This is a genomic window from Streptococcus sp. HMSC10A01 (genome assembly GCF_001807785.1).
Lineage (GTDB): Bacteria > Bacillota > Bacilli > Lactobacillales > Streptococcaceae > Streptococcus > Streptococcus gordonii.
In genome coordinates this window covers 254,819-311,767 of the sequence record NZ_KV790983.1, presented here as the reverse complement: position 1 = coordinate 311,767, position 56,949 = coordinate 254,819, and the positions used below count along the sequence as shown (strand labels likewise).

58 protein-coding genes and 2 pseudogenes (1 of these 60 running past the window's edge) are annotated in these 56,949 nt (G+C 38.8%); 48 read left to right on the top strand and 12 right to left on the bottom strand.

Features of this window, described 5'->3' with window-relative positions:
* From HMPREF3108_RS08640 to HMPREF3108_RS08595, 10 genes are all read left to right on the top strand, one after another.
* Positions 1-592: the 3' portion of a pseudouridine synthase gene (locus HMPREF3108_RS08640; RefSeq protein ID WP_070494248.1), read on the top strand. Its footprint begins 137 nt before the window's first position; 592 of the gene's 729 nt are visible here — the last part of the coding sequence; its start codon lies off the left edge, out of view; its stop codon occupies positions 590-592.
* Positions 593-1,066: 474 nt separating this feature from the next.
* Positions 1,067-2,848: a Rossmann-fold NAD(P)-binding domain-containing protein gene (locus tag HMPREF3108_RS08635; protein ID WP_070494246.1), complete on the top strand. Its 1,782-nt coding sequence runs from the start codon at positions 1,067-1,069 to the stop codon at positions 2,846-2,848.
* Between the two features lies 1 nt (position 2,849).
* Positions 2,850-3,749, top strand: coding sequence for a hypothetical protein (locus HMPREF3108_RS08630; RefSeq protein ID WP_070494244.1), 900 nt, complete (start codon positions 2,850-2,852; stop codon positions 3,747-3,749).
* Between the two features lie 9 nt (positions 3,750-3,758).
* A complete protein-coding gene (locus tag HMPREF3108_RS08625) occupies positions 3,759-5,588 on the top strand; it encodes a DUF2194 domain-containing protein (protein WP_070494242.1) in 1,830 nt (609 codons plus the stop codon).
* A 20-nt stretch (positions 5,589-5,608) separates the two neighbouring features.
* Entirely contained in the window at positions 5,609-7,009 is a 1,401-nt protein-coding gene (gene pelF / locus HMPREF3108_RS08620; RefSeq protein WP_061596153.1) for a GT4 family glycosyltransferase PelF, read from the top strand.
* Positions 7,009-8,454, top strand: coding sequence for an exopolysaccharide Pel transporter PelG (gene pelG, locus HMPREF3108_RS08615; RefSeq protein WP_070494240.1), 1,446 nt, complete (start codon positions 7,009-7,011; stop codon positions 8,452-8,454). Before pelF ends, pelG begins: the two co-directional genes overlap by 1 nt.
* Positions 8,447-10,222, top strand: a complete 1,776-nt coding sequence (locus HMPREF3108_RS08610) for a CotH kinase family protein (protein ID WP_070494238.1) — start codon at positions 8,447-8,449, stop codon at positions 10,220-10,222. Before pelG ends, HMPREF3108_RS08610 begins: the two co-directional genes overlap by 8 nt.
* Positions 10,209-10,943 (top strand): polyphosphate polymerase domain-containing protein, encoded by a 735-nt coding sequence (locus HMPREF3108_RS08605; RefSeq protein WP_020992807.1) that lies wholly within the window; start codon positions 10,209-10,211, stop codon positions 10,941-10,943. Before HMPREF3108_RS08610 ends, HMPREF3108_RS08605 begins: the two co-directional genes overlap by 14 nt.
* 18 nt (positions 10,944-10,961) lie before the next feature.
* Positions 10,962-11,633 (top strand): DUF4956 domain-containing protein, encoded by a 672-nt coding sequence (locus tag HMPREF3108_RS08600; protein WP_045505526.1) that lies wholly within the window; start codon positions 10,962-10,964, stop codon positions 11,631-11,633.
* A gap of 16 nt (positions 11,634-11,649) precedes the next feature.
* Positions 11,650-13,035, top strand: coding sequence for a DUF4832 domain-containing protein (locus tag HMPREF3108_RS08595; RefSeq protein ID WP_070494236.1), 1,386 nt, complete (start codon positions 11,650-11,652; stop codon positions 13,033-13,035).
* Positions 13,036-13,052: 17 nt separating this feature from the next.
* Here HMPREF3108_RS08595 and HMPREF3108_RS10535 read toward each other — a convergent pair whose 3' ends face one another.
* Positions 13,053-13,265, bottom strand: coding sequence for a hypothetical protein (locus tag HMPREF3108_RS10535; protein WP_083277177.1), 213 nt, complete (start codon positions 13,263-13,265; stop codon positions 13,053-13,055).
* Between HMPREF3108_RS10535 and rpsO the strand changes: the two genes are divergently transcribed.
* Positions 13,264-13,533 (top strand): 30S ribosomal protein S15, encoded by a 270-nt coding sequence (gene rpsO, locus HMPREF3108_RS08590; RefSeq protein WP_004193424.1) that lies wholly within the window; start codon positions 13,264-13,266, stop codon positions 13,531-13,533. The genes HMPREF3108_RS10535 and rpsO overlap by 2 nt on opposite strands.
* Before the next feature lie 656 nt (positions 13,534-14,189).
* Here the strand turns inward: rpsO and HMPREF3108_RS08585 are convergent.
* Positions 14,190-15,116: an alpha/beta hydrolase family protein gene (locus HMPREF3108_RS08585; RefSeq protein ID WP_070494234.1), complete on the bottom strand. Its 927-nt coding sequence runs from the start codon at positions 15,114-15,116 to the stop codon at positions 14,190-14,192.
* A gap of 288 nt (positions 15,117-15,404) precedes the next feature.
* Here HMPREF3108_RS08585 and HMPREF3108_RS08580 point away from each other — a divergent pair, with 288 nt between their 5' ends.
* The 3 genes from HMPREF3108_RS08580 (at position 15,405) to trxA (ending at position 16,558) form a co-directional block, all read left to right on the top strand.
* On the top strand, positions 15,405-15,818 hold the full coding sequence (locus HMPREF3108_RS08580) for a YjdF family protein (RefSeq protein WP_070494233.1): 414 nt from the start codon (positions 15,405-15,407) through the stop codon (positions 15,816-15,818).
* Positions 15,819-16,006: 188 nt separating this feature from the next.
* Entirely contained in the window at positions 16,007-16,228 is a 222-nt protein-coding gene (locus HMPREF3108_RS08575) for a DUF4649 family protein (protein WP_070494231.1), read from the top strand.
* Positions 16,229-16,243: 15 nt separating this feature from the next.
* Positions 16,244-16,558 (top strand): thioredoxin, encoded by a 315-nt coding sequence (gene trxA / locus HMPREF3108_RS08570; RefSeq protein ID WP_045505534.1) that lies wholly within the window; start codon positions 16,244-16,246, stop codon positions 16,556-16,558.
* 99 nt (positions 16,559-16,657) lie between these two features.
* Here trxA and HMPREF3108_RS08565 read toward each other — a convergent pair whose 3' ends face one another.
* Positions 16,658-17,326: an MIP/aquaporin family protein gene (locus tag HMPREF3108_RS08565; RefSeq protein ID WP_070494229.1), complete on the bottom strand. Its 669-nt coding sequence runs from the start codon at positions 17,324-17,326 to the stop codon at positions 16,658-16,660.
* A 424-nt stretch (positions 17,327-17,750) separates the two neighbouring features.
* On the opposite strand from HMPREF3108_RS08565, the gene HMPREF3108_RS08560 reads away from it, so the two are divergent.
* Positions 17,751-18,701 (top strand): hypothetical protein, encoded by a 951-nt coding sequence (locus HMPREF3108_RS08560; RefSeq protein ID WP_070494227.1) that lies wholly within the window; start codon positions 17,751-17,753, stop codon positions 18,699-18,701.
* A 326-nt stretch (positions 18,702-19,027) separates the two neighbouring features.
* On the opposite strand, the gene HMPREF3108_RS08555 is transcribed toward HMPREF3108_RS08560, so the two are convergent.
* The 3 genes from HMPREF3108_RS08555 to HMPREF3108_RS08545 all read right to left on the bottom strand — a co-directional run bounded on the left by HMPREF3108_RS08555 (position 19,028) and on the right by HMPREF3108_RS08545 (position 23,322).
* Positions 19,028-19,879, bottom strand: coding sequence for a hypothetical protein (locus HMPREF3108_RS08555; protein WP_053092492.1), 852 nt, complete (start codon positions 19,877-19,879; stop codon positions 19,028-19,030).
* Between the two features lie 170 nt (positions 19,880-20,049).
* Entirely contained in the window at positions 20,050-21,846 is a 1,797-nt protein-coding gene (pepF, locus tag HMPREF3108_RS08550) for an oligoendopeptidase F (protein WP_048777342.1), read from the bottom strand.
* A 114-nt stretch (positions 21,847-21,960) separates the two neighbouring features.
* Positions 21,961-23,322: an MFS transporter gene (locus HMPREF3108_RS08545; protein WP_070494225.1), complete on the bottom strand. Its 1,362-nt coding sequence runs from the start codon at positions 23,320-23,322 to the stop codon at positions 21,961-21,963.
* A gap of 521 nt (positions 23,323-23,843) precedes the next feature.
* Between HMPREF3108_RS08545 and pnp the strand changes: the two genes are divergently transcribed.
* The 10 genes from pnp (at position 23,844) to HMPREF3108_RS08495 (ending at position 34,395) form a co-directional block, all read left to right on the top strand.
* Entirely contained in the window at positions 23,844-26,042 is a 2,199-nt protein-coding gene (pnp, locus tag HMPREF3108_RS08540; protein WP_070494223.1) for a polyribonucleotide nucleotidyltransferase, read from the top strand.
* An 86-nt stretch (positions 26,043-26,128) separates the two neighbouring features.
* Positions 26,129-26,746: a serine O-acetyltransferase gene (gene cysE, locus HMPREF3108_RS08535; protein ID WP_011999869.1), complete on the top strand. Its 618-nt coding sequence runs from the start codon at positions 26,129-26,131 to the stop codon at positions 26,744-26,746.
* A gap of 30 nt (positions 26,747-26,776) precedes the next feature.
* Positions 26,777-26,995 (top strand): YdeI/OmpD-associated family protein, encoded by a 219-nt coding sequence (locus HMPREF3108_RS08530; protein ID WP_041789507.1) that lies wholly within the window; start codon positions 26,777-26,779, stop codon positions 26,993-26,995.
* Between the two features lie 13 nt (positions 26,996-27,008).
* Positions 27,009-27,773, top strand: a complete 765-nt coding sequence (locus HMPREF3108_RS08525) for a nucleoside phosphorylase (RefSeq protein ID WP_048777339.1) — start codon at positions 27,009-27,011, stop codon at positions 27,771-27,773.
* Between the two features lie 8 nt (positions 27,774-27,781).
* Positions 27,782-28,303 (top strand): dihydrofolate reductase family protein, encoded by a 522-nt coding sequence (locus HMPREF3108_RS08520; RefSeq protein WP_048777338.1) that lies wholly within the window; start codon positions 27,782-27,784, stop codon positions 28,301-28,303.
* Between the two features lie 17 nt (positions 28,304-28,320).
* On the top strand, positions 28,321-29,664 hold the full coding sequence (cysS, locus tag HMPREF3108_RS08515; RefSeq protein ID WP_048777337.1) for a cysteine--tRNA ligase: 1,344 nt from the start codon (positions 28,321-28,323) through the stop codon (positions 29,662-29,664).
* Positions 29,657-30,061, top strand: a complete 405-nt coding sequence (locus tag HMPREF3108_RS08510; protein ID WP_011999874.1) for a Mini-ribonuclease 3 — start codon at positions 29,657-29,659, stop codon at positions 30,059-30,061. Before cysS ends, HMPREF3108_RS08510 begins: the two co-directional genes overlap by 8 nt.
* Positions 30,048-30,923 (top strand): helix-turn-helix domain-containing protein, encoded by an 876-nt coding sequence (locus tag HMPREF3108_RS08505; RefSeq protein ID WP_008808370.1) that lies wholly within the window; start codon positions 30,048-30,050, stop codon positions 30,921-30,923. Before HMPREF3108_RS08510 ends, HMPREF3108_RS08505 begins: the two co-directional genes overlap by 14 nt.
* Positions 30,924-31,031: 108 nt before the next feature.
* On the top strand, positions 31,032-32,162 hold the full coding sequence (locus HMPREF3108_RS08500; RefSeq protein WP_070494221.1) for an ABC transporter ATP-binding protein: 1,131 nt from the start codon (positions 31,032-31,034) through the stop codon (positions 32,160-32,162).
* 385 nt (positions 32,163-32,547) lie between these two features.
* Positions 32,548-34,395: an APC family permease gene (locus tag HMPREF3108_RS08495; RefSeq protein ID WP_008808372.1), complete on the top strand. Its 1,848-nt coding sequence runs from the start codon at positions 32,548-32,550 to the stop codon at positions 34,393-34,395.
* 67 nt (positions 34,396-34,462) lie between these two features.
* Here the strand turns inward: HMPREF3108_RS08495 and HMPREF3108_RS08490 are convergent, their stop codons facing one another.
* The gene (locus tag HMPREF3108_RS08490; protein WP_008808373.1) at positions 34,463-35,425 is read right to left on the bottom strand and encodes an aromatic acid exporter family protein; all 963 of its coding nucleotides are present in this window, start codon (positions 35,423-35,425) and stop codon (positions 34,463-34,465) included.
* Between the two features lie 147 nt (positions 35,426-35,572).
* Here HMPREF3108_RS08490 and rlmB point away from each other — a divergent pair, with 147 nt between their 5' ends.
* The 5 genes from rlmB (at position 35,573) to rpsI (ending at position 39,007) form a co-directional block, all read left to right on the top strand.
* The gene (gene rlmB / locus HMPREF3108_RS08485; RefSeq protein ID WP_061593494.1) at positions 35,573-36,304 is read left to right on the top strand and encodes a 23S rRNA (guanosine(2251)-2'-O)-methyltransferase RlmB; all 732 of its coding nucleotides are present in this window, start codon (positions 35,573-35,575) and stop codon (positions 36,302-36,304) included.
* Positions 36,304-36,948 carry a hypothetical protein gene (locus HMPREF3108_RS08480; RefSeq protein WP_061593495.1) on the top strand — a complete coding sequence of 215 codons (645 nt, stop codon included), beginning with the start codon at positions 36,304-36,306 and terminating at the stop codon, positions 36,946-36,948. Before rlmB ends, HMPREF3108_RS08480 begins: the two co-directional genes overlap by 1 nt.
* A gap of 141 nt (positions 36,949-37,089) precedes the next feature.
* Positions 37,090-37,953, top strand: a complete 864-nt coding sequence (locus tag HMPREF3108_RS08475; protein WP_070494218.1) for a DegV family protein — start codon at positions 37,090-37,092, stop codon at positions 37,951-37,953.
* 195 nt (positions 37,954-38,148) lie between these two features.
* Positions 38,149-38,595 (top strand): 50S ribosomal protein L13, encoded by a 447-nt coding sequence (rplM, locus tag HMPREF3108_RS08470; protein WP_003026230.1) that lies wholly within the window; start codon positions 38,149-38,151, stop codon positions 38,593-38,595.
* A 19-nt stretch (positions 38,596-38,614) separates the two neighbouring features.
* Positions 38,615-39,007: a 30S ribosomal protein S9 gene (rpsI, locus tag HMPREF3108_RS08465; RefSeq protein WP_048777331.1), complete on the top strand. Its 393-nt coding sequence runs from the start codon at positions 38,615-38,617 to the stop codon at positions 39,005-39,007.
* Positions 39,008-39,117: 110 nt separating this feature from the next.
* Here the strand turns inward: rpsI and xerC are convergent, their stop codons facing one another.
* The 5 genes from xerC to HMPREF3108_RS08440 form a co-directional block, all read right to left on the bottom strand.
* Positions 39,118-40,335 (bottom strand): site-specific integrase, encoded by a 1,218-nt coding sequence (xerC, locus tag HMPREF3108_RS08460; protein ID WP_070494217.1) that lies wholly within the window; start codon positions 40,333-40,335, stop codon positions 39,118-39,120.
* A 71-nt stretch (positions 40,336-40,406) separates the two neighbouring features.
* A complete protein-coding gene (locus HMPREF3108_RS08455) occupies positions 40,407-40,667 on the bottom strand; it encodes a helix-turn-helix domain-containing protein (protein WP_061599972.1) in 261 nt (86 codons plus the stop codon).
* Positions 40,668-40,726: 59 nt separating this feature from the next.
* Entirely contained in the window at positions 40,727-41,755 is a 1,029-nt protein-coding gene (locus HMPREF3108_RS08450; RefSeq protein WP_070494215.1) for a replication initiation factor domain-containing protein, read from the bottom strand.
* Between the two features lie 2 nt (positions 41,756-41,757).
* A complete protein-coding gene (locus tag HMPREF3108_RS08445; protein WP_070494213.1) occupies positions 41,758-42,180 on the bottom strand; it encodes a hypothetical protein in 423 nt (140 codons plus the stop codon).
* Between the two features lie 280 nt (positions 42,181-42,460).
* Entirely contained in the window at positions 42,461-42,904 is a 444-nt protein-coding gene (locus HMPREF3108_RS08440) for a hypothetical protein (protein WP_046165025.1), read from the bottom strand.
* Between the two features lie 154 nt (positions 42,905-43,058).
* Between HMPREF3108_RS08440 and HMPREF3108_RS08435 the strand changes: the two genes are divergently transcribed.
* The 18 genes and pseudogenes from HMPREF3108_RS08435 to HMPREF3108_RS11000 all read left to right on the top strand — a co-directional run bounded on the left by HMPREF3108_RS08435 (position 43,059) and on the right by HMPREF3108_RS11000 (position 55,804).
* Positions 43,059-43,631: a helix-turn-helix transcriptional regulator gene (locus HMPREF3108_RS08435; RefSeq protein WP_008808384.1), complete on the top strand. Its 573-nt coding sequence runs from the start codon at positions 43,059-43,061 to the stop codon at positions 43,629-43,631.
* A 116-nt stretch (positions 43,632-43,747) separates the two neighbouring features.
* Entirely contained in the window at positions 43,748-44,608 is an 861-nt protein-coding gene (locus HMPREF3108_RS08430; RefSeq protein WP_061599690.1) for a helix-turn-helix domain-containing protein, read from the top strand.
* A gap of 444 nt (positions 44,609-45,052) precedes the next feature.
* Positions 45,053-45,331, top strand: a complete 279-nt coding sequence (locus HMPREF3108_RS08425) for a class IIc cyclic bacteriocin (RefSeq protein WP_008808386.1) — start codon at positions 45,053-45,055, stop codon at positions 45,329-45,331.
* Positions 45,332-45,418: 87 nt separating this feature from the next.
* Positions 45,419-45,886: a stage II sporulation protein M gene (locus HMPREF3108_RS08420; protein ID WP_008808387.1), complete on the top strand. Its 468-nt coding sequence runs from the start codon at positions 45,419-45,421 to the stop codon at positions 45,884-45,886.
* A gap of 11 nt (positions 45,887-45,897) precedes the next feature.
* Positions 45,898-46,410, top strand: a complete 513-nt coding sequence (locus tag HMPREF3108_RS08415; protein ID WP_061599689.1) for a hypothetical protein — start codon at positions 45,898-45,900, stop codon at positions 46,408-46,410.
* Between the two features lie 13 nt (positions 46,411-46,423).
* Positions 46,424-47,281: an ABC transporter ATP-binding protein gene (locus tag HMPREF3108_RS08410; protein ID WP_070494212.1), complete on the top strand. Its 858-nt coding sequence runs from the start codon at positions 46,424-46,426 to the stop codon at positions 47,279-47,281.
* Positions 47,262-47,915: an ABC-2 transporter permease gene (locus tag HMPREF3108_RS08405; protein WP_000677415.1), complete on the top strand. Its 654-nt coding sequence runs from the start codon at positions 47,262-47,264 to the stop codon at positions 47,913-47,915. The genes HMPREF3108_RS08410 and HMPREF3108_RS08405 overlap by 20 nt, the downstream gene beginning before the upstream one ends.
* A gap of 13 nt (positions 47,916-47,928) precedes the next feature.
* On the top strand, positions 47,929-48,096 hold the full coding sequence (locus tag HMPREF3108_RS10850; RefSeq protein WP_020992799.1) for a hypothetical protein: 168 nt from the start codon (positions 47,929-47,931) through the stop codon (positions 48,094-48,096).
* Between the two features lie 712 nt (positions 48,097-48,808).
* Entirely contained in the window at positions 48,809-49,111 is a 303-nt protein-coding gene (locus tag HMPREF3108_RS10530; RefSeq protein WP_004240734.1) for a TMEM175 family protein, read from the top strand.
* Positions 49,036-49,377, top strand: a complete 342-nt coding sequence (locus HMPREF3108_RS08400; RefSeq protein ID WP_070494211.1) for a hypothetical protein — start codon at positions 49,036-49,038, stop codon at positions 49,375-49,377. The genes HMPREF3108_RS10530 and HMPREF3108_RS08400 overlap by 76 nt, the downstream gene beginning before the upstream one ends.
* A gap of 13 nt (positions 49,378-49,390) precedes the next feature.
* Positions 49,391-49,714 carry a potassium channel family protein gene (locus HMPREF3108_RS08395; protein ID WP_001253404.1) on the top strand — a complete coding sequence of 108 codons (324 nt, stop codon included), beginning with the start codon at positions 49,391-49,393 and terminating at the stop codon, positions 49,712-49,714.
* Positions 49,711-50,760 (top strand): annotated as a pseudogene (locus HMPREF3108_RS08390) (DUF389 domain-containing protein). Before HMPREF3108_RS08395 ends, HMPREF3108_RS08390 begins: the two are co-directional and overlap by 4 nt.
* Positions 50,761-51,247: 487 nt before the next feature.
* Positions 51,248-51,838 (top strand): annotated as a pseudogene (locus HMPREF3108_RS08385) (transposase); the annotation flags it as partial.
* Between the two features lie 180 nt (positions 51,839-52,018).
* A complete protein-coding gene (locus HMPREF3108_RS08380) occupies positions 52,019-52,297 on the top strand; it encodes a DUF6110 family protein (RefSeq protein ID WP_002893755.1) in 279 nt (92 codons plus the stop codon).
* 1 nt (position 52,298) lies between these two features.
* Complete coding sequence (locus HMPREF3108_RS08375; protein ID WP_002893754.1) at positions 52,299-54,362, top strand: heavy metal translocating P-type ATPase; 2,064 nt, start codon at positions 52,299-52,301, stop codon at positions 54,360-54,362.
* Between the two features lie 299 nt (positions 54,363-54,661).
* Positions 54,662-55,276, top strand: a complete 615-nt coding sequence (locus tag HMPREF3108_RS08370) for a CadD family cadmium resistance transporter (protein WP_002911684.1) — start codon at positions 54,662-54,664, stop codon at positions 55,274-55,276.
* Positions 55,277-55,287: 11 nt separating this feature from the next.
* On the top strand, positions 55,288-55,626 hold the full coding sequence (gene cadX, locus HMPREF3108_RS08365) for a Cd(II)/Zn(II)-sensing metalloregulatory transcriptional regulator CadX (RefSeq protein WP_000711078.1): 339 nt from the start codon (positions 55,288-55,290) through the stop codon (positions 55,624-55,626).
* Between the two features lie 43 nt (positions 55,627-55,669).
* Positions 55,670-55,804, top strand: coding sequence for a hypothetical protein (locus tag HMPREF3108_RS11000; RefSeq protein ID WP_255778472.1), 135 nt, complete (start codon positions 55,670-55,672; stop codon positions 55,802-55,804).
* The last annotated feature ends 1,145 nt before the right edge of the window (positions 55,805-56,949 follow it).

Sequence of the window (56,949 nt, the reverse complement as noted above, 5' to 3'; positions counted from 1 at the left end):
TCAGATTGTTGTTTCTGGTCAAAAGTTGACCTATGAAAAGTTTGTTTACTATCTTCTTAACAAACCTAAGGGATATATCTCAGCAACAGAGGACGAACGACATAAAACAGTTCTGGATTTGTTGGATGAGACTGCCCGTCAGAAAGAAGTCTTCCCTGTCGGGCGCTTGGATATTGATACCCATGGTCTGCTCCTTCTGACCAATAACGGTAAGCTAGCTCATGCTATGCTGTCACCCAAAAAACACGTAGAGAAAATCTACCGAGCTCAAGTAGCTGGCTTGATGAATCAATCAGATGTGGAGAGGTTTGCTAGAGGGATAGAGTTGAAAGGCTTTACCTGTCAACCGGCTCAACTCAAGATTTTAGAAGTAGATGAGGAAAAAGAGACCTCTCTCGTAGAAATTACCCTAGCTGAAGGCAAGTTCCACCAAGTTAAGCGCATGGTGGCTGCCTGTGGAAAAGAAGTTACGGATCTTCAGCGCCTCTCGATGGGACCCCTGCAATTGGATCCTGAGCTTGCCCTCGGAGAATGGCGTCGTTTAACAGAAGAAGAGATGAAATCTTTGGAGAGATTTCAGGTAGAATTATAATGAATTTAATTTTATAATATTGTCGCACCTTCGAGGTTGGAATGAAAATCTGACTTCGAGGGTGCTTTTGATTTTTGCAAAATTTTTGCAAAATAGTGGGAAGTTTCCAATTATTTGAAGATGAGAATTTTTTGTAAGATTAAGTCTGGATTTGAAACGGGTGAATAGTGTTCATTGATAACCTTTTGTGGTATAATAAGAGTGAATCTTTGAGCCCTTCTAATGTTTTTTTATGTTGCATTATGATCCTCGGAGATGTTTTTTTGTATATAGCGAATGTTTGATCTGATTCTTAAATTTATAAAGTCATTGTTCTTTCTGTATTTTATGTAAATTACGGGGTGATATACTTGATATTTTTGCCAAAAAATTATATGATTTTAAACTGAGTGTGAAATAATACGATATATGAAAGTATTTTCGACCTAATTTTGTTCTTAAGGCGAACAAAGGATATAAAAAAAGGAGAGAAATGTGAAGACTTTACTATTCGGAAACACAGGTTACATAACTAAAGAGTTCATTGAGGAGGCTTTCCCCAATAGCGACGTCTATATTTTTGGAAAGACCAACTTAACTAGCCTAAAGCGAGTAACAGTTTTTAAGAAGACAGAAGCAATCGGAATCGCTGAAATCTTAGAAAATTATCGCTTCGATCAGATTTTGTATCTTTCAAATTTCTTGACCTATAAAAATCAACAGATTGGGGAATTGGAAAGACTACAGGATTTCTTAAAAAACACTTCTAAATTGACCTGGTCTAACATTATCTATCTGACCGGACCAGAAATCATCAATCTGCCTCAGGATTTAGAAAGAGCAGCAGAAAATCTTTGCTTGCATTGGGCTCATACCTACAGTGGTTCTCTCAAGATTATTAGAAGTCCTTATGTTTATTCTGCAACACAGCCAGAGGACTATTTCTACGGTTTAATGTCTAATATCCGACGCAATCAGCCAATTCGTTTCGATGAGCAGCCCGATGAAGTGGCAAACTTTATTAATTCAGAAGACTTAGCAGAACTTGTTTATAAAGTATTTAATAGTTGGACAGATGAGATTGAAGTTCTAACAATTCCTAGTCCGTTTCAGGATACCTTCCAGCAGTTGGCGACCAAGTTACAAAACTTAGAGCTTTCGCACAGTACGATTGGCTTCCAATCATCCAATAAGCTATCGCCTCTCTACCAAACAATGGACAAGAATAATCTGCGTGGTAGGTATGGTTGGTTTATCCATTATTCTATTTTGGATGATTTATCAGATCTCTATTGCCAATTTGCTTCTGAAAGTAAGCCTTTAAGACGGCTTGAATTTCGCGGTTTGAGGAAAAATATCTATAGACTGCGGGGTCATAATGATTTCCAAAAAACAGCAGAGATTTTACTGGCCTTTCTCTTGTCAGAAGTCCTCAGCTTTGTCGTTGCAAGATTTAATCAGCTAGGCATGATTGATGTGCGCCTCTTATTTGTAACCTTAATTAGTACTATTTTTGGGACAGTATATGGCGTCTTTGCTGGTGTTCTGTCTGTTTTAGGCTTATTTGTAACGAGCATAGCAGCAGGTAATAAGTGGCAATCAATTGTATATAACACTGATAGATGGCTCCCATTTGCCGCTTATATCTTCGTGGCTCTTATTTGTGGTATTATCCAGATGAAATACCAAGATGAGAAGGAATTGCTGGAAAAAGAAAATCAGTTGTTGAATGAGCAAAATGACTTTTTGACTCTGTCATATGAAGATGCGGCTCATGATCGAGATGCACTAGTTCAAAAAGTAGTGAGCAGTAGCAATGGCAATAGTCAACTATACGCTGTTCACAAACGTTTAAACAAGAAAACAGTTGAAGAAGTGATTGCTGAAGCCGAAAAAATCATTGGGGAAGAATTTTCAACTGATGAAGTTCATTTTTACCCTTTGTCTCCTTTTTCTAACTTTAAGATAGAGCTCTATCCTCAGTTGAAAGAAGGTTTGGAAAAAGAAGCGGTTTGGATTAACAAAAAAATGCTTCCAGACTATCCTGTTTTTGCAGTAGAAATGAAGAGTGCTTCTGGGCTTCATTATTTGATATGGGTCGACGAAGTTTCTTATGATCAATTGACTTTCTCAAAACTTCATTTCCTACAGATGGTAAGTGAACTGACAGCGTCTATGATAGATAAGGCCGGTTACTATCAAGTCTTCTCTAGCATGAATAAAGATTCTGGTCTGACCACGCATAGCAGTCCCGGCGAAATGAGGCAAGGAAACTAAAATGGAATGGATGATTACTAGTTTTTGTGTCTTTTTAGACCTAGCTTTATGCCTGCATTCGTTTATCTTATTAAAAACAAAACGGATGCAGCTACCTCTCTTTTACATAGTCTTTCCTATTGCTCTACCCTTTTTAGGTTATATCTTACTTTGGGGCTTGAATCGTTCTATTCGAAAGGATGAATCTGACCTTTCGCTGGTTCAAGGCGATTTCGAAGAATGGTTTGACGTAGATGACACTCAGAAAATGAGTAGGGTTGAAAGTGCCTATGATCACGTTGAAGAAATTATTCCTCTAGAAGAAGCTCTTGTCTTACAAGACAAAGAAGTTTCTCGGTGGATGTTGATGGAGATAGTCAGTCGGGCTCCTGCTAAGTTCATTGACTTATTGTTCCTAGCGCGTCAGGATGAGGATACAGAGGTTGTGCATTACGCAACGACCTTGATTGCGGAAATATCTCGACAATATGATATCCGTCTACAGACACTGGATAAAAAGCACCAGGAAAATCCGTCGGATTACCGGACTCTAGCAGAATACTGTGCAGTTTTAGCGGCATACCTCCAAAAAAACCTGGTGACCAAGCGGATGGAAGAGGTCTTGCGGAAAGATTATTCCCATCTCCTAGAAAAGAAACTTCAACAAAAAGAGCAGCTTTCTGATTATGTGAAATTGATAGAGAATGAACTCTTGTTGAAGCGATATGAAAGTGTTGAAAAATACTTGAATACTATTTCTCAAAAATGGCCTCAACAAGAAGAAATTTATATGCTCTATCTCAGATATTATTTTGAAACGAGACAGGGAGAAAGGTTGGAAGAATTGGTAGAAGCTATCAAAAATGGTTCTATTTATATTTCTAAAGCGAATCGAGAACGCCTAGCTTTCTGGCAATCGTAGGTTTTTAAGATGACAAAGAAAAAAAGAAAAATCTTATATTCAAAAGAATCCATTATTGTAATTGTAATCTTTCTTTTGTTATCTGCGGTTTTGTGGATTCAAAAGAGTGGCGAACAATATACAGTTAATCCTGAAAAAAACATTTATCTAAAAAATGCCCCTTCGTCTAATGCTGTATTTGACAGCTTAGCTCAGGATAATCTGGTTCTTTATGATGAAAACAATGATACAAGTCGAAGGGCAAAAGAGCAATTTACTCAGATTCTCAAAGATATGAGAATGGGGTACCGCTTGGTTGATATTTCAAAAGAGACGATTCCTAGTTTTTCTGATTATAAAAAAGTAGTTGTGCTTCTGAGCGATTTGGAAGGCATGGGAGACAAGGCGCTTGAGATGGTGGATTGGGTTGAGCAGGGAGGAAATGTTCTCTTTGCTGTAACCCTCTCCAAGGACAGCAAACTAACAGAAATCGAACAAAAATTAGGCGTTTCAAGTTCTAGTTTTGAAAATGCCTATGTTAAGAAAATTTATATTGATAAAGACTTTATGATTGGTGGTGGGAAAAGCTATGCCATCGACGGCGCTTTCCATTCTGCTTGGTCAGTTATACTATCACCTGATGCCAAAGTTCACGCCTGGACAGATGATGAGGCAAAAACTCCTTTGGTCTGGGAAAAGAAACATGGTCAAGGGAAGTTTGTAGTTGATAATTTTGGCATTTATGAAAGGGCAGTACGTGGTCTGTATGCAGCTTCCTATAGCTTGATGACGTCCGCGACAGCTTATCCAGTTATTAATGGAACAACTTTTTACCTAGATGACTTTCCATCTCCAGTCCCTGCAGGAGATGCGACTTATATTAAACGTGACTATAATATGAGCATCTCGGACTTTTATACCAATATCTGGTGGCCAGATTTGCTGAAGCTGGCTGAAACTTATGGAATTAAGTATACAGGTGGGGTTATCGAAAATTATGAGGATGACACGTCAGGAAATGTTCATAGCCAAAAAGACGTAGACCGATTTAAATATTTTGGTAAGTCGCTTTTGGCTAATGGAGGCGAGATCAGTTACCATGGTTATAATCACCAACCTTTAACGCCTAAGGGAGTTGACTATGGTGATGAATTCCCAACCTATAAAACTTGGAAAGATAAGAAAGCTATGGCTTCTGCAATCAATGAACTGCTTCGCTTTACAAAAGAACTCTTTCCAAAGGGAGAAAAGTCGATTTATATCCCGCCTTCAAACGTTCTATCTAAAGAAGGAAGGCAAGTTCTACGAGAAAAATTCCCAGAAATCAAGAGTATTGCTAGTAATTATTTCCCAGGCAAATTCACCTATTCCCAGGAATTTGAAGTGGCAGATGACGGTATGATTGAACAACCTCGGATTGTTTCGGGTGCTTCATGGGATGCCTATTCAAAATTGACCGTATTTTCTGAGTTAAACATGCACTATGTCACTACTCATTTCCTTCATCCAGATGATGTCTTAGATGAGGATCGAGGTGCGAAACTAGGCTGGCCCAAACTCTATAAAGATTTCCAAAATGAAATTGAGAGCCTGTACAAAGTTGTTCCAAATATTCGGCGTCTGACAGGTTCTGAAATGGCAGGTGCAGTCCAGCGCTATGCCATCTTAACCATTAATCAGAATCGAACAGATACAGGCCTAGAGCTAGAACTTGGAAACTTCCATAATCAAGCTTATGTAATGATTCGATTAAACGAGGGAGAGCCTGGAAAAGTCAAAGGTGGCAAACTCGAACATTTAACAGGTAATCTCTATCTGCTGGAGGCAACATCAGCCAAAGTATCTATTGAGGTCAAATAAACATAGAAGAGAAAAGAAAAATGAGAATTTGTTTGGTTTTAGAAGGTTCTTATCCCTATGTTCACGGAGGTGTATCTACTTGGATGCACCAGTATATCACCGAGATGAAGGAACACGAGTTTATCGTATGGGTGATAGGAGCGAACGAGGAAAAGAAAGGCCAATTCGTCTACGAATTTCCTCCTAATGTAGTAGAAGTTCGAGAGGTTTTCCTAGATAGTCTAGCTGGATCAGAAGTAGGGAATAAGGAATCTGGAGATTTAACAGATGCAGAATACGAAGCCCTAAAACAATTAGTTTTTTGCGCAAAACCAGATTGGTCTTTGATTTTTAACTTGCTTCAAGATGGAAAAATCCAGCGGGATAGCTTCTTAGCTAGCGAAGAATTTTTCCAAATGATCCAGCAATTGTGTACGGAAAGATACGCCATGCAGCCAATGTCGGATGTGTTTCATACCATCCGCTCCATGCTTTTTCCGCTTTTGACCCTTTTATCTAGTGATATTCCGATTGCAGATGCATATCATGCAATTTCGACAGGATATGGTGGCATCTTGGCCACACTAGCGAGCGTTCGGACAAAGAAACCCCTTCTTTTGACTGAGCACGGGATTTATACACGGGAGCGTGAGGAAGAGATCATCCGAGCAGATTGGATTTTGCCGTCCATGCGAAAACAATGGATTGATTTTTTCTATACTCTTTCAGATGCTGTCTATTCAAAAGCAGACTGTATTACCAGCCTATTTTCAAAAGCTAGAGAAATTCAGATAGAAATGGGTTGTGATCCAGAAAAGTGTCGAGTCATTTCAAATGGAATTGATTACGAAGCTTTTTCAACAATTCCTCATGAGGGGGATGGCTTTATCAACATTGGTGCAGCGGTCCGAATGGCTCCAATAAAGGATATTAAAACCATGATTTATGCCTTTTATGAAGTGTCTGCCCAAATGCCTAATGTGCGTCTCTATGTTATGGGAGGTGTAGATGATAAAGCGTATGCTAATGAATGTTATGATCTAGTTCGAAAATTGAAGCTAGATAACCTGATTTTTACCGGCCGGGTTGACATCAAAGAATACCTCAAAAGAATGGATTTTATGATTTTAACCAGTATTTCTGAGGGACAACCTCTTTCTGTCCTAGAAGCAATGGCAGCTGGAAAAGCGTGTGTAACGACAGACGTTGGTTGCTGCAGAGAATTGCTGGAGGGAAGAGAAGACGATAATTTGGGACCAGCAGGGTATTGTGTCCCCCCTACTGATCTAAGTGGCCTAGCTGATGCTATGCTACGGATGGCTTCTGTGGAAGAAGAAAGGCTGGTGATGGGGAAAACTGCTAAAAAACGAGCCGAGCTATATTACCAATATGATCAAATGATTGACCAATATAGACAAATGTATAAGGAGTATGTGAAGTAATGGCAGGATTGGGATTTGAACTAAGAAAGGTATATAATAAGGGAAGCTTCCTGGCCAAGCAAAAAGCATATGGCTATGCAGGCATTATTTATGTTGGACCGATGATTCTTGGGATTTTACTGATTCTTGCAGTTGTTTATCTCAGTGTTTTTGGTCGTTTTGGCAACAGCGAACGCGACCATCTGTTGGGGTTGATTTCCTACTCAATCTTAGCTTCCTTAGCCATTACCAATATTTTTTCTATGGTTGTGACCCGCTATGTCTCCGATATGCTCTATGAAGAAAAGTTTGAAAGGGTTCTGCCCTCATACTTTTCTTCTGGTGCCATGATGTTGGGGATTGGCTTTGTGTCTTACGGCTTGTTCTTATTCTTATCAGGCATTCCCTTGCTGGAGATTGTTTTAAATTTGCTACTGTTTAGTGAATTATGCTTGATTTGGCATGCTGTCAATTACCTAACAGCTGTTAAAGACTATCGCAGTATCTTAAAAACATTTGCAACGGCGATCCTGATTACGCTTGGAGCAGGATTCCTCGCTTTATCCTTGTCGATCCCTTATGGTTTGCTTCTGAGTACCTGTATCGCTTATGCATATATCCTAATTCAAATGATTCGCATAATGTATCGGTATTTTCCGAAAAGCTATGAGGCCAATTTCGAGTTTCTGATCTGGTTTGATGAATATTTCAATCTTTTCAAGGTTGGAATCTATCTTTTTATCGGGCTCTTTGCTCATATCGTGATTAACTGGTTCGGGCCCTTGAGCAAGGGGATTGGAGGGCTTTTCCGTACAGCTCCTGTCTATGATGTGTCAGCTATGTTGGCCTATCTCGTAACCTTGGTGTCAACTGTGAGCTTTGTGGTTTCGGTAGAAGTTGTATTTTATCCGAAATTTAGAAAATATTACCAGCTGTACGATGGAGTCGGAAGTGTTGATAAAATCAACCAGACGGAAGTGGATATGCTTCGGACTCTCCGAAATGAATTGAAATATTTATCTTGGAAGCAACTCTTAGCAACCTTGCTAGCGATGTTTGTGGGGATAGTTTTGTTGGGGGTTCTACCCCTAGGCTTTAATAGTCAGATGAAAGGCTATTTTCAGACCCTTTGTTTGGGCTACGGGCTTTATGCCGTAGGAAATGTTAACTTACTCTTACTTCTTTATTTCGTAGACTATGAGGGTGCTAAGGATTGTGCCAAGTGGTTTGCTGGAATTTCAGTTATCTTTAGTATTCTGACTCAGTTTATGGATACATCTTTTATCGGTTATGGCTTTTTATTAGCTTCACTAATACTTTATTTAACAACAAGTGCTCGTTTGACTGAATATACCAAAGATCTTCCTTATCGTGTTTTAGGAAGTCAGGATGTCGTTTCACGTGAAGAAGTAGGATTCTTTACTAAGCTGTATAATACGTTGGAAGCGAGGAGAAATGATGAATAATAAGTGGGGTAAATTTCTACTAGTCTTTGGATTGATGTCCCTCGCCTTTATTCTTTTAGCAGTTTTTGATAACACAGGAAATACTGGAAAAGACAAAGTGACCCAAAAGGTGAAGAAGGAAAAGGTGCAAAATATTAATGACTTGCATCTTTATGACAAAGAAACCTTGTATAACCAAGGGGATCCGGATGTGATTACCATGTATTTGACTGTTAGACGGGGGAATACAGTCGAAAACACCAATCATTCTTGGAGTGAAGTCAACCAATATTCAGCTTATGATTATGAAAAAATGGGTGTGAAACGCTATCAAGTCGAAGGCCTCCTGCAAGTGGGCAATGAAAAAGGACCTGAGTCAGGACAGTTCGGTTTTGGAGAAGAAGTTCCCAATGCTACGGTTCAGATCCGTGGGCAAAGCTCTAGTAGAGCCAGTCAAAAGAATTATAAGGTTGAGATAAAAAGGAGCAAGGGAAGATGGGAAGGCCAACGGACCATTAACCTAAATAAGCATCCCTATGACTATCTGCGTTTCCGTAATAAGCTAGCTTTTAAGCTAATAGAAGGAATTCCGCAAATTGTAGGACTACGAACCCAATTTATCCATCTCTATGTCAAAGATGAGACAGGAGAAGAATCGAAGGGGTTTGAAGATTACGGAATCTATACGCAAGTTGAACAGTTAAACAAGACGGCTCTTGAAGCTCATGGTCTTGACCAAAGTGGCCATCTCTATAAGATTAATAATTTCGAATTCTACAGAGAGCCTGATGCTATTCGAAAAGAAGATGATCCTCAATTTGATAAGAAAAAATTCGAGTCTCGTTTAGAGGTCAAGGGAGACAAGGACCATACCAAGCTGATTGACATGTTGGATAAACTAAACGACGAGTCAGTCTCAAGTGATGAGTTCCTAGAAAAATATTTTGATGCGCAAAATGTCCAGTACTGGATGGCCTTTCAGATTTTGATGGGTAATATTGACAGTCAAAACCGGAATATGTTCCTCTACAGTCCAAAGAATGGGACACGCTGGTATATCTTACCTTGGGACTTGGACGATTCCCTACACAAAAGTGAGTATGCAATTCGTAAGCCAGATGCATTGGGAGAAAATAGTTGGCAATACGGAGTCAGCAACTACTGGGGAAATCACTTGTTCCAACGCTTGCTCAAATCAGAAAGATTCAGAACCGGTTTGGAAAGAACAGTTGATGAGTTATATAAAAATCAGCTGAAACCAGAAAATATTGGCGATTTGAGTAAGAATTATGCTAAAATAGTAAAACCATATCTGTCTCGTATGCCAGATTTGGGCCATTTGTATTTTAATGAGGACCAGTATAATCAGGTCTTGGATGCTCTACCAAAAGAAGTAGAGGAAAATTATCATGACTATAAGAAGAGCCTGCAATCTCCTCAGCCATTCTACATTGACCAACCTAAAGTAGAAGGAAAGAAACTTGTCCTAAGATGGCTACCTTCTTATGATTTTAATAATCAAGAGATTACCTATCACGTAGAACTTGCCAAGGATCCAAGCTTCAAAGAAAAAATACTAGATAAGAAGGGGATCAAGGAGCTCAGCATTAAGACAGACCGTTTACCTAAGGGTCAATACTTTATCCGAATTTTCGCTACAAATGAAACAGGTAATTCACAAGCGGCCTTTGACTACTATCGGACAGACACTACCAAACAATTTGGTGTCTCAGGCTTCTATGTAATGGAAGATGGGGGAATCAAGGTTGACACTTATGAAAACAGATAAAAAGGAGCAGTTTCGCCATGAAGCGAAATATCTCATCGGTTTAAAAGAAAAAGCCTTACTTACTCAACGGTTTGAGTCTATTCTAAATTTGGATAGACACGCTCAAAACGGAGGGTACACCATTCGCAGTCTTTATTTTGACGATTACTGGAATAGTAGTTATGAGGAAAAGGCTGCAGGGATTTTGATGCGAAAGAAATATCGAATTAGAATTTATAATTTTAGCGATCGTAGCATCAAGTTGGAAAGAAAGAAAAAGTTTGAAAATTATATCTATAAGGAAGCAGCACCTTTAACACGAGAAGAGGTGGAAAAAATTATTGAAGGTGACTATGGATTTCTACTCCATAGTCCCCATCCTCTTTGTCGGGAATTTTATTTTGAATGTGTGACAAATGTTATGCGTCCTCGTGTAATTGTTGACTACGAGCGGGAACCGTGGGTTTACGATGCAGGGACAGTACGCTTGACCTTTGATTCAAATGTTCGAGCAGCTGTTGGTAGCTATGATATATTTGATCCTAACTTACCGACTATACCAGTTCTTCCGGAGGGCAAGTTGGTTTTTGAGGTGAAATATACAGAGATGCAACCGCAGATTATCAAAGATATTATTCCCCCCGGAGCTTCAGAGTTTATCGCGGTATCAAAATACGTTCTTTGCTATGAAAAGACAAGATATTTGCATGATTTTGAGTACTGGTTTGACACAGATTATTAGGAGAGATAGGAGAAAAGAATGAGTGTTCAAGATATGATTAAAAAATCAATATTAAAATCAGAGAATTTTACTTCCCAAAATGCTGTAAAAATTCTTGCCACTCTTTTATTAGCAATCGCATTAGGAGCTTTTATTTACTTTGTTTATCAGCGATTTTTCACTGGAGTTGTCTATTCAAGAAGTTTTGCTATGACCTTGATTGGGATGTCGATCTTAACAGCCATGGTTACTTTGGCAATTAGTACCAACGTTGTTATCTCTTTGGGGATGGTCGGTGCCCTTTCCATTGTACGTTACCGGACGGCTGTAAAAGATCCCATGGACCTGCTTTATTTGTTCTGGGCCATCACCACAGGAATCACAGTTGGCGCAGGTATGTATATCTTAGCCATTGTGACAGCTGTTGTCATTTTTGCAATGCTACTCATTTTTAGTCGGATGCAGCACCAAGGTAGGGTCTTCATTCTCATTATTCATTACCAAGGAGATGAAACAGGAGACCGCATCATCCAATCTTTTGGTAAGATCAAGTACTTTGTGAAATCCAAGACCCTTAGAGGAGATGCTGTCGAAATGGCAGTTGAAGTCCTCTGCAAAAAAGACGATTTCACATTTGTAGAACGCATTCGGAATATTGAACAGGTTTCAGACGTGACACTTATCCAATACAACGGTGAGTATCACGGATAGCATGATTGGAAATGGAATGAATAAAAAGTTGCGATACAGTTTAATTATTTTAGTAGTAGCCACGATTTTTGGTAGTTTTTTCTTAACTTCCTTGAATAATAAAAAACAAGTAAACCATACTTTTACCTACTCTGAGGAGGCAATTCCAAATCCCTTGATGGGCTATGCACCATCCGCAGAGGAATCGGAGCTTTCTGACGATGTTCAACTGGTATATATGGATGTCACTTGGAAAGAATTAGAAGCCCAAAAGGGTGTATATGATTGGGACAAGATAGAAGAAAGCAACCAGATGGAACGCTGGAAAAAGGAAGGAAAGTACATTGTTCTACGCTTTGTCTTAGACTATCCTTCCAATACTTCTCATGAAGATATTCCTTCTTGGCTCATAAAAGAAATGTCTGATCCGGGGGACCGCTATGAGTCTGACTATGGGAAAGGCTTTTCTCCTAATTATTCAGATAAAACCTTGATTTCTTATTATCAAAAAGCTGTTGCTGCTATGGGAGAGCGCTGGGCTAAAAGTGGGCAAATTGCCTTTATTCAGCTTGGAGTTCTCGGCCATTGGGGAGAATGGCACGTCAATGATGAGGTAAACATCAGAAAATTACCAGAAGCAGCAATCCGTGAAAAATTTATCACTCCATGGACTCAAGCTTTTCCAAAAGCCAATATTTTAATGCGTCGCCCTTTTGTGGCTGCGAAGAAGCATGGCTTCGGCCTTTATAATGATATGGTCGGAGAGAAAGAAAGCACTAAGGTTTGGCTGGATTGGATAAAATCTGGTGGCGACTATGACCAGGAAGAAGCGAAGGATGGCCTTGTAGCGATGCCTGACGCCTGGCAAACTGCACCGATTGGTGGTGAGTTTACTAGTGCAGTAAGCATGAAAAACATTCTCAAGAATAATTTAGAACAAACGATTAAAGAAGTTCAACAATCGCATACAAGCTTCTTGGGACCTAAGATTGCTGAGGTGCTTGATGAGAAGGATGACACGGGCTATAACGAAGTGTTGAAAAATATGGGTTATAGATTGTGGGTTCCTTCAGCGTCCTTGAAGCTTCAAGGCGATGAAACCAAGCTTACTCTTACTTTAGCAAACAAAGGAGTGGCTCCTTTTTATCGGAATTGGGAAACTAAGATTTATGTCCTTGATAAATCTGGGGAGATTGTAGAAACTAAGAAACTTTCTCTTGATTTGACCAAGCTTTTACCAGATAAAGAGGAAAAGATTGAAGTCTCACTTTCAACTTCTGATCTGATGGATAAGGATAAGGGCTATAAGGTTGCTATAGGAATTATCTCTCCTTTAACAAACCAACCATCTATTCGTTTTGCAAATGAGGGTCAAGAAGACCAGACTGTCCTGACTCTCTATGATGCTGCAACGGATGAATAAAAAATGAAGTGCTCTGCCTATTGCAGCACTTCTTTTTTAGCTATTATTCCTGGAATTATGTGGCTAGGGTTGATTAATGAATGACTAAGACGACGTAAAGTAGGATGATTTGACAAAGCTGGTCCTTCTTGGTAGAATAAGAATGTCGTAAAGACAAATAACTTCTTCTTGGTTGCAGGCCATGCCAAACCTGCCACTCGGATGAAGCGTAAAGAAAAGGAGTATATCATGGCAATCTCAAAAGAGAAAAAAAATGAAATCATTGCACAATATGCACGTCACGAAGGTGACACTGGTTCAGTAGAGGTACAAGTTGCTGTCCTTACTTGGGAAATCAACCACCTCAACGACCACATCAAACAACACAAAAAAGACCACGCTACTTACCGTGGTTTGATGAAGAAAATCGGTCGCCGTCGTAACTTGCTTGCATACTTGCGTAAAAACGATGTTAACCGTTACCGTGAGTTGATTAACTCTCTTGGACTTCGTCGTTAATCTTGCGTCTAAAACGTTTCTATACTTCGTTGACTTCGTCTCGATGTACCATTAGTACAATCTTCGACTCGTCGCCTAGTTTATAAACGTTTTATCCAGCAAGAATCATGATGCCAAAGGCGTTAAAAATCCGTATGAAAATAGGGAAACGACACCGTTTCGATGAACACAAGGAGTTTCATCTTTTTCACTAGGATTTTAGCCCGAGCCCAAAATAGCTCTCTGGATTCAGAGGGCTTTTTTGTTTTATCAACTCATTTAGGCCGTATTCAATTGAGCATATCTTGATAATGAAGCTACTCTAATTGGGTAGCTTTTTTCATGGATTTTAGCCTGAGCTCAAATTAGCTCTCTGACTTCATGGAGCTTTTTCTGTTCCGTCACCTTACCTTGATATACTCAAGTATTATCTTCGGTTACGGTTCCTAGCACTGTAAGGTAAACTAAACCAGATCTTCTCTCTTCGAGGAGATTTTTTATTTTCACTAGGATTTTAGTCCGAGCTCAAATCAGTTTTCTGGGTTTCGGAGAACGATTATTCTCCTTGCCCCTTAACTCGTTTTAAGATCTTCAAATATCGTTTTCTCTGTAAATTTTCCAATTTTACAGAGAAAAAGTCCTTCTATCCTTTAGAAGAACTCTTTCTATCAACAAATTTACTCTTTCAAGAATTTTTGGATGGCAGGAGCGGCAGTGATAGCAAATCTTTCGTCAATGCGATGTTCTCCGCCTTCTACAGTGATTAGCTCTGCATTTGGAATGGTCTGACTCGCTTGAACCGCATACTGGTAGGGAACGACTGCGTCATCGGTACCATGGATAATGAGGGTCGGAGCTGTGATTTTGGCCTGCTCTGCTTGGATGTCAATGTCTAAGGCATCGATTAGATAAATCTTGCCCAGAGTAGTATTGTGGTGTGTCAGGCTGTCTGGAAATTGATCGAAGTCTGGGCTCCCTAGCTCATGATAAGTCGCTTTGGCATCGTCGAAAAGAACGAAAGCTGGAAAGATAAGCAGGAGCTTGTGCACACGATCTGGATAAGAAGCTGCGTAGAGACTAGCAACAACCCCACCTTGGCTGGCTCCGAATAAGCTCATTTTGCTCTTATCTATAAAGGCCTCGGAACTCAGCTTTTCCATGACTTGGGTCAAGTCTGTGAGTTCGGTCTTGACCGACATATTCAGCATATCCTGTCCACCGCTTTTCGACTGACGGCTGCCTCCGTAGAAATCAAAGCTGTAAACCAGATAACCTTGCTTTGCCAGCAGTTGGCTGTACATTTCATATTGCTCAAGGGTGTTATTTAATCCATGTGCGATAACAATAGTCGGCAATTTTTGACTCTTGTAGTCAGAAGGAGCAGTAATCTTTCCGTAGAGTTGCTTGTCAGCGTATGAAACGCTGTATTCTTCAGACACGATGTCTTCTGTCGGAGTCGGTTGATCGTCGTTCTTCTCACTAGAAGTTGTCTGTGTACTTTCGCGCTTAGGAGGAGTATGAATTGGTTTGGTTTGGGACAAGTAGAAGAAAAGTACAAGTCCGGCTAGGCTCAAGACTGCTAAGAAAGTCCAAATATACTTCATAGTTCTCTCCTTTCAGTATTTGTAGTATTATAGCGGAAATGAATGTATTTTACAAGAAGAGAGCTTTCTTGTTTTTTGATTTTTCTGCCTTTCATACAAGAAAATCCAATTCACTTATCTAAGCGAGATTCTGATAATCTTGAATTTTTTAGAAAATCTTGCTAGACTGTAGCTACTAAGATAAAAACACAGTTCTGGTTGGTAGTCCAGACGCAAAAAACCATTTTTTGTCAGTAACCTTCCTCCTTGGTTGTCCATTCTTAGGGATTTTTTAAAGGAGGTGCTGTCATGGATAAGATTTCAATGACGCTGACAGTTTACTTTGAAGAGGGATTTTGGCACGGTCTTTTCGAGCAGGAACATGCTCAATCTTATAGAGTTTGCCGAGTCACCTTTGGTGCAGAGCCTAGCACGCAGGGATTGTTGGATTTTCTAAACCGTTATTATCATCGGTTGCAGTTTAGTCCTAGCATCAGGGTGAAGGAGAAGACTAAGTCGGTCAGTCCTAAACGCTTGCAGAGACAGGCTAAAAAAGAGCAGCTGGCTTCACGGTCTTCAAAGTCTCAGGAAGCGCTGAGTCTGCAATTTGAAGAGCAAAAGAAAATCGCTCAAGTCAAGCGCAAGCAGCAGAAAGAACTGGCTAAGCAAAGGAAATTCGAACTCAAACAGCAAAAAAGATTGGAAAAGCATAAGGGGCATTGAGCTTGGTTTTTCTTATTCGCATAAAAAGTCTTCCTATGGGAGGCTTTTTCATTTGCTAGGCACTCAGTGAACGACTTGAAAAGTGAATGAATATTTCTGAGTCGTTTTATTTGACAGATGTAATTAAGATGATTACAATATAATCGTAAAATAAAAAATTACAAGAGTAATTTGAAAAAGGAGAAGTTATGATTGAAATTACTTATTTGGATGCTGTCAAGCAAGAGCGCAAGATGACCTTTGAGTCTTATCAAGCATTTGAACAATCTCAACAAGCCTGCTTGATTGGGGTTGCGGATTATTATCCGGTTCAGAAACTGACCTATAATGGGCGTGATTTGGATTATCACGGGACTTATGGCGATGTATTCTTTTTCCTGATGAAGCAGGATTTGACAAAGTTTGATTAAAAGGAGATAAAAATAATGGTAAAAGCAATTACAGATGCAACATTTGAGCAAGAAACAAAGGATGGCTTAGTTTTAGTTGATTTTTGGGCAACATGGTGTGGACCTTGTCGAATGCAAGGGCCAGTGCTAGATAGACTGTCGGAAGAATTTTCAGAAGATAAACTTAAAATTGTCAAAATAGATGTGGATGAAAATCCACTGACAGCTCGATCCTTTGGAATTATGTCTATTCCAACACTTCTATTTAAAAAGGATGGCCAAGTGGTTAAACAAGTTGCAGGTGTTCATACTGCAGAACAAATCAAGGCTATCGTTGCTGAATTGAGTTAAAATCAATACACTCCTGTGAGTAAAATGGGAGTGTATTTTAATTTTTAAAGAAAAAGCCCTGTTCCTCAAGATAAGGAGCAAGGCTCTTTTTATTTTCGATTATTCTTCTGTTCCAAGAAGGGTTTTGGCAACTACAGCTGCAAGAAGGCCACCAACAATTGGTGCCAAGATGAAGATCCAAACTTGTTGCAAGGCTACACCACCTACAAGAAGAGCTGGAGCCAAGCTACGAGCTGGATTAACTGAGAGGCCAGTGATATTGAGACCAACCAAGATCATCACTACCAAAGTCAAAGCAATTACAAGACCAGCGATAGAGCTGTTCCCTTTGCTTGAAGAAGTTACAGTCATGATAACCAAGACAAACAAGAAGGTTGCAATGACTTCAAATAAGAAGCCACCAAAGACGGTTACACCATTTGCCAAGGCATTTTCACCTAGGCAGGCAGTTGGCATACCTGAGTTAGCCAAGAGGAAGTATACTGTCGCTGAAGCAATAAAAGCCCCAAGAACTTGTGCAAGGATGTAGTTGACAAGATCCTTAGACGACAAACGCTTGTTTGCAAACATAGCAATAGATACTGCAGGATTGAGGTGAGCTCCGGAAATCGTACCGATAGAGTAAGCAGCAGCAACGATTGACAAACCAAAGGCAAGGGCAATTCCAAGATGACCAAGGCCCTCTACACCATTACCAAAAACAACTGCGCCTGTTCCTACAAACACAAGCATGAATGTACCGATTAATTCAGCAAAAAACTTTTTCATTTTCTGTCTCCTTTTTCTAAAACTAAGCACTAGTCTATCAAAAGAAGCAATCGGATTCAAGAAAAGTGACTTGAAAATTTTTTGAAAATCATAAAACGACCAGCTTATCCTTAGTATTGAACAGATTGAATAGTTTTTCTTAACTCTTTTTGAGAAGGACTCTTTGCTTTATTTAGTGCTATCATTTTAATAGACAAGATTTGAAATTTAAAAATGGACAAAACACAACAATGCTTGACTTTAGAGCAAACAAGTGACTTTATGTTTAGCGATTTAAAAGAAGTTAGGTTTCAAACAAGAAGGGAATAGAAACTACATTTTTTATAATATTTTAGAATTTATTTATATAAAAAGTCATTAAGATAAGTTTTGTCATGGTATACTAGATGGTAGGTAAGAATCATTATTAGAAAAGGAGAATAATATGAGAAAGAAGATAAGAATTTATTTCTTAGTAAGTTTAATAACTTTAGCAGTTGCTCTTGTTGGATGTTCGTCTAAATCGACTGATACTGCTAAAAATTCATTATATCATAAGACAGATGTGACTGGACCTGCTGCATCATTTGATTGGAATGCAAAAGTTAGCCCTGTTTCCTATGAGAAAACGTATGTTGAAACAAATAGTGGAAAGGAAGTCACTACAACCTTAGATGGTGTTAAAAAGGCGGCTGACGATCTTGAAAAAAAGAAAAAGGAGATTACCAATCCCAAGGTACAAGCGGCTTTGAAATTAGTAGATGCTGTTTTTGTTAATCAAAAGAATTTCGATTTGGTTTTAAAAGCAAGAGGCGCTAGCAATCAAGAAGAATTTTTTGATAAGTTATGGAATGATGTCATAGCTCCTGTATTGTCTGAACGTTATGCAACTTTTTCAAAGGATACAGTTTTTAAGTATAAGGGAGAAAGTTACCCACTCAAGGTATACGCACCAATGTTTTTCAAAGTAAACACTAATGCCTTGGGAAAAGCTGGAGCATACACTCTTGAAGATTACAAAGTAGAAGGCGATATGGTCTATTTGAAATTTAAGGCTCCATCTGTAGATGTCTATCAGTACGAGGTTAAGGCATCTTATCATCAGGATAATCAAGAATTCTTCCAAGGCTTGATAGATGAACACAATAAGGTTGTTGAAACCAACTATTCTAAAGGCTTGATTATTCGATTTGTCTACCAGTTAGCTGCTCTAGATTTTAAAGCAGATAACTATGTGAATTTACAGGGAATGGATTATTATGACACTAGTACTCATTATTTGGCAATTAAGGTTGATAATAAAGGGAATGCTAAGATAGATAAAGAAAATATCGCTAATCTTTTACAAATCAATATGAAGCCAGCGAATGAAGCTAATAAAGGTAAATTCGAATAAGCTGCTACCAGAGTCTTGAATGGACTCTTCGAACCCGCATACTCCAACCTCTTGCTAGTTGGACATTTAGTAGATGGAATTTTTCTAAATTGCAAAAAAATCACCCGTTTCAGGTGATTTTTTGTGTAGTCTGGTTTTAGATGATAAATACTCTTAAATCCATCATAGGTAAAAGCTTTTATTTTCCACCCTCTTCGCTAAAGGCAATAATCAGATCATCTGTATCCGACAATAATTAAATGATGTCGCGAAGTGGTTAAGCATATACATATTGCCTTGAGGACGAAATAGATAAAGGGAAAATTTTTCTTGTGCATTTTTTTATATTATTCTTTACTTGTGTGTCTTTTTCCAGAGGCAATGGCATCAGCTTCAGTCATTGACACGACTCTATCAAAACGTGTATTTGATGGCATATTCTCCATACTATACCAATATACATCTGCAGTTCCGTTTCGAGCGACATAAACAGTTCTTGTTTGTTGCTGTTCTGCTGCCAGTCTTGCAGTTTCTTGGCGTGTTTCCTCTGCAAGGCGTGCTTCTTCAGCCTGTTGGTTAATTGTATTTTGAACTCGTCCGATGCGATCAGTCAAGTCAGCTTTTGTAGTTGGATCTGCAACGCGTTCGACAGCTGCTTGTGCTGGAGAAATGTTTTCTGCAACTTGATTATTTTCAAGCTGTTGGACAGCCTGATTGGCTTCCTCAACAATTTTCTTAGTATCCGCCTCTTTACGTGCTTGTTCCTCGCGAGCTTTTTTCTCTTCTTCCTGCTTTTGTTTCTGAGCTTCCTTTAGCTCTTTTTCTTTACGTTCTTTCTCTTGTTTTTCTTTTTCTTTTTTACTGCTAGATGCTGTAGAGCTACTAGTTTGTGATGACGATGAGCTAGTCGAGGAACTATTAGATGTAAATTTTGTTACCTGACTTTGTTCTGTCTGCTCTTTAATAACATCAGGAGTTAACTTCCCTACTGCATAGGTTCCTAGTATTCCGACAATAGTGACAGCAATGGCGATATTGCGCTTTCGAATATTCGGTTTTCGTTTAGAGAAGCGCCAAATACCAAAGCATCCTCCTAGGAACATCAATGGCATGGTGATTGGTGCAAGAATAATGATGAAGAGAACTGCCAGAACAAGCAATATTTTCTTCAAGGTCTGCTTTTCAAAAAAATTTTTCATAATTTTTCTCCCTTCGGATATATATCCAAGGACATCATATCACAAAAAGGAAGCGTTCTCAATAGATATTTTTGTAAAATTTTAAAATATAGATTTTTTTAAAATTTTCTAAAGGGATTCAAAAATCAGACCCAGATGAATAATCTGAGTCTGATTCTAAAGATATGGACTTATTCCCCCAACTCCTCGCTGTAGGCAATAATCTGATCAACTGTGTCAGACAAGAACTGGATAGTATCGCGGAGTGGTTTGTCTGTCGAAATATCTGCTCCGATAATCATAGCTGACTCAAGCGGAGTCTTGCTTCCGCCAGATTTGAGCAGTTCAAGCCAGTCACGTGCACCATTTTCGTCATTTTTCAGATGTAGGTAGCCTGCAGTAGAGATGACCAGACCTGCGGAGTAAGTGTAGCTGTAAAGCCCCATGTAGTAGTGGGCCTGACGCATCCAAGTTAAGGCAGCATCGTCGTCAATTTCAACGGCATCGCCCCAGAAGTCCGTCAAGACTTCTTTCATGATAGCGTTGAGTTTGCTTGCGCCGAAGGTTCCGCCTTCTTCAATCAAAGTATAGACCTTGCGTTGGAAGGCAGCTTCCAGCAAGTGAGTAATGAAGTTATGGAAGTAGGTATCCGTCAGACGATGAGCCAGGGCAAAGCGTTTTTGGCGAGGATTATCAAATTGGCGTTCCAGATAATCACTGAGCAGGAGCTCATTAAAGGTAGACGGTGCTTCCACATAGTAGGTGGACATGTGGGCGTTAAAGTAGCTTTGGTGATTGTCAGAGAAGATAAACTGACCGGAGTGGCCGATCTCGTGAATCAAAGTATAGACATCGCTCATGCGGCCAGTCCAGCTCATGAGGACATAAGGGTGAACCCGATAAGGATCAGCAGCATAGCCTCCAGAATCCTTTCCAGCATTGGCCGCAAAGTCGACCCAGCGTTCTTCCTTATAGCGGGCAACTTCTTGACAATACTCTTGTCCGAGTGGCTCGACTGATTTCATGACGAGGTCGTAGGCATCATCAATGCTGACTTCGGGATTGAGCTCGCTGTCCAAGTCCAGCTTCCAGTCGGCAAAAGTCATTTTTTCAAGTCCGTTTACCTTAGCGACATGCTTGAGGTATTTCTGAGCTACCGGGGCAAATTCGCTCATAATCAAGTCGATCTGCCGGTCAAACATAGAGCGATCAACTTCTTGCTCAGCTAGCAAGTAGTCAAAGACAGAGTCATAGCCCTTCATGTCAGCCAGTAGTTTTTCAGACTTGATCTGAGCCAGATAGGTAGCTGCAGCGGCATTTTGGTGCTTGCGAAGGCCATCAGAGAAAGATCGGAAAGATTTTTCGCGGATTTCTGCATTTTCATGGTTTTGGTAGAAATTCTCATAGGTGACAAAGCTGTTTTTGTATACTTTGCCGTCTACTTCAAAGTCAGCCATAGCAAAGTCGCCAGCCCGCATCTTAGTGTAAATATCCTGAGGACTGTAGAAGACTTCGCCCAGATTAGTCAGAGCTTTTTCGACATCTGCTCCCAGATAGTGGGCTTTTTTGATTTTAGCTTGGCGGATAGCTGAAGTCAGATGGGGCTCTTGGCCCAGTTTTTCTAAGATAGCTTCATCTGCACCGACCAGGGCGTCGTCAAAGAAGCTGAGTGCGACATTGGCCTCAGTCTCAAACTCCATAGCCGCTTGGGCAATCTGTGCAAAGCTCTCGTCACCATAGTCAGTGGTCTGTGGCATAAAGCCGTAGTTGCCGATGTGGCTGATTTGGATATAAATCTGCTCTAACTCAGCAAATGCCCGCTCAAAATCTTCGAAAGTGCTGAGATTACCTTGGTAATCACGGACGAATTTTTTGATGTCCTCTCTGGCCTTCTCGATGGCCCGGAGGAAGTCCTCTTGGTCTTGGTAAAGGGCTGTTAGGTCCCAGAGTTCATTTTCCGGAAATTCAGAACGATGTTTTTGTTCCATAGTATACTCCTTTTGTCATATATAGAAATAGTATAGCAAAAAATCCCCCAAAATGTCTTTGGAGGAGAAGGATAAGTCGGAAATTTTAGATGTTTATCAGGTCAAGGATAAAAGTCAATGTTTCTTTGCAGCAATCTTTTTAAAAAGCAGTAGATAAGACAAGAATACGAAGATAACTAAGCCTAATAAAAGGGTGAAGACGTTTTGAGTTCCTTTTGTCATATTGGGAGCTTGATTGGCGATGACAGCTGTGACTGCAGTACCTATAGCGCCCGCAAAGGTCTGGGCCAGCTGAAAGAGCGCGGTCGTATCTGCAGTCTTTCCTTTATCAACTTGAGTCGTCGCTAGGGCTAGTGTGTTATTAAAGGCCATGTTTCGCCCCAAGGTAAAGCAAATATAAATAGCAATAACAGCTGTTAAGGTGAGTTCTTTTGTGAAGATAAGGAGCAAGAGTACAGCCAGGAAAAGAAGTGAATTTCCTGTAAAAAGGGGTGGTTTAGGACCATTTCTATCATATAGTTTGCCAAAGAGAGGAGAGAGGAAGGCTCCAAGCATGGTTCCCGGAAGTAATGCAAAGCCTGCCTGAGCGGTTGAAATATCTTTTTCTATGACTAGAAAGTTGGGAATCAGAAAATTAGCCGATAGGTTGATAAATTGAAAAATGAAGAAGGGTAAAATAGCCAATAAGACTGTTGGTTGCTTTAAAATCCGAATATCTAGGAATGGATGATCGATTTTCAAGCTCCGATAGATGAAGCAGGCTAGTGGCAGTATGCAGAGAACAAGATAGAGCCAATCAATATGTCCTTCTTCTAAGCTAGAGATGGCTACAATGGCAAAGACGAGTGAGCTTGCTAAGAGGAAAAATGAGAGAAGATCAAAGGCGCGTTTCCTAGACTTCTCGGAATTTCTTAAAAAGAAAAAGCCAAGAATAAAGGAAATGATTGGGACAGGAAGAATAAAGGTATAAATCATATGCCAGTCAAACCGACTAATCATAAAACCACCGTAAGTCGGTCCAATTGCTGGTGCTAGGCTGACCACCATTCCAGATAAGCCCATGTAGGTTCCTATTTTTTGCTTAGGAACACGCTCAACAATCAAGTTAAAGAGCAAAGGAATGGCTAATCCAGTAGCTCCTCCTTGTAGGATTCTCCCTACCATCAAGATGGGAAAGCTTGGAGCCAACATGGCAATCAGAGTTCCCAAGCAAAAGTTGGCCAAAGCAGTAAAGAGGATGGTTCTCTCTTTCCAATTGTGGGCTAAGGTCGCTCCTAAAGTAATTGTAATAGCCACTGCTAGTAAATACCCTGTCGTAATCCATTGTAGCGTTCCCAATCCTAACCCAAAGACCTTACTTAGATGCGGGAAGGTTACATTCATACTGGTTTCAGATAAGATGCCTGCAAAGCAGACTAAGGCTGTCGCAAGGAGCGAGAAAAAATCTTTCTTTTCAACTGTTTGATGTTCTGGCACGATTGTCTCCTTTGCATGTTTGAAATGAGTCACTGTATTTATTATAAAGCAAGAAGACCTCTTTGAAAAGTGAATAGTGGCTATACCGCCATCTTGTTTGACGAATCGAAAGGAAAAAACGAACTCCGACAGCTGACTATAATCAGCTATAGAAAAGAAAAATGGATTTTTATTACTTTTGATAGAAAAAAGCCATTTTCAGCCTTTTTCTTTTGCTTGAAATTGTGGTAAAATAAAGTCTATACGTGCTTGATACAAAGATGAGGATATAATAAGCTACTAAGACCATGAAATTAAAGTTAAAGTGCTAACTGAACACGACCTATGGGTTGCTTAAGGGCTTAGTATCTTGATGAATTGAACCCGCCCTAAAAGCTGTGTAAAAAAGATAAACTGTCTTGTCTTCATAGAAGACTTCGTCACTTTCCTATTTTTACTTTGCTTTTGACGAGCTTAGTATCTTGATCTTTGTAGCCAAGGCGTATGAAAAAATTGGAGCATGTGCTCGGCAAGGAGTCTTTATGACAAAACAAGTTTTTAAAACCGTTTTTGCAGGTCGTGAACTGGTAGTTGAAACCGGTCAGGTTGCAAAGCAGGCAAACGGCAGCGCCGTTGTTCGATATGGAGAAAGTACCGTTTTAACTGCGGCAACCATGTCCAAAAAGATGGCTACTGGTGACTTTTTCCCATTGCAGGTCAATTATGAAGAAAAAATGTATGCGGCTGGGAAATATCCTGGTGGCTTTAACAAGCGCGAAGGCCGTCCGTCAACAGATGCGACTTTGACCGCCCGCTTGATTGATCGTCCGATTCGTCCTATGTTTGCGGAAGGTTTCCGCAATGAAGTTCAGGTTATCAATACCGTTCTTTCTTATGACGAAGATGCTTCGCCTCAAATGGCTGCTATGTTCGGTAGCTCTCTGGCTCTTTCTATCTCAGATATTCCTTTTAACGGCCCTATCGCAGGAGTTCAAGTCGGCTATGTAGATGGTGAATTTATCATAAATCCTAGCAAGGAACAAAAGGAAGTTTCACTTTTGGAATTGACGGTGGCTGGTACCAAAGAGGCTATCAATATGGTAGAATCTGGAGCTAAGGAACTGTCTGAAGATATCATGCTGGAAGCTCTTCTCAAAGGGCACGAAGCAGTTAAAGAATTGATTGCCTTCCAAGAAGAAATTGTCGCAGCAGTCGGCAAGGAAAAAGCAGAAGTAGAATTGCTGCACGTTGATGAAGAGTTGCAGGCAGAGATTATCGCAGCCTATAACAGCGACTTGCAAAAGGCTGTTCAGGTAGAAGAAAAGCTGGCGCGTGAAGCAGCGACTCAGGCTGTCAAAGACCAAGTCACAGCAGTTTATGAAGAGAAATACGCAGACCACGAAGAATTCGACCGTATCATGCGTGATGTGGCTGAAATCTTGGAGCAAATGGAGCATGCTGAAGTGCGCCGTTTGATTACCGAAGATAAGGTCCGTCCTGACGGTCGTAAGGTTGATGAAATCCGTCCGCTGGATGCGGAAGTAGATTATCTGCCGCGCGTGCATGGTTCTGGTCTCTTTACTCGTGGGCAAACCCAAGCCTTGTCTGTTCTGACTCTAGCACCAATGGGCGAAACGCAAATTGTTGACGGCTTGGATCCAGAATACAAGAAACGCTTCATGCACCACTATAATTTCCCGCAATATTCTGTCGGAGAGACAGGCCGTTATGGTGCTCCTGGTCGTCGTGAAATCGGACACGGTGCTCTTGGGGAACGTGCCTTGGAGCAAGTCTTGCCTAGCTTGGAAGAGTTTCCTTATGCTATCCGTCTGGTAGCAGAAGTCTTGGAATCAAACGGTTCTTCCTCCCAAGCCTCTATCTGTGCAGGCACTTTGGCTCTGATGGCTGGTGGTGTGCCGATTAAGGCTCCGGTTGCTGGTATTGCTATGGGCTTGATTTCAGATGGCAGCAACTACACGGTTCTGACGGACATTCAAGGTTTGGAAGACCATTTTGGTGATATGGACTTTAAGGTGGCTGGTACTCGTGACGGGATTACCGCTCTCCAAATGGATATCAAGATTGAAGGAATTACAGCGGAAATCCTGACAGAAGCTCTTGCTCAGGCTAAGAAAGCCCGCTTTGAAATTCTGGACTTGATTGAAGCGACAATTCCAGCTCCACGTCCTGAGTTGGCTCCAACTGCTCCGAAAATCGACACTATCAAGATTGATGTGGACAAGATTAAGATTGTCATCGGTAAAGGCGGTGAAACCATTGATAAGATTATCGCTGAGACTGGTGTTAAGATTGACATTGATGAAGAAGGAAATGTATCCATTTACTCCAGCGATCAAGACGCCATCAATCGTGCCAAGGAAATCATTGCCGGCTTGGTCCGCGAAGCAAAAGTGGATGAAGTCTACCATGCCAAGGTTGTTCGGATTGAGAAATTCGGTGCCTTTGTCAATCTCTTTGACAAGACAGATGCCCTGGTTCACATCTCAGAGCTAGCTTGGACTCGGACCAATAATGTCGAAGATGTCGTACAAATCGGTGATGAAGTGGATGTCAAGGTTATCAAGATTGATGCCAAAGGCCGGGTAGATGCTTCCATGAAGGCTCTTTTGCCACGTCCGCCTAAACCTGAAAAATCAGACAAGCACCATGATAAGCATCATGGTAAGGGGCATCCTCATAAGAAACATGAAGAAGCACCTCATACTCAAACAGAAGAATAAAAGACAAACAAGGAGTAGTAGGGCTCAGTTGCGTTGCAATTCTTGGGCCAGCTCCCTTGTTTTTTACATCATGAAAGGAGAAGAAGATGGGGTGGTGGAAAGAAACCATTGATATTGTAAAAGAAAATGATCCAGCAGCTCGAAATTCCCTAGAAGTCCTCTTGACTTATCCAGGGATTAAAGCCTTGGCAGCTCATCGTCTTTCTCATTTTTTGTGGAAGCGTGGTTTCAAGCTATTAGCACGAATGCACAGTCAATTCTGGCGCTTTTGGACCCAGATAGAGATTCACCCTGGAGCCCAGATTGAATCAGGTGTCTTTATTGACCACGGTTCTGGCTTGGTGATTGGAGAGACAGCGATTGTTGAGACGGGAGTTCTCCTCTATCATGGGGTGACTCTTGGGGGAACAGGGAAAGACTGTGGCAAACGCCATCCTACCGTTCGCAAAGGAGCGCTTATATCTGCTCATGCCCAAGTTATCGGACCGGTAGAAATCGGCGAAAATGCTAAGGTCGGTGCTGCAGCAGTTGTTGTGGCAGATGTTCCTAGTGATGTGACAGTTGTCGGAATTCCTGCTAAAATTGTCCGAGTTCATGGACAGAAGGATGAGCCGACTATCCACGAAGTCGAAGAAAAACGGGAGTACTACGTCAATAAACTCGAGCATGCCCGTGAAGCCAGCCACCATTCGTCAAGTCTGTAGGAAAGGTTGGCAAAGTTATCTAAGTAAAATATGACAGGAGGGATCGACATGTCAGATTTATCAGATACTATTTTAAAGCAGGTAGTCCTTGAACTGAAAGAGCACTTGGACGGTCCCGCCAAGGAGCGCTTTACAAAACTGCCCCCTAGCCACCAGCGCGAATGGGCTCGCTATATCAGTGAAGCCAAAAAAGATGAGACCAAGCTACGCCGCATAGAAAAGATGAAGCTGGATTTGCTGGAGCCTTAAAGAAAGAGAACTTATGCTATTAGAGGAATTTGAAGATGTAGCAGCAGTTATTGAGCCAACTGAAAAGCCAGTCCATGCCAAGGGTGAGGTATGCGAAACCATCATCCTGTCCTTTAATGGGGAAATTCTGAAACGTTTGATTGAGTCAGAAGAAGTCTATCCAGGAGGCTATTTGAAAAGCATAAACGGACAGCATCCATGGTATATTTATGGTCAAGGTCCTAGCAAGCTAGCAGTTATGTTGGCTCCAATTGGGGCTCCGATGATAGTTGGCCAGCTGGAAGAGTTGGCGGCCAGAGGCTTCAAAAATTTTATCATTTTAGGTTCCTGTGGCGTTTTGGACCGCTCAATTGAGGCGGATAAAATTATCCTGCCTGCGGTTGCATTGCGAGATGAAGGAACTAGCTATCACTATGCCCCAGCGGGTGACGAAGTATCCTATGACGAGTCTCTGCTAATCGAGCTAGAAGCCATCTTTGACAAGCACAATATCGAGCATATCCGCACCAAGTCTTGGACGACTGATGCCTTTTATCGAGAAACGCCTGATAAGGTCAAGCGTCGCTTGGCTGCTGGTGCCCAAGTGGTGGACATGGAAGCTTCGGCTATCATGGCTTGGAGCCAATTTCGTAAGACAAAGGTTTATCAGTTCTTCTACACAGCTGACTATGTGGATCATCATAACCGAACCTGGGATGCCCGCCATGCTGAGCGGACAGCTGATGCCATGACTTTTTTCACTATCGCTTTGACAATAGCAAAGGAACTAGAAAGGTAACTACAAGAATGGCAGTATATTTTTACGGCTGTATCACCATGGATGGCTACTTGGCAGACAGTCAGCACAGGATAGACTGGCTGCATCAGCTTGGTTCTGTAGAGGATACAGGCTATGATGACTTTTACAGGCAAATGGATATCACCATCATGGGCAAGCGGACCTTTGAGGAAATCCAAGATTTGCAAGATGTAGAAAGTTTTTATCAAGCTACGGAAAACTATGTCTTTACGCATGATAGGCACCTGCCTGTCAGCAATTACCAGCCAGTAGCTGGGGATGTGGTGGACTTTGTTCACCAGATTGACAAAGGCAAAAATGTCTTTGTGATTGGTGGTAATTCCTTGGTAAGACCGCTCTTGGATGCGGATCTTTTCGACCACCTCATTATTCAGATAGCGCCCCTTATCCTAGGAAAGGGGGTTCCCCTCTTTACCCAAGAGGAAGGGCAGCGCTTTTACCAACTGGATAGCCTCAGACAATTTGGCCCTTTTGCAGAGCTGGTTTTCAGCCGAAAAAGTCAGAAATAGAGAAGGGAGTGGACCGCATGATTAAAATTTACGACACCATGACCCGCAGCCTACGTGAATTTGTGCCCATTGAAGAGGGCAAGGTTCGCATGTATGTCTGCGGTCCGACGGTTTATAACTATATCCATGTCGGCAATGCCCGCTCAACAGTAGCTTTTGACACAGTTCGTCGCTATTTTGAGTATCGGGGATTTGAGGTCAATTATATTTCCAATTTTACAGATGTAGATGATAAGATTATCCATCGCGCCAAGGAAGAAGGCATCACACCAAAAGAAGTGGCTGATAAGTATATCGCAGCTTTTCGTGAGGATGTCTCAGCTCTGGGTGTAAAACCTGCGACTCGTCATCCGCGGGTGGTGGAGTTTATGGCTGACATCATCCGTTTTGTTGAGGACTTGGTTGACAAAGGCTATGCCTATGAGTCAGAGGGCGATGTCTATTTCCGAGTGGAAAAGTCTCACAATTATGCCAAATTAGCCAATAAAACCTTGGCAGACTTGGAGTTGGGTGCTTCTGGCCGGACAGATGAGGAGACTGCTCGTAAGGAAAATCCAGTGGACTTTGCTCTCTGGAAGGCAGCTAAGCCAGGTGAGATTTCCTGGGACAGCCCTTGGGGAGCAGGCCGTCCGGGCTGGCATATCGAGTGTTCGGTCATGTCGACGGAGATCTTGGGCGATACTATTGATATCCACGGTGGAGGAGCAGACCTAGAGTTTCCTCATCATACTAATGAAATCGCCCAGTCAGAGGCCAAGACTGGTCAGACTTTTGCCAACTACTGGATGCATAATGGCTTTGTCAACATTGACGATGTTAAGATGTCCAAGTCTTTAGGCAATTTTATCACTGTTCATGATGCCCTCAAGACTATTGATGGTCAAGTGCTGCGTTTCTTCTTTGCTACCCAGCATTACCGCAAGCCCATTAATTTCACGGAAAAAGCAGTTCATGATGCAGCGACCAATCTCAAATATTTGAAGAATACCTATGAGCAGCCTTTCACGGGTCAGGCAGACTCTGATCAGCTGCAAGACTTTCTGGATAAATTCACCGCTGCTATGGACGAAGATTTCAATGCAGCCAATGGTATCACGGTTGTCTTCGAGTTAGCCAAGTGGATCAATTCTGGCAATTACACCGCTGAAGTTAAGACAGCCTTTGCCAAGCTCTTAGAAGTTTTTGGTATCGTCTTTGTAGAAGAAGTCCTGGACGCGGACATTGAGCGCTTGATTGAGGAGCGCCAAGTAGCGCGTGCCAATCGTGACTTTGCGACTGCAGACCGTATTCGGGATGAATTGGCCGCTCAGGGGATTAAGCTATTGGATACCAAGGACGGAGTGAGGTGGACCCGTGACTGATGTCAACCTGATTAACGGCATTGCCCTCGCCTTTGAGGGAGATGCTGTCTACTCCATGTATATAAGACGTCACCTGATTTTTCAGGGTCTGACCAAGCCCAATCAGCTGCACAGGGAAGCGACCAAGTACGTCTCTGCCAAGGCTCAGGCCAATCTCATCTCTCTCATGCTGGAAGAAGGAATTCTGACGGAAAAGGAAGAGGATATTTACAAGCGCGGCCGCAATGCTAATAGCCACACCAAGGCCAAGAATGCAGATATTGTTACTTACCGTATGTCTACTGGCTTTGAAGCGGTCATGGGCTACCTGCATATGACGGAAGAAATCGAACGCTTGGAAGAATTAATTGACTGGTGTGTCAAACGAGTGGAGGAAGCTACTCATGAAAACAAATGAACTGCTAGCTTTGTTTCCAAAGGCTAGTCTACAAGATAAACCCAGTCAAGATAGCCAGAAAGTCTCGCTTCGTCTTGATCAGCAACATTGGCTAGTTTTGGCAACAGAAGATTTAACAGATCGAGAACAGCAACTGCTTGCTCTACTGACAGAAAAAGAGTCCGTTTTTTCACAAAATCCCTGGTATAGATATTTAGTATCTGAGTCCGAAGAAACGCTTCCCCATGAGGTTGAGGCGCTACAGTTTATTCATTGTCATCTTTTCCATTATGAGGCAGAATCTATTTCAGCCTGGCTGGACATGATGCGAACTCTTTTGACCAATAAAGTCGCTTATTTTCAGACCAGCCCGCAAGACTATATTTTTGTTCTTGATCAGGGGCAACAATTGACTGTTAAAGATTTGCTGAGGGATGTCTTGTCAGCTGTTGAATATGACTTTAACCTGCGTTTGGCTGTTTTGATTGGGCAAGTCTGGCCCAAATCGGTGAAAGACGAGTTGCCTCAGCTCTACCAGGCTGAAAGCAAACTCTTTATCCAATGGTTCAATCGTTACCAGCACTCTTTTGTTTTGTCCTTCTCCCAGCTCTTTTTATGGGGCTTAGACGAGGCTAAGGACACTCTTCTTCCTCTGAAGAGAAAACTACATCAGCTTATAGATGGGCAAGAGCAATTAACCGAGATTATCTTAGCCTTGTGGGAAAATGGAGCAGTTGTGACCAAGGCAGCCCAGCAACTTTATATTCACCGGAATACTCTCCAATATCGCTTGGATAAGTGGGAGGAGTTGACAGGCTTGCAGTTAAAAGAGTTGACAGATTTATCACTCTGTTACCATATCATTTTGAAAGATTTATTTTGATGTTTTGTGCAGGCTGCACAAAACATTTTTTTTATTTTAGGCAGTTTGCCATAGCATTGTAAAACGCTTTCAAATATAATAAGAGTATAAATTTAAAAGGAGCCTATCATGGTAGAATTAAACCTAAAAAACATTTACAAAAAATATCCAAATAGTGAACACTATTCTGTTGAGGATTTCAACTTGGAAATCCAAGACAAAGAATTTATCGTATTCGTAGGACCTTCAGGATGTGGTAAGTCTACAACTCTTCGTATGATTGCTGGACTTGAAGACATCACAGAAGGTGAATGTTCAATTGATGGCCGAGTGGTTAACGATGTGGCACCAAAAGACCGTGATATTGCCATGGTTTTCCAAAACTATGCCCTATATCCTCATATGACTGTATACGACAACATGGCCTTCGGTTTGAAATTGCGTAAATACAGCAAAGATGATATCGACAAACGTGTTCAAGAAGCTGCTGAAATCCTTGGTTTGAAAGAATTCTTGGACCGTAAGCCAGCTGACCTTTCAGGTGGTCAACGTCAACGTGTTGCCATGGGACGTGCTATTGTCCGTGATGCAAAAGTATTCTTGATGGACGAGCCTTTGGCAAACTTGGATGCAAAACTTCGTGTATCTATGCGTGCTGAAATCGCTAAAATCCACCGTCGTATCGGAGCAACAACTATCTACGTAACACACGACCAAACAGAAGCGATGACTTTGGCTGACCGTATTGTTATCATGTCAGCAACTAAGAACCCATCAGGAACTGGTACAATTGGTCGCGTAGAGCAAGTTGGTACACCACAAGAACTTTACAAACACCCTGTCAATAAATTTGTTGCCGGCTTTATCGGAAGCCCAGCTATGAACTTCATCAATGTGAAGCTTGAAGGCAACGAGATCGTTACAGAAGGTGTGAGATTGAAAGTGCCAGAAGGGATCTTGAAAGTTCTGAAAGAAAAAGGCTACGAAGGTAAAGAATTGATTTTTGGTATCCGTCCAGAAGATATCAATACAGAACCTGCTTTCCTTGAAACTTTCCCTGACTCAGTGGTACACGCAACAATCTCTGTATCAGAGTTGCTTGGTTCAGAGTCGCACTTGTACTGCCAAGTTGGTAAAAACGAATTTATCGCAAAAGTAGATGCGCGTGACTACTTGCAAACAGGTGCAGGAATCGATCTTGGATTTGACTTGAACAAGGCGCACTTCTTCGATAAAGAAACTGAAAAGACAGTTTATTAATGTTTTCTACAATGAAGAAAATTTAGTTATCAAAAACGAGCTTGGACATCTACGCTCGTTTTTTTCTATCATATTAGGTCTTATAATCCATACTTGATAGGCCCAAAAACCTCATAGTTGAAGAGATTATTTTTATAAGTGATAGCAAATGGAGTTTGGAAAATATGAATTTGTCCTTCGAAGTTATTTCATTAGAGATGAGGAGATTCACTTCTCTTCTTTAAGGATAGGATAATTGAATCCTTCTCACAATCTATTAATTGCTACTAGCTCACACTGTTGAATAAAGAAATATTGTTTAAAACTTGAAAAAATCCAGAAAACTGTTGACATGTTTTCTGAAAAAGAGTAAAATAGCCCTTATTTTTTAATTGAGGAGGAACTTATGTTTTCCAAGTTAAAAGGATTTTTTATTGGACGCCCATTAAAATCCGGTAAAGAAGGAGAGGATGGTCATTTATTGACAAAGCTACAGGCCTTGGCTATGCTCTCTAGTGACGCCTTATCTTCCATCGCTTATGGACCAGAGCAGGTTGTTTTGGTCTTAACTTCTGTTTCTGTCGGAGCGATTTGGTGGTCACTTCCTATAGGAATTGTTGTATTAGTTTTACTAGCAAGTTTAACAATTTCTTATCGTCAGGTTATCCATGCTTATCCTCAAGGAGGAGGGGCTTATATGGTAACGACAGAAAATCTTTCTCCAACAGCAGGCTTAATTGCGGGTGGAAGTTTACTGGTAGACTATATGTTGACTGTAGCTGTTTCAGTTGCTTCTGGAGCGGATGCCATTACCTCAGCGATTCCTGTCTTACACCCTTACAATCTACACATCTCGGTCTTGCTAGTCCTCTTATTGATGCTAATGAATTTACGAGGGCTAAAAGAATCAGCGACTTCCTTAATGGTTCCTGTCTATCTTTTTATTTTAAGTACTTTGCTATTGATTGCTTTTGGATTTGTGCAAATCATGACAGGAAACTTGGAATATCACGCAACTGCTCATATTGGCACTTCTATTACTGGAGTAAGTTTGATCTTGTTGCTCCGAGCATTTACCAGTGGTTCAGCTTCCTTGACTGGAGTGGAAGCCATATCTAATTCAGTTCCCTTTTTCAAGAAGCCAAAGGCTCACAATGCTGCAACAACCCTATCAATTATGGCTTTAATCCTAGGGATCATGTTTGCAGGAATCACTTTCTTAAACTATTGGATTGGAATCGTGCCTGTCAAAGGTGTAACTACCTTGGCACAGATGGCTCAGGCAATTTTGGGAAGTTCTCCACTTGGTCGTGTCTTATTCTATGTTTTTCAATTGTCAACAGCTTTGATCTTGGCAGTTGCGGCTAATACAGGATTCTCAGCTTTTCCAGTGCTTTCCTACAATATGGCTAAGAATAAATATATGCCACATATGTATATGGAAAAAGGAGATCGACTCAGCTATTCAAACGGGATTTTTACATTGGCCTTTGGGGCTATTGCTCTTTTGTGGATTTTTAAAGGGAACACAGAGCGTTTGATCCCACTCTATACCATTGGTGTATTTGTGCCCTTCGCCCTCTCTCAAACTGGTATGGTTGTCCATTGGAAGAAAAAGTTTGGAAAAGATTTCTTGAAGCATTCAATTGCGAATATCCTTGGTGCTGTTATTTGTTACGGGATTGTTCTTATTTTACTTTTATTCCGTCTGCGAGATATTTGGCCCTTCTTTCCCATTATCATTGTCTTGACCTGGCTGTTCTTAGCTATTAAACAGCACTATAACAGAGTCGCGAGACAGCTGAGATTAGAAGAACATATCGAGCGTCAGAATTACACAGGCAATACAGTAATTGTACTAGTCGGAAATGTTACCAGAGTTAGTGTTGGAGCGATGAGCTATGCTCGCAGTATTGGCGACGATGTCGTCGCAATGCACGTCTCAACAACTGAAACTGCTAAAAAGGATGCTGAAGTCGCAGAGGAATTTGCTGACTACTTCCCTGATATTCGATTTGAGACTGTTACGACTAGCTACCGCAATATCATTACTCCAACAGTTCAGTATGTGATCAAGGTAGCAAAGCGGGCTAAAAAAGAAGGAAGGACAGTGACAGTCTTGGTTCCTCAGTTTATCCCGAAAAAGAGCTGGCAAAATATCCTTCATAATCAAATGAGTTTAAAATTGAAATATTATCTAAAGTGGTACGAAGATGTTGTAGTCGCAAGCTATTCTTATCACTTAAAAGAGTAACCTACTTTCTTAATGTAAAAAAGGAACCAAATTTTTTTGGTTCCTTTTTTATTTTGTGTAGAAAGAGTTAGTTTCTTTCTTCTTGATAATTCCTATAAAAATCAACCTTTAACTCAATAAAGGTCTCCAAGTCCCGCAGGAGCTGAAGGAGCGTAGCGCGGGTTTCAAATTCCTGGCGAGTCTTAGGAAGTGGCCGTTTTCGAAAGACAGCCAGATATTCCTCGATTTCATCCAGCAAATCATGACCTGGATTTTCTTGACTTAACTGTTTGGCTGTTTTTAAAAAGAGTTTAGCCAATATGAAGCTTTCGCTAGCTGCTAGGCGACAGGTATTGATATTACCGGCCATATCCAGCAAGATGCGATTCTGTGCTCTTCGCATTTCAAAATAGTGGATATGGTAGTTGGTTTGATGAAAGAGATGGTTAGAGCGGTCCAAGTAGACCAGATTCAAGGCTTGTTCTAGAGTTGTATCAAGCTCTTTTATTAGGGTCGCTTCGTTTCGTCCGTCTCCAGACTTTAAAAAGTATTCAAAACGAAGGAGAATCTTTTTTAGTTGTTCTTCCACTTGCTCATGATAGCTGTCAATCTCCTCTTGGCGCGAGGGCATGTAGAGATTGGCTAAAAGAGCAAAGCCAGTTCCAATGAGAAATAGAGCGAGCTCATTACCAAGAAGTAGCCAAGAGGTGGATTTTTCTAAGAGCAGATGAGAGACCAGGACAGTGCTGGGGGTAATGCCAATTTCCCATCCAAGTTGAAAAGCTAGCGGAACATAGATTGCGATATAGAGGGCTAATGCACCGAGATTAAAGCCTAGAAAGTGAAAGGCTAAGCTTCCAATAGCCAGAGCCAGCAGGGTCGATAAAAAGCGGTCTCTAGCTAGTCTAGCTGTACTCCGGCGTGTATCGCTAACACTCAAAAGAGCAATAATACCAGCAGAGACTGAATAAGCTAATCCTAAAGTTTTTGCTAGCCAAGCCGCTAGGCAGGTGGCGAGCATCAGTTTGATCGTTCGGTGGAGAAGGGACATATGCGTCAACTTTCTTTTTCTAGAGTCGCTTTATTATATCATGACTAGAGTATAAAGTTGGTTAGGATGATTCCTTCAATTCGGATTTCTTGTTTTGTTCAGTAAAAGCTGTCGCAATTTTGGAGGCATTTATGTTATACTGAAAACATGGAAAAAAACGATATTGTCTACGGTGTGCATGCGGTGACAGAAGCGCTCGCAGCCAACACTGGAAATAAACTCTACATTCAAGACGACCTGCGTGGTAAAAAGGTCGATAAAATCAAAGATTTAGCAGCGGAAAAAAAGGTTTCCATCTCCTGGACGCCTAAGAAGACCTTGCAGGAGATGACTGACGGAGCAGTTCATCAGGGCTTTGTCCTGCGAGTCGCAGAGTTCGCCTATACTGACTTTGAGGTACTCTTGAAAAAAGCAGAGCAGGAAGACAATCCTCTCTTATTGATTTTGGATGGGCTGACTGATCCTCACAATCTGGGCTCTATCTTGCGGACGGCTGACGCGACCAATGTGGCTGGAGTCATCATTCCCAAGCACCGGGCAGTCGGTGTGACACCAGTCGTTGCCAAGACCTCAACGGGTGCTATTGAGCATATTCCTATTGCTCGTGTGACCAATCTCAGCCAGACTCTGGATAAGCTCAAGGAAGCTGGTTTCTGGATTTTCGGTACAGATATGCAGGGGACGCCTTCTCATAAGTGGAATACCACAGGCAAGCTGGCCCTCATCATCGGTAACGAAGGTAAGGGGATTTCAAGCAATATTAAAAAGCAGGTGGACGAGATGATTTCCATTCCCATGAATGGCCATGTCCAGAGCCTCAATGCCAGTGTAGCAGCGGCAATTCTCATGTATGAAGTCTTTAGAAATCGGGTGGGTTAATGCAAGTACTTGGAAGTTATGAGTTAGAAAAATATCAAACAGAAAAGTTTGAACTAATTATTTATGATATCTATCATAATAAAGGAGAAGATAATTATTGCTTTTGCTTTGAAATCACTGACGAAGCAGATCAGTATCCATTAGAAGATTTATTGACCCAATATTCCTTGAATTGCACGGATTTATACGGTCAAGGAAGTCAGGTAAATGGCTCTTTAAAATACCTAATTGAGGTCGAAACCTTATCCAGTGCTAAGGCGGATCTCATCAGCATTCTCAATTTTTCTACAATTTTAAATAAAGAGATTATGAATTATGTAAAAGGAAAATATGAGTGCCTTGCTGAAAAGAGGTGTATGAGTTCCTTTTATATGGGAAATCAAAAAGTGGAAGTTCCTGTGCTTGCTTACCGAAATGACAACTCTGGGATGGTTTCTTTCCAAAATAAATATCCAGAAGTACAATTAACAAATTTATTTTTAGAAGATAAAAAATATGATGTTGAGTGTTTAGATGGGGAATGGACTTGTATTGAATTGCTTAATGATAGAGCAAACCTGATTTTAAAAGATCCACAAGATGAATATTTCCAATATATTTTTGATTTGAATGGTTTTCAAGGTGTCAGTCCTGTTTTGGATTAACCTAGCGAAATAACTTTCCTAAAAAGCAAGAATGTTTAATAGCTAGTCCCAATAAGGTGGTCATTCAAAACACCACTAATAACCCGCTTATGCCCATGGAGAAGCGCTTCTGTGGGAACTAAAAAATGATGGAGAAAAAAGATGACCTTTAAAATTTTAACGGATTCTACAACAGACCTGTCTGAAAAATGGGCAGCTGAACACGATGTTACAATCCTAGGCTTGACCATTCAGCTGGATGGAGTGACCTATGAAACAGTAGGGGAAAACAAACTAACCAGTAAAACCTTGCTTGAAAAGATGAAGGCAGGAAGTCAACCAACTACCAGTCAAATTAACGTAGGCCAATTTGAGGATGTCTTTAGAGAATATGCGAAAGCTGGCACACCGCTGTTGTATGTAGCTTTTGCTTCCTTGCTATCTGGAACCTATCAGAGTGCAGTTATGGCTCGGGACATAGTCTTGGAAGACTATCCTCAGGCTGTGATTGAGATCCTTGAGAGTCGGGCTGCTTCTATGGGGGAAGGGCTTCTGGTAATGAAGGCTGTCGAAGCACGATCAGAAGGTAAATCACTAACTGAGACCTTGAATATTTTACTAGCTTTGCGACCAAAAGTTCAAACCTATTTCTTAGTGGATGATCTGAATCACTTGGTGCGGGGCGGAAGGATTTCAAAAACAGCTGCCATGATCGGTAGTCTGGCTAGTATCAAGCCAATTATTGCAGTTCAAGCGGATGGAAGTTTGAAACCAATTGCTAAGGTGAGAGGAAAGAAGAAGGCTCAGGCAGAGTGTGTTCGCATGCTTTTAGAAAATATAGCGGATGATCGTGCAGTGATTGCTCATGCAGATGCTGATCAGGATGCTGAAAATCTGAAGGAACAGCTCTTAGCAGATGGCCGAGTGAAAGAAGTCTTGATTGAACCACTTGGACCAGTTATTGCAACCCACGTTGGACCAGGAACCTTAGCCTTATTTGGCTTCGCAAAAAACGACCGAGATTAAGAAACAAACTTGAAAACGAAAACAAGTTAAAAAGTGAAATATTTCCGGCAAAGATATTGACTTTTGGCCTAAAAATTTGGTATGATAGTAAGCGGTATTGTTTACCCCATTTGTAAGGCCCCGGAACCTTTCAAATAACTTGCGGACCGGAACATCCGCCCTGTAAACAAAAACGATATTCAAATAGGAGAAATCATGAACAAAACAACATACATGGCTAAGCCAGGTGAAGTTGAACGCAAATGGTACGTAGTTGACGCTACTGATGTACCTCTTGGACGCCTTTCTGCTGTTGTAGCAAGCGTACTTCGTGGAAAAAACAAACCAACATTCACACCACACACTGATACAGGTGACTTCGTAATCGTTATCAACGCTGAAAAAGTTAAATTGACTGGTAAAAAAGCTACTGATAAAGTTTACTACACTCACTCAATGTACCCAGGTGGATTGAAATCTATCACTGCTGGTGAACTTCGCTCTAAGAACGCTGTTCGTTTGATCGAAAAATCAGTTAAAGGTATGCTTCCACACAATACTCTTGGCCGTGCTCAAGGTATGAAATTGAAAGTATTTGTAGGCGCTGAGCACACTCACGCTGCACAACAACCAGAAGTTCTTGATATTTCAGGACTTATCTAAGGAAAGGAACAAATAAGCTATGTCACAAGCACAATATGCAGGTACTGGACGTCGTAAAAACGCTGTTGCACGCGTTCGCCTTGTTCCAGGAACTGGTAAAATCACTGTAAACAAAAAAGATGTTGAAGAGTACATCCCACACGCTGACCTTCGCTTGGTTATCAACCAACCATTCGCAGTTACTTCAACTGCTGGTCAATACGACGTTTTCGTAAACGTTAATGGTGGTGGTTACGGAGGACAAGCAGGAGCTATCCGTCACGGTATCGCTCGTGCCCTTCTTCAAGTAGACCCAGACTTCCGCGATACTCTTAAACGCGCTGGACTTCTTACTCGTGATGCTCGTATGGTAGAACGTAAGAAACCAGGTCTTAAGAAAGCTCGTAAAGCATCACAATTCTCAAAACGTTAATCAACACGATTATATCAACGTTTCGAAACACTTCATGGTTCACACCATGGGGTGTTTTTTTGATGATTTTTAGACAAATTCACACCACTTTTCACACCAAATTCACACCATTATTTTTTAAGATTTCGAAAGGCAATTTCTCCAACAGCCATTGGGATTACGTTTGAAGTGTTGACATAAGTCTTAGTTGTAATCGTATCACTATGAGTGAGTGCTTCAGAAATAGCTTCCATAGAGGTTCCAGCCTGTTTAGCGAGTGTAGCTCCTGTATGTCGTAATTTATGAGGGGTTGCATGTGCAAGTTCTGGATGACGGCGCTTAACAGATTTCATCTTGTTGTTAAGATAATCAGCATGGAGACGACTGTTTACATTCCCCTTTGTATCAATATATGTAAATACATACTGATCAGGAGTTTGGATAATATTGAATTTAGCCAGTTCAATTTTTTGCTGTTTTTTCCATTCCTGAAGCAAGTCAGTTAACTCATTAGGAATTCGAAAAGTTGTCTTCTTGTTTCCTTTGGTAGACTTTGGATTTTTGTATTTATCTAAAGCTTGTACTAACTGAATTTCCTGTTCCTTTGTATTAACATGCTTCCATTGCAAAGCGTAGCTCTCTGATTTTCTATCACCTAGGAAAAAGGTTGTATAGAATAACACATAATCTTTGAACAGGAGTTTGTCATTTTCTAAATCTTCTTCAAACGCTGTAAACCATGCTTGTAGTTCTGATTGTGACAGATACAAATCTTCATCATTTTTAGCCTCTTGTAGTTTGATTTTTTTAGTTGCCTTAATACGGCTAATGGTTTTAGAGAGGCGATTAGTTTCGATATATTCTAATTCCTCAGCCCAATCAAAAATAGAGTTAACATAGCTTCTGATGACTTTGAAGTTGGCATATTCTTCTGCTTTTTGGGTCAATAGGTTCAAAACAACTTGTTTATTTTGATTGAGAAAATCAATAGAATAATTTCCAAGCAAGGGTAGGATATGTTTTCTAAAGACAATTTCTGTACCGTCAATAGTAGCTTGTGAAGGTGGTTTTGTGGTAGATGTTGTTTGACCTGCTTTATAGGATTCCCACCAAATATTGTGATAAAAATCGGAAAAGAGGGTTGAACCATTTGTTTCCAATAAGGTTGAATCTCCGCTTAAAATTTTATCAATCCTGTTTTGTAATTCAAGTTCGTATTTTTTAGCTTCACTCCTTAGCTTAAAACGTTTTTCAATCACTTTTTTATCAATTCCCAATGATGATTTGACTTCTTCTGGGACATAGATACGTAAGCGATAAGTTCCATTTTTAGTTTTTGTAATTGACATAGTATTCTCCTTTTTTTGAATTGAGCTAGAAAAATACCGTGGCTTAATTATATCAAACCACGGTTAGAATGCTACTGATTTTGTAACCAGTGATTGAGTTCAATTCTATCAAAGCGGACAGTTTTTCCAACTCGAATAACTGGTAACCCCTTTTTTATCCAAGAATCAAGCGTATTATTGGCAATTCCTAGATACTTACAAGCTTGTTGCTTGTTCAAGAATGGACTTTCAATGTTGTTACTATCCAATTTATTTTTTATTTCATTTTCTATAAGCCGGCTAATTAACAGTTGTAGCTGATGAATTTGTTCGTCTGGTAAAATCACTTGCATAGTCTTTTTTGTCCTTTCATGATATAATATTTGTAGTTATTATTTCTAAGGCGATTTGTTTACGGCAAGTCGTCTTTTTGTATGCCCCAAGTGTTGGAACTTTGGTGTTCACGGACATATTGGTCAATCTCCTTTTCATCGCTGTTGGTAAATTTCGATAATCCCAGTTTTAAGAGGTCTTGGAGAAATTGGTCTGCTCCTTCAAGAGTTGTTGCCTCATATTTAGCCACATAGAGTTTGGCTAAGGTCTTTGAGACTTGTTTTTCCGCCCATCGTTCTGACTGTCTAAGCGTTGGCTTGGTACGTTCAGTGCTTAACCGTGTTTTGATTTCCGTCTGGAGGTAATCCAGCCACCATTTGACGGGTTGGCGTCTGCGCTTATTTGTGTCCCTGCCATTTGGTCTGACAAAACGGTAGTGTCCGTTGATTGCCTCAAAGTAAATGGCTGTCAGAGGTCTTTTAAGGTGTATTTGGTGAGCAATGATATTGGCTTTTCCTTGCCAACAACGGAGTTCTGCTCTGACCCAAGCGTTTGTCTCATCAACGATTTTACCTTTACCTTTTTGTTCCATGAGTTTGTTATAGACACACCATTGTTGGCTCCCTCGTGCCCCTATGGTGACGGTCTCACCAACCCGTTCGCCTGTTTCAAGGATTGACCGCTCGTGATAGTCCATATATTGTGCTCTTGTAATACACAAGCCTCGTTTACAGTAGGCGTAGAGGGTTTGAACGGATAAAGCCTTATCGTAGATGTCATTGGCAATATCTATTCGGGTAAAGTTGACCTGATAGCGGTAAAGGCGTGTGACCAGAGCTACCCAGTTGTTAGCGTTACCCACCATAAATTCCTCATATTGGCGACAGCCTCGTCCTTTGAGTTCCAGATAGACCCCCATCTTATCTAAGACTTGGTTAAAGTAAACCTTGATGTCTGAACAGGCATAGTGGCGTTGGTATTTGTTGATTCCCCAAGCATTCAGGGCAAAGTTCTCTTGAGAAATTAGCAATATTTCTTTTAATACCTTTTCTGGGGGGATATCTTTAATAGTTACAGCGAAGTAGTCAATTCTCACGCTGTTTTCCATGTTTAATCACCAATGAATTTAAAGTCATTTGCCACTAGTTTTACTCCAGACCAATTATTACGAGTCATATTCCACATGAGGCGGACTTGGGGATTTACCAGCTCAACAGTCTTATCAAGTAAACCGTCGTTTTTTGCTAGTTTCATGATTTTGTCAAGGTTATCATGGATTTCAAGCGTAATCGCTTTGAGTTCTTCAATAGCGATATTCATCTCTTTTAGAACTTTTATTTTATCTGCATCTTGAACAGTACAAACTAATTTAGATGGTTCTTCCGTTCGAACTTGTTTCCCGTTGACTTCACGGTATTGATAACTAAGTCGAGCTGATAGAATCACAACTTGTTTAGGTAGGTCAAATTGTGATTTATCGAGGTTCAATTCTCCAAGTTTAATCGAAGTATCGGTAAGTGTTAAGTTTGCCATAGTGTTCTCCTTTGTGTTTTCAAAATATTCATTTTTACTAGACGTACACAGAAATCGCTTTAAGCTCTACTCTCCCAAGGAATTTCATTGATTAGTAGAACTAATTTGCCGTAATCCCAGATGTACCAAGGGCTTACTTTACTTTTCATGTACGTTCGTGCCCCCTATTAGTATCGGGGCACTAATTTTTGGGGAAGATTGCCCGTCCAAGCACGGGCACGCCATTATGGGCTACCGTGTTTCTACACACTCGCCCATGGCGTTGTGCTTCTAGCCGTGCTCACTTCCCAAATAATTTTTTCCTCTTCGATTTCTCTAAAACTTCAATCTGTTTTCTTAACTGCTCTATACGAATAGCTAATACCTGTTCCTGTTGTGTTAAGTCTGTTACTTTTTGACTTAACCCTTTTAATTGAACAGTTAAACGATTGACTTTTTGGTTAATAGATAAGGGAGAGGCTCTACTCGGTGCATAGGCTTTTAAGATTGCTTTATCAAGCCCAAGGTTTCCTTTGGTATCTGCAATTTGTTGGAGTTTTTCAATATCATCATCTGTAAAGAGATAGATTTTACTGTAAGAACGTTTACCAGTTCGGACTCGACTTTCTTCAAAGGTAGTCCCTGTGAGTTGTTCAATCTTTAAACGCCATTTTTTTAGTGTAGAGATAGAGTTCAATCCCTTAACAAGTTCAATTATTTGGGCATAACCATAAAACTGTGTCATTTTTGTCTCCTCTCATTTACTTTTATGGTAAAATATTATATAATCAAGAGGTAAATAATTATTTTACCTTTAATTATCTTTATTATACAAAACAAAATTTTACCTTTCAACCCAAAAAAGTAAAAATATATTTTACCTAGAAAGTGAGATACTAATGGCTCCTTTATATAATTATACGACTGTTCTACGAGCTGGAGAATTAGATATTAAGTCAGCTCGCTTAAAAGCAGGAATGACTCAAAAAGAATTGGCTAAGATTATTGGTGTCACAAAACAAACGATTATTAACTACGAAAAAGGCACTACCGACCCAAGCTGGGAACGCCTTGAAGATATAGCTAAAGCTTTAAAAGTTGATGTGGATGCGCTTTTTCCTTACAATGAGTTTGGAGAGATGAAAGGGGATGTGAAATGGGCAGACCATTTGGAGCGCTTAGCTAATGATTGGCATTATGCTCGTATGGCAGAAGAAGAGTTACTGTTAGAAAATCTTTTTGAGTATGCTCAATTTCAACGAGAAGTGGAACAGAAAACTTATACAAAAGAACAACTGAATCAAGAGTTAGGACTTGAAAATAATAACATGTCTGACGAAGATAAAATAGAACTCATTCAACTTAAGTATGAAAAGGATATTCAAAGGAAAACGGAAAATTTAATTTCTTTGTATAAGGAACAATCGGATAAAGAAATTGATGTAATTCGATTTGAGCATACAAATTTATAAAGTAATTAATTTTGTAAAACATGAAATTACTTGAAAGAGTTAAGTGAAGCCTGATATACATGAGAATTTAAGTTTTTAGTTTTATATCAATAGCTAAAAAATAGGGAGACATGCAGATGAATACAAAAGAATCAATGGATTTAGGAGAGCTTTTTCGTGAGTTACGTATTGCACGAGGCTTAAAATTGAAAGATGTTGCAAGTGATAAATTGTCTGTCTCACAATTATCTAAATTTGAGAATGGTCAGACGATGCTTTCGTCTGATAAGCTATTAGTAGCTATATCGGGTATTCATATGAACTTTTCAGAGTTTGGATATGCACTGAATAATTATCAAGAGCCTGAATTTTTTAAATTAGGAGAAAAAATAGCAGCGCTTCACTCGAAACAAGATATTGATGGTTTAAAAAAGCTATTGGTAACTTATAAGGGATACGAAAGTTTTGATGTTTATAATCGTTTAAACCTATTAGTTATTAAAGTAGCTATCCATTCCCTCGATAACGGCTCTCTAATAACTGATGAAGATAAAAAATTTTTAACTAATTATTTATATGAGATTGAAGCATGGACAGAATATGAACTGTATATATTTGGTAATACAATGTCCATATTGTCAGATAGCGATTTAATTTTTTTAGGTAAAGCGTTTGAAGAACGTAGTAAATTATATTCCTCACTTACAAGTCATAAAAAAAGTGCTGAAATAGCCTTTTTGAATCTAATTTTAATTTTAATTGAGCGGAAAGAGATTTACTATGTGAGGTATTTCATGTCTAAATTAGAAGAAATATTGAATTACCAAGATATGTTTGCTATTACTTGTTTGCATGTTTTAAAACAAGTATCAGACTATCTCAATGGTGATGTAAAGAGCATTGAAAAAATAGATAATGATATAAACATGATTGAAAAGCTAGGTAATCCCATTGTTGCCTCTTTTTTAAGAATAAATCTACAACAATTTTTACATTGATAAAAAAGCTACTAGATTTAAATCTAGCAGCTTTTTAACATTTTAGCTCATAATAGCTTATAAAATTGGTAGTAGGAAAAATGGTAGGACAAGAGCGAGAGAAATAATTCTTTTTAAAATTGTTTTTAACATAAGGTAGAACCTCCTTTTACTATTATTATAAATTGAAATAAGTAATAAGGTGTATTTTTTCAAATATGAAAATAATAGTAAATTAAAGTTCTTATTTGAAATTATCTAGGTTATATATAAAAGAATGCTAGAATAACAGTGTAATCGGTTACACCAATTATCCTTTATCGAAATTAATACTAGTAAAATATTTTTCTAAAGGATAATAATACTAAAAGAAAAGAGATGGTTATTATGGGAGTCCAAAACAAAAAGGTGAATTTGTGAATGTACTAATATTGCTTTATATTGCACTGGGAAAGGTGGTTTATTATGAGAAACAATGTATCACTAAACTTCAATCTTAATAAAATTGAAAAAACTTTTCTATTTAGTTTGCTCGTTTCTGTAGGTATGCTTATTGCGGTAGGAAATATCTACTGGATTTGTGGAAAATTTGGTATTCGGTTGGCTCCAGGATGGTACCAAGATATTGTAGACTTTGTATCTGCTGGCGGTTCAATTGTTGATGCCTTTGCAATTATTGCTGGGATTACACTTCCAGCATGGATTGCACCAGTTTTAGCTGGTTTTGGTGTCGTAAGTGCTTAAATACTGTTGGAGGATTGAGGGAGATAAATTCTTCCTCAATTTTTCAAAATTCAAGTAAGTAATAATTAGATTACTAAGGGAGAAAGGATGAGAGGGAAAAAATATTTAATTTTGACCTATTTATTAACCGCTCTTATAGTATTTTATTTTTCCACTTCTTCTGAAAAGCAAGTAATTTCAAACTATAATGTAGCTTTTGGCTTTGAAGATTTTATCCAAATACTTTTAAAAAATTCAATTGCTAGTATTTGGTTATTATTAGCATATATCTTTGGTGAATCAATTATCTATATTTTCTTTATAATTAATGGAGTAATCTTGGGACTTTTGTTGTCTTCCTTTTCGTCAATAACATATTTATTGCTAGTTTTACCACATGGATTGATTGAAATAGGCTCTTATGTATATTTATCAGATACTATAATGAATATGAGGAATCAGAACCAAGATAAGAAAAAAGTGACTAAACGTTTTATAGTCTCTTTCCTATTGTTAGCTTTAGCGGCAGGGGTTGAAACCTTTATAACCCCTTTCATGATTAATTTCATTAGTTAAGGAGAAATAAAATGGATAAAAAGCATAAATTACCCATTGTATTTACAATTTCATTATTTATCTTTATCCTTAGAAGTATTTTTATTTCTGAAAAAACCTTTCAAATAAAATACAATATACACTTTAACTTATTCAATACACTATTATTTATAGTGATTTCACTAGTAATTACAGCTGGTGTATTAATTTTAAATACCAATATAACCTATTTTATAATTAAGAAGATAATAATAAGATTTTCTGACATAAACATAGATAACTATGATTTTAAAAATACATTGTATTTTATTTATCTATTATCTTATTCAATAACAGGTGCTATCTCTGTGATAACAAGTCTATTTATCACAATAACAAATTTATTTACTTTACTAATGAGTTTAGGTAATTATGTTTTAGTAGCTTTATTATTATTTATTGAATTAAAAAAGGCCAATGTATCTAAAAAAGTTAATACTCTATTGACGTTGGTAATTCTAATTGGAAATAGCTTAACGGTTGTGTATATGCTATTGCAATCTTAGCGAGGTGTAAAAAATGAATACAAAACCAGTATTAGAAGTGCTAAACTTAAGCAAGCGGTATACAGATTTTCAATTACAAATCAATAATTTAAAAATCCAAGAAGGAAGTATTGTTGGATTGATTGGTGAAAATGGTTCAGGAAAATCAACTTTTCTGAATTTGTTGTTAAATCAAATAAAAAGTGACTCATGTAATATGAAAATTTTAGGTTTGGATTCTGATAAAGATGAATATCAAATAAAACTTAACCTAGGAGTGATTTTAGAACAAAATTATTTTCCAAATTCGTTTTCAATTCAACAAATTGAAAAAATGCTAAAAATGATTTATCCAAGTTGGGATAAAGAACTTTATTACAGCTTAATTGATAAATTTGCCTTACCTATTAACAAAGCTATTGGAGATTTTTCAAGGGGAATGGTTGTAAAACTAAACTTTGCTGCCACATTATCCCATCATCCTAAACTTTTGATTGCTGACGAAGCAACAAGCGGGCTTGACCCTATTGTAAGAAAAGAGATTTTAACTATACTAAAAAAATATGTAGATAATAATAGAATGACTGTACTATTGTCTTCGCATATTTTAAGTGATTTGGAACAAGTCGCTGATTATTTTATTTTTATTGAAAATGGGAAAATTCTACTAAAGGGCGAGAGGAGTGAGTTACTTAACCGTTACGCTATTAAAACCGAAATAGCACATTTGCCATTGAAAAACATCAAATATAAGTTGTCACAAGATAACATTATTCAATATTTAGTTGACGTATCACAAAATGAAGTTGATAGTGAAGACTATGCTACATTAGAAGAAATATTATTATTTCTAGCAAAGGGAGTGAGGATAGATGAAGGGACTACTCTATAAAGATTTTCAACTTATTTTGAATAAAGTAAGTGTGACGAATAGATTGTTAATTGTCTGTGCGTTATTGTTAATAACAATTTTTGGTAGAGAGTCTGGAGCAATTTTTTTATCAATAATGGGACCAATTGGCTTGGCATCTATACCAACCAGTCTATTAGTTTCTGACTATGAAAGTGGTTGGAACAGGTTTGTTGGTGTTTTCCCAATTTCCAAAAAAACGATAGTTCTAGCTAGGTACATTTTTTGTATCTCTCTAATAATATTTGTTAGTTTTATAACTCTGATTTTGAGTCTTATAACCGCTCTAATTTTTCAACAATTCAGTATACAAATACATATATTCATATCAATAGCTGGCTTATTGATTGGCATTATGTATGTAGTATTCTTACTTCCGTCGGTTTATGCCTTTGGTACATTTGGAAGCACAGTCGTAAATATACTGGTTTTGGTATTCATTATGGGAGCAGTTTACATTTTGCAGAAAACAGCTTTTGGTCTAGTATTTATTTCTTGGATTAGCAATACTAATGCTATTCTACTAATAATTGCAAGCTGTATCTTAATTATGACAATAACGGTTGTTTCTATGATAATATCAACCAAAATATACTCTAGTACATTTAATAGATAGGAGTTTAATTGTTATGAGTAAAAAAATATATCATCAAGTAGCTGTTGCTTTAGCAATAATTTCAATTATATTGGCAGTTGGATTGCTAATTTGGGGAGAAAGAGGTACAATCTTTTTTGCAATTATCCCTCTTTTAATTGCAGGATTGGTAGAACGAATGGGAAAGCAAGGGGAGGAATAGGAATAGATTTCCATCATAGTTAGTTTTTAGAATAATAGAAAAGACGCTTGTTTTATACTCAAGTGTCTTTCTCATTTGTTTTCTATACGAAAAAATAAAGGGAGTATTCTACAAAAAAACATAATAAAAATTAGATTATTCAATGGTGTGAATTTTAGATATTAGTTAGCTCAATTCAGTGATTTTTAGGTTAAAATTCACACCATTCAAGTACAATTACTTGAAATTAGATAAAATAATTTATATTGCAAACTCGTGAAAACGCTAATTTTAAAGGCTTTTGAATTTTATCAAAACATATTTTTTTCAAACCAGGCTTGAAAAAAGCTCGTAAAGCATCACAATTTAGTAAACGTTAAAACTTATTTAAACTTATTGAAAGCATTTCGTATCAAAAATACGGGATGCTTTTTCTGTTCACCCCAAATTTTTGTAACTAGGTGATACTTGAAATTAATACAAATTTGGTTGTTTTTGATAAATCTAAGCAACACTAAATGATGAAGTGAAAGGGGATGAATCTTTGATAGTATTCATTTATTGTGAAATATGATATATTTATTAATTAGATGGATGAATACTTCTAGAGTTAAATATAGCATAATAGGGACAGACTTTTTGGTTTATTTTTGTTTGTAGTCGGATTATGAAAGAATATCCAATATTATGCGATAAGATAGAATGTTACAAAAAAGAAAGGGGATGCAATCCGATGAAGAAAGACAGATTAATTGTATTGACAGATGCTGTTCTAGCAATTATTATGACCATCTTGATTTTAGAGTTAGAAAAACCAACAACACCAAGTCTTGAAGCTTTTTGGGATTTACGGCAAAATTTCTTTGCTTGTTTTCTTTCCTTTTTCTGGTTGGGATCGTTATGGATGGCACTAAACACATTATGGGAAAAGGTTGAGAAAATTTCCTCAGAAATTATTTGGTGGAATTTGTTTCTACTCTTGGAGCGGCAGGAGTTCTCTTTGGAGAATTTCATGCCATCCAAGATACCAGTCTGAATGATGTGGTGGACCGGATCTATATAAATGTCAAGGATTTACCGTTTCAGTCCTTGGGAGCTTTAGCTAATATCCTGTCTGATGTTAAGAAGGGACTGATTCAAGACAGTCATATCTGGTCTTTCTTCCAGTCATTTTTCAAACAATATCAGTTGATAATCAGCTTAAATCAGATCTATCAGTTTGTCTATCTTTCTCTGATGGAGATCATGTCCTATCTTCACTTTGATTATTGGAAAAAACGGCTCGGTCAGGAGCTAGGATGAATAAGGAGAACAAATGAGACGTTTAAAAATGTTATGGCATATTATACAGGTTACGGGTTTTACTCGGTTTGCTCTGAGTTTTGTGACCTTTGTTTTTGGGTCAGGAGGCGTGCTTTTCCTAGTTGAACCTGCTATCACAAATTACGGAGACGGTCTTTGGTATGCTTTTGTGACTTCGACGACTGTCGGCTACGGGGATCTCCTAGCTGTGACCTTGATTGGAAGGATTACCAGTGTCTTCTTGACGATTTATGGGCTCATATTTTTTGGCTGTTTATCAGCTGTTATTATTAATTATTATACCGATTTAAATAAGGAAAGAGGAGAGGACAAATGACTGCCAATTATTCAACACGGGAATACCGTGAGAAATTATACGATGACCTTCATGTTCGATTGAGAGATACAGCGATTTTGATGTGTGCAATTTTTATTGCCTCTATCGGTCTAAATATGAATTCAACAGCTGTTATTATTGGAGCCATGTGAATTTCACCTCTCATGACACCGATTGTTGGACTGGGATTCGGTTTAGCTATTTTTGATACGCGTTTAATCAAGCAATCTCTAGAGGTTTTATTGACTCAAGTGTTGGTCAGTTTGCTTGTCTCGACTCTGTATTTCTGGATTTCTCCCTTGTCTTATGCAAGTAGCGAGTTGATCGCACGAACCTCTCCAACCATTTGGGATGTTCTCATTGCTATTGCTGGTGGGATTGCTGGTGTGATCGGTTCAAGGAAAAAAGAAGCAAACAATATCGTGCCAGGAGTAGCCATTGCTACAGCTTTGATGCCGCCTATCTGTACTGCTGGCTATGGTTTAGCTAATGGGAATGTACGATTTTTATTGGGGGCTCTCTATCTTTTCTTGATCAACTGTGTCTTTATCATGCTAGCCAACATTGTTGGAACAAGAATTTTGATGAGAAAATCTCCTTTAACTTCATTTAAAGAGCTGAGCATTAAAATGAGAATTGGCTTGATTTCTTTGATTGTATTGTTGATTCTTCCAGCTAGCTATTCGGCAGTTACTCTGACAATAGAACAAGCGCGCAAAGAAGGGATCAAACAGTTTGTAGGAAAAGAGTTCGCCAATTATACGGTTATTAATCAAGTCTACAAGTCAAGTAACAATGAATTGGTCTTGACGGTTGTTGGAGATCCGATTTCAGAAGAAGAATTAGAAACACTCCACCAAAAACAAGCCTCTTACGGTATTCAATCTGTTCAATTGAAAGTGAATCAAGTTCAGAACTCGCCAACATTAGATAGTGAAGCGACCAAGGAATTTTATGAAAACATTGACAAGTATATTGATCAAAAACTCTCTGAAAAAGATTCACAAAACGATCTCGTAAAAGAAAATGAAGCAGACAAGGATTGAGGACAATGAACTGAATCGGTTTTTACGCCGTGTTTTTCTTGTATCTTCCTCTTTCTTACTTATAGCAGGTTGTTTTTGCTTGAATAAGAAATAAATTAGAAGTTCTATCATCTAAGAAAAATGATGAAAAAAATCATTTAACTAATGGTGTGAACGTTTAGTGTTTATCAGCTCCATTCTCTGTAATTTTGGGGGTAAAATCCACACCATTTAGATAAAATTAGTTGAATTTGATTGGAAAAACGCTTTTATAAAAGCGGAGAAAAGTCTTGATATTACGCTGTTTTTAGTCCAACTGAAATTCATACTTTCCAAACCAGGCTTGAAAAAGGCCCGTAAAGCATCACAATTTAGTAAACGTTAATTCGTTACTGGACAGCAGAATACAAACGAAAACACTTTGCATCTTGCAAGGTGTTTTTTTCTATGAGAACTGGCGGTGCGCAATTAGGATAGCTCTAGCGACTTTAGTCGCATAGAGATATGCTATGCACAGTTGCCTCAAGAAAACAATGCTTCTTGGTCCACCCTGTTAGACAAGCTTCAAAACCAAGGAATCCAACAGATTTCTCTTGTAGTTACAGATGGCTTTAAGGGGCTTGAGCAGATTATCAGTCAGGCTCACCCATTAGCTAAACAACAATGTTGCTTAATTCATATTAGTCGAAATCTAGCTAGTAAAGTGAAACGAGCAGATAGAGCGGTTATTCTGGGGCAATTTATAATGATTTATCGTGCTGAAAATTTAGAAATGGCAGGACAAGCTTTAGAGGACTTTCTCGCCGAATGGAAACCAAAGTATAGGAAAGTCATGGAAAGTCTGGAGAAGACGGATAATCTTTTAACTTTTTATCAGTTTCCCTACCAGATTTGGCACAGCATGTATTCGACAAACCTCATTGAGTCTCTTAACAAAGAAATCAAACATCAAACGAAAAAGAAGGTTCTTTTTCCTAATGAGGAGGCTCTGGAACGTTACTTAGTTACGTTGTTTGAAGATTATAATTTCAAGCAAAGTCAACGAATCCATAAAGGGTTTGGTCAATGTTCTGATACACTTGAAAGCTTATTTAATTAACACTCCGTAACTCTACTTAAGTGTTTACACATAATTATTTACAGTATCAAAAAATAAAGTATATTGTTTTCATCATAATATAATTAAATATCAGTATAGAGAATTTTATCTATATATCAGATATCAGCAATTGCTTTTGCTGTCATTTTTCGCTACAATAGTTACAAGGAGGAAATAAACATGTTAAAAGAAGTATTAAACGTCGCAAAAGTTGCGAAAAAATCATCTCTCTTCTTAGGAGGGGTAGCATTTGGGACGCTTGGCTTGAAAGTCTTAGCAAGTAAAGAAGCTAAGAAAGGCTATTCTAAGGCCTTGGCTAAAGCTTACAAATTGAAAGATGGACTGGATGCATCTGTTTCTGTTGTAAAACAACACGGTGATGATGTTTTACAAGACGCTAAATATTTATACGAACAGGAAAAGAAAGAAGAACAATTAGATAGCCTGACAGGTGAATAATATGTCTTTTAAAGTGCTACACAGAGGATATCAACATATCCGATTATCGTCCTCGTTTTCACTGACCTTGGATATTCAAGATTATCTTCGTTCCTTGGCTAAAGATGAAAAAGGGATCGACTCTATTCAGTTTTATATGGATCAGCAGCACTTTACTCTACGTATGAAAGAAGGCTTCTCTGTATTAGAAAATGCAGAGGCCTTTTTAAAAAAAATTGACAAGGGGAAAGTTTCGGACTTGATGACTCTTCCCATTCGTAGAGAAGAGAGTGCTTATTCAATTGTATCGGGTGCAGCGATTAAGCGTTTGCTGTTTCGAAGTTTTGTACCCTACCCTATTCGTTATATTTGGACTTGTTATCAGGCTTTGGGTTATGTCAAAGAAGCCTATCAAACTTTAGCGCGCAAGGAACTAACCATGGAGGTCTTGGACTGTTCGGCCATTTTGTTGTCCTTGTTTATGAACCAATCCAAGACAGCTAGCAACATCATGTTTATGCTTGATTTGGGTAATCATCTGGATCAGTGGTCTTTAAAAAAAACAGCAACAGATTTGGAACAAAGCCTTCTTGCTAAAGAAAGTGATGTTTTCTTAGTGCGGGGAGACATGGTCATCAGCATCAAGAGTTCTGATGTTCAAGTAGGTGATGTATTAGTTGTCTCCCAAGGTAATGAAATCTTGTTTGACGGCCAAGTGGTTTCAGGATTAGGCATGGTCAATGAGAGTTCCTTGACTGGAGAGAGCTTCCCTGTTGAAAAGAAAGAGGGAGATTCTGTATGTGCGAATACTGTTTTGGAAACAGGAGAGTTAAGAATTCGTGTGACTGATAATCAGATAAACAGTCGTATTTTGCAACTCATCAATCTGATGAAAAAATCTGAAGAGAGTAAGAAGACAAAACAACGTCATTTTATTAGGATGGCAGACAAGGTTGTAAAATATAACTTCTTAGGTGCTGGTTTGACTTATCTGTTAACAGGTTCGTTTTCAAAAGCCATTTCCTTTTTATTGGTGGATTTTTCATGTGCTCTAAAAATATCCACACCTGTAGCCTACCTTACGGCCATAAAGGAAGGTCTAAATCGAGAAATGGTTATTAAAGATGGTGATGTATTAGAAAAATATCTGGAAGTGGATACTTTCTTGTTTGATAAAACGGGTACCATCACGACGAGTTATCCTTTGGTTGAAAAGGTTCTTCCTTTCGGAGATTATACTGAGAAAGATATTTTAAGAATAAGTGCATGTTTGGAGGAACATATCTATCATCCTATTGCCAATGCAATTGTTAAACAAGCTGAAATTGAAGGCATTGAACACGAAGAAATGCATGGCAAGCTTCAGTATGTTGCAAGCAAAGGGATTAAATCGCAAATTGATGGTCAATCGGTTGTCATTGGAAATTATGTACTAATGCAAGACGAACAGGTAAGAATTAGTTCTGAGCAGCTGGCCTTGATTGAGCAATATAAGACTCATTACAATTTATTGTTTTTGGCTTATAAGAAAGAATTAATTGGGATGTTTTGTATCCACACTCCCTTGAGAAGCGAGGCGAAAGTTGCATTGAAAAAGCTAAAGCGCCAAGGGAAAAAACTGATTCTGGCAACTGGTGATACGTTGGCTAGAACAGAAGAGTTGGTTAAAGATCTGCCATTTGACAACGTTTATACTGATTTAAAACCAGATGGTAAGTTTCAGTTGGTTCAGGAATTACAGAAAGCTGGCCGAACTATTTTGATGGTTGGAGACGGGTTAAACGACTCTGCTGCCTTGACGCTTGCAGATATTGGGGTTGTGATGAATGAAAGTGCTGATATTTCTAAGCAGATGAGTGATATTTTATTATTAGATAATCGTTTAGATTTCTTCGAGGAATTGAATTCTTTATCTGAATCGTTGCAGAAATTAATTCAAAGAAATATTCAAGAAACAGTTGTAATAAATGGAAGTTTAATTGGATTTGGGTTGTTAAATTGGTTAAGCCCATCTAATCTTTCGATATTGCACAATCTGACTACTTTAAGAATCGTCCTTCGTAGTCTTTCTATTAAAAGTAGGTAAGAGACCGAGAAGCTGAGGTTATAAAAACTAAAAGGAGTTGTCTCATTTGAGAATAACGGCTCTTTGTCAACTGTAGTGGGTTGGTGGAAAATTATACCCTGGAGAGGACCAAATTGGTTCTCTCCTTTTAAATATTGAAAAAACCATTGGCAGTGGACATACTTTAAGACTATATATTTCTGAAACTAGTTTCACAATACAAATATTGACATGCAATTATTAATTGGTGGATTTTAAGTTGACATCTACAAAGGTTAATGTTAGAATACATTCAAAAATATATTTGAATGAGGTGTTTTATGATTCAAAATATTGTTACTTCAATAATCCTGTATTCTGGGACAGCCGTAGACTTACTTATTATCCTAATGTTATTTTTTGCCAAAAGAAAAAGCAGAAAGGACATCATTAACATCTATTTAGGACAATTTCTAGGCTCTGTTAGTCTAATATTCCTAAGTTTGCTTTTTGCATTTGTCTTAAATTATATTCCTAGTAAAGAGATTTTAGGTTTACTCGGTTTGATTCCAATTTTCCTAGGCCTCAAAGTTTTGCTTTTAGGAGATTCTGATGGAGAAGCTATTGCAAAAGATGGTTTGCGAAAAGACAATAAAAACCTGATTTTTCTAGTCGCTATGATTACTTTTGCAAGTTGTGGCGCTGACAATATTGGTGTCTTTGTCCCATATTTTACCACCTTAAATTTAGCGAATTTGATAGTGACTTTACTTACTTTTCTAGTCATGATTTATCTCTTGGTTTTTTCTGCCCAAAAATTAGCACAAGTCCCTTCTGTTGGAGAAACTTTGGAAAAATATAGCAGATGGTTTATTGCCGTTGTCTATTTAGGATTGGGGATGTATATCCTGATTGAAAACAACAGCTTTGACATGCTATGGGCTGTGTTAGGCTAGGAGAAAAAAATATGAAAAAAGATAGTATCTGTCAAGTGGATGTTATTAATCAACAAAATGTTACAACCGCAACGAACTACCTTGAAAAGGAAAAAGTCCAAAAATCACTTCGCATTTTATCAAAATTTACCGATAATAAACAGATAAATATCATCTTTTATCTCCTTGCCGTCGAAGAACTCTGTGTCTGCGATATAGCCTGTTTATTAAATCTCAGTATGGCATCTGCCTCCCACCATCTTCGTAAACTAGCCAATCAAAACATCTTGGACACTAGAAGAGAGGGGAAAATTATATATTATTTTATAAAAGATGAGGAAATCAGAGATTTTTTTAATCAACTAGGATAACAACTATTTTTACTACTTTTCCATGATTATAGGGAGATTATATATGAAATTTTTTGATGAAAATTACTCACAAGAAATACCTGCTCGTATCAAATGTTTAAGAAAAAAGTATAATTTAAAGCAAAGCGACCTAGGTAATGCAGGTCAAGTTAGCCAAGTTGAAAAGGGAGAAATTTGAAAGAATTTGTATCTTTTATTTTTTGTTTCATTTATGCCCTATGCTACTGGAATAGTTAGTAGCATAGGGCACAGCTCTTTTATGGACTGATCGTTATTGTTTCAACGGTAGCAAACTGGTTTTTACATAAAGTAATTGATAAACCCAATATAGATCAGAAAGAAATACTTGAAGCTACCGCACAATATAGGAAGTTATTGATACCTGACTTAATAATTAAAGGAGTGGGATTGATTCTATCCTTAATTCTCTATCCTCCGATTATGATGTATAGTATTTTAATTGCGGCATTTTACATCATAACTTTAAAAACACTATCCGAAAAAAGAGTGAATAACTAAAAAACGGTGACCAAAGTTAGGTGTATTATTTTAATGCTTAGAGACCTAAACTATTCCCCTATTTTAAAAATATTGATTCAGATTTTATGAAATTAAAAAGTAGATATTGTTCAGAAAATCCTTGATATTACGCTGTTTTTAGTCCAACTGAAACTCATACTTTCCAAACCAGGTCATACGATTTATAAGTAAAAGAACAAATAAAAAAGAGGAGCTTCACACTAAAGTTCCTCTTTTTTTAAATATCTGAATCATTATTCTTATTTCAAAAAAGGTAGAGTTTGAATTGAAATACAGTGCAATATATCGCATTTGGCAAAAAGAAAAAACGCTTGAAATCAGCGTTTTTCTTATGTATTGATTCGTATTGAATGCTTACTTAACTTCTGTAAAAACCAAATAAGGTAAACTTTTGATATTCTGGTTCGATTTTATCTTATTTTTAATGAAAGTTTACCTTATTTAAATGAAAGTGATTGAACTTTATTGAAATTTGAATTTTTAGAAACTTATGAAAACGTTGATTTTAAAGCATTTTGAAATTGGATAAAATAAGTGGTGCCCCAACCAGGTCTTAAGAAAGCTCGTAAAGCTTCACAATTTAGTAAACGTTAATTTGAAAGAATTACTATACTTACAAAGAGCACCTTTCTTGGTGTTCTTTTTTATATTTCTATACTAAATTGGTGCAATTGACACAGTTGTTGCGACTTTAGTTGCTTACAAATGTGGCTGCAAACTGACAGAGTCAGTTGCCTCAAAACGTTAATCAATACGATTATATCAACGTTTCGAAACACTTCA

Bases quoted from the DNA above. Each gene is read 5' to 3' on its own strand.
- xerC (WP_070494217.1), bottom strand. From the start codon at position 40,335: ATGTCAATTACAAAAACTAAAAATGGAACTTATCGCTTACGTATCTAT.
- trxA (WP_045505534.1), top strand. From the start codon at position 16,244: ATGGTAAAAGCAATTACAGATGCAACATTTGAGCAAGAAACAAAGGAT.
- rpsO (WP_004193424.1), top strand. From the start codon at position 13,264: ATGGCAATCTCAAAAGAGAAAAAAAATGAAATCATTGCACAATATGCA.
- pnp (WP_070494223.1), top strand. From the start codon at position 23,844: ATGACAAAACAAGTTTTTAAAACCGTTTTTGCAGGTCGTGAACTGGTA.
- HMPREF3108_RS08530 (WP_041789507.1), top strand. From the start codon at position 26,777: ATGACAGGAGGGATCGACATGTCAGATTTATCAGATACTATTTTAAAG.
- HMPREF3108_RS08415 (WP_061599689.1), top strand. From the start codon at position 45,898: ATGGATAAAAAGCATAAATTACCCATTGTATTTACAATTTCATTATTT.
- HMPREF3108_RS08525 (WP_048777339.1), top strand. From the start codon at position 27,009: ATGCTATTAGAGGAATTTGAAGATGTAGCAGCAGTTATTGAGCCAACT.
- HMPREF3108_RS08630 (WP_070494244.1), top strand. From the start codon at position 2,850: ATGGAATGGATGATTACTAGTTTTTGTGTCTTTTTAGACCTAGCTTTA.
- HMPREF3108_RS10850 (WP_020992799.1), top strand. From the start codon at position 47,929: ATGAGTAAAAAAATATATCATCAAGTAGCTGTTGCTTTAGCAATAATT.
- HMPREF3108_RS08605 (WP_020992807.1), top strand. From the start codon at position 10,209: ATGAAAACAGATAAAAAGGAGCAGTTTCGCCATGAAGCGAAATATCTC.
- HMPREF3108_RS08495 (WP_008808372.1), top strand. From the start codon at position 32,548: ATGTTTTCCAAGTTAAAAGGATTTTTTATTGGACGCCCATTAAAATCC.
- rplM (WP_003026230.1), top strand. From the start codon at position 38,149: ATGAACAAAACAACATACATGGCTAAGCCAGGTGAAGTTGAACGCAAA.
- HMPREF3108_RS08430 (WP_061599690.1), top strand. From the start codon at position 43,748: ATGAATACAAAAGAATCAATGGATTTAGGAGAGCTTTTTCGTGAGTTA.
- HMPREF3108_RS08435 (WP_008808384.1), top strand. From the start codon at position 43,059: ATGGCTCCTTTATATAATTATACGACTGTTCTACGAGCTGGAGAATTA.
- HMPREF3108_RS08375 (WP_002893754.1), top strand. From the start codon at position 52,299: ATGTCTTTTAAAGTGCTACACAGAGGATATCAACATATCCGATTATCG.
- HMPREF3108_RS08625 (WP_070494242.1), top strand. From the start codon at position 3,759: ATGACAAAGAAAAAAAGAAAAATCTTATATTCAAAAGAATCCATTATT.
- HMPREF3108_RS08455 (WP_061599972.1), bottom strand. From the start codon at position 40,667: ATGCAAGTGATTTTACCAGACGAACAAATTCATCAGCTACAACTGTTA.
- HMPREF3108_RS08445 (WP_070494213.1), bottom strand. From the start codon at position 42,180: ATGGCAAACTTAACACTTACCGATACTTCGATTAAACTTGGAGAATTG.
- pelG (WP_070494240.1), top strand. From the start codon at position 7,009: ATGGCAGGATTGGGATTTGAACTAAGAAAGGTATATAATAAGGGAAGC.
- HMPREF3108_RS08610 (WP_070494238.1), top strand. From the start codon at position 8,447: ATGAATAATAAGTGGGGTAAATTTCTACTAGTCTTTGGATTGATGTCC.
- HMPREF3108_RS08505 (WP_008808370.1), top strand. From the start codon at position 30,048: ATGAAAACAAATGAACTGCTAGCTTTGTTTCCAAAGGCTAGTCTACAA.
- HMPREF3108_RS08395 (WP_001253404.1), top strand. From the start codon at position 49,391: ATGAGACGTTTAAAAATGTTATGGCATATTATACAGGTTACGGGTTTT.
- HMPREF3108_RS08555 (WP_053092492.1), bottom strand. From the start codon at position 19,879: ATGAAAAATTTTTTTGAAAAGCAGACCTTGAAGAAAATATTGCTTGTT.
- HMPREF3108_RS08580 (WP_070494233.1), top strand. From the start codon at position 15,405: ATGGATAAGATTTCAATGACGCTGACAGTTTACTTTGAAGAGGGATTT.
- cysE (WP_011999869.1), top strand. From the start codon at position 26,129: ATGGGGTGGTGGAAAGAAACCATTGATATTGTAAAAGAAAATGATCCA.
- rlmB (WP_061593494.1), top strand. From the start codon at position 35,573: ATGGAAAAAAACGATATTGTCTACGGTGTGCATGCGGTGACAGAAGCG.
- HMPREF3108_RS08420 (WP_008808387.1), top strand. From the start codon at position 45,419: ATGAGAGGGAAAAAATATTTAATTTTGACCTATTTATTAACCGCTCTT.
- pepF (WP_048777342.1), bottom strand. From the start codon at position 21,846: ATGGAACAAAAACATCGTTCTGAATTTCCGGAAAATGAACTCTGGGAC.
- HMPREF3108_RS08575 (WP_070494231.1), top strand. From the start codon at position 16,007: ATGATTGAAATTACTTATTTGGATGCTGTCAAGCAAGAGCGCAAGATG.
- pelF (WP_061596153.1), top strand. From the start codon at position 5,609: ATGAGAATTTGTTTGGTTTTAGAAGGTTCTTATCCCTATGTTCACGGA.
- HMPREF3108_RS08490 (WP_008808373.1), bottom strand. From the start codon at position 35,425: ATGTCCCTTCTCCACCGAACGATCAAACTGATGCTCGCCACCTGCCTA.
- HMPREF3108_RS08425 (WP_008808386.1), top strand. From the start codon at position 45,053: ATGAGAAACAATGTATCACTAAACTTCAATCTTAATAAAATTGAAAAA.
- HMPREF3108_RS08600 (WP_045505526.1), top strand. From the start codon at position 10,962: ATGAGTGTTCAAGATATGATTAAAAAATCAATATTAAAATCAGAGAAT.
- HMPREF3108_RS08565 (WP_070494229.1), bottom strand. From the start codon at position 17,326: ATGAAAAAGTTTTTTGCTGAATTAATCGGTACATTCATGCTTGTGTTT.
- HMPREF3108_RS08450 (WP_070494215.1), bottom strand. From the start codon at position 41,755: ATGGAAAACAGCGTGAGAATTGACTACTTCGCTGTAACTATTAAAGAT.
- HMPREF3108_RS08370 (WP_002911684.1), top strand. From the start codon at position 54,662: ATGATTCAAAATATTGTTACTTCAATAATCCTGTATTCTGGGACAGCC.
- HMPREF3108_RS08405 (WP_000677415.1), top strand. From the start codon at position 47,262: ATGAAGGGACTACTCTATAAAGATTTTCAACTTATTTTGAATAAAGTA.
- HMPREF3108_RS08480 (WP_061593495.1), top strand. From the start codon at position 36,304: ATGCAAGTACTTGGAAGTTATGAGTTAGAAAAATATCAAACAGAAAAG.
- HMPREF3108_RS08585 (WP_070494234.1), bottom strand. From the start codon at position 15,116: ATGAAGTATATTTGGACTTTCTTAGCAGTCTTGAGCCTAGCCGGACTT.
- cysS (WP_048777337.1), top strand. From the start codon at position 28,321: ATGATTAAAATTTACGACACCATGACCCGCAGCCTACGTGAATTTGTG.
- HMPREF3108_RS10530 (WP_004240734.1), top strand. From the start codon at position 48,809: ATGAAGAAAGACAGATTAATTGTATTGACAGATGCTGTTCTAGCAATT.
- HMPREF3108_RS10535 (WP_083277177.1), bottom strand. From the start codon at position 13,265: ATGATATACTCCTTTTCTTTACGCTTCATCCGAGTGGCAGGTTTGGCA.
- HMPREF3108_RS08500 (WP_070494221.1), top strand. From the start codon at position 31,032: ATGGTAGAATTAAACCTAAAAAACATTTACAAAAAATATCCAAATAGT.
- HMPREF3108_RS08520 (WP_048777338.1), top strand. From the start codon at position 27,782: ATGGCAGTATATTTTTACGGCTGTATCACCATGGATGGCTACTTGGCA.
- HMPREF3108_RS08440 (WP_046165025.1), bottom strand. From the start codon at position 42,904: ATGACACAGTTTTATGGTTATGCCCAAATAATTGAACTTGTTAAGGGA.
- rpsI (WP_048777331.1), top strand. From the start codon at position 38,615: ATGTCACAAGCACAATATGCAGGTACTGGACGTCGTAAAAACGCTGTT.
- HMPREF3108_RS08595 (WP_070494236.1), top strand. From the start codon at position 11,650: ATGAATAAAAAGTTGCGATACAGTTTAATTATTTTAGTAGTAGCCACG.
- HMPREF3108_RS08380 (WP_002893755.1), top strand. From the start codon at position 52,019: ATGTTAAAAGAAGTATTAAACGTCGCAAAAGTTGCGAAAAAATCATCT.
- cadX (WP_000711078.1), top strand. From the start codon at position 55,288: ATGAAAAAAGATAGTATCTGTCAAGTGGATGTTATTAATCAACAAAAT.
- HMPREF3108_RS08410 (WP_070494212.1), top strand. From the start codon at position 46,424: ATGAATACAAAACCAGTATTAGAAGTGCTAAACTTAAGCAAGCGGTAT.
- HMPREF3108_RS08475 (WP_070494218.1), top strand. From the start codon at position 37,090: ATGACCTTTAAAATTTTAACGGATTCTACAACAGACCTGTCTGAAAAA.
- HMPREF3108_RS11000 (WP_255778472.1), top strand. From the start codon at position 55,670: ATGAAATTTTTTGATGAAAATTACTCACAAGAAATACCTGCTCGTATC.
- HMPREF3108_RS08560 (WP_070494227.1), top strand. From the start codon at position 17,751: ATGAGAAAGAAGATAAGAATTTATTTCTTAGTAAGTTTAATAACTTTA.